Genomic DNA, 57,671 nt, shown 5'->3' on the forward strand with positions numbered 1-57,671 from the left:
ATGAGGACCGGGAGCAGCAGTCCGGCCACCGCGTCCACCGCGACAAGTGCGAGAGCGATGGCGAGCGGGCCGCCGAAACCGCGCAGGAGCCGACGCAGGCCGTAGGACTTCTCGGGGCGGGCGGCCCGTTCTTCGTCGATGTCGGGGGTGTCCGTCGCGGGCGGGAGGGCAGCGACCTGGGCGAGGATTTCGGGGGACGCGGCCGTACCGGACACGGCTGTACCGGACGCGGCGGTGGCTTCGGCGCCGGTGGTTCCGGCGTCCGTGCCGGATGCTCCGTCGGCGCGTGTCCACAGGTGCGGGGTGATGCCGTTGACGCGGTGGTCAGGGGCTTCTGTGGACGGAACGGTGCCGGAGCCAACCGTGCCCGGGCGCTCCAGCAAGCCGCTCGCTGCGGCTTCGCCGCCGAAGCCCAGGTGCTCAACGGAGGCCTGCGCGGCGCCGGGCCGGGCGGATTCTTCCTCCGCGCCCGCCGGGTCGCGTTCGGTTCCGCCCAGCTCGTCCGGGTCGGTCAGCAGCCGACGGTACAGCTCGCAGCGGCTTTCCAGCTCCTCGCGCGTACCGATGTCGACCAGCCGGCCGCCGTCCAGTACGGCGACGCGGTCGGCGAGGGCGAGGGTGGAGGCCCGGTGGGCGATCAGCAGCGTCGTACGGCCCGCCATCACCCCGCGCAGCGCCTCGTGGATCTCGTGCTCGACGCGGGCGTCGACGGCGGAGGTCGCGTCGTCCAGGACCAGCAGCCGCGGATCGGTGAGAATCGCGCGCGCCAGCGCGACCCGCTGACGCTGGCCGCCGGACAGAGTCAGGCCCTGCTCGCCGACCTCGGTGTCGTAGCCGTCCGGCAGGGCGGATATGAAGCCGTCGGCCTGTGCGGCACGCGCGGCGATACGTATCTGCTCGTCGGTGGCGTCCGGTGTTCCGTAGGCGATGTTGTCGCGCAAGGAGTCGGAAAACAGGAAGCTGTTCTCCGGTACGAGGCCGATGGCCGCGCGCAGCGACGCGAGGCTCAGATCGCGTACGTCGTGGCCGCCCACCAGGACCCGGCCCGCGGTCGCGTCGTAAAAACGCGGCAGCAGCAGCGAGACGGTGGATTTGCCGCTGCCGGACGTACCGACGACGGCGACGGTCTCGCCGGGCTCGATGCGCAGCGAGAAGTCCTCCAGGACGGGCCGCCCGTTGCCGTAACCGAAGGAGACGTGCTCGAACTCGACAGTGGCCGGCGCGTCGGCGGGCAGTTCGAGCGCGTCCCGGCGCTCCTCGATCATCGGCTCGGTGTCGACGAGTTCGAAGACCCGCTCCACGCCGGCCCGCGCCTGCTGTCCGACGGTCAGCATCATCGCGAGCATCCGCACCGGCGCGACCAGCTGTGCGAGGTAGGTGGAGAAGGCGACGAAGGTGCCGAGGGTGATCTGTCCGTTGGTGGCCAGCCAGCCGCCCAGCGCCAGCATGGCGACCTGCCCGAGGGAGGGCACGGCCTGGAGGGCGGGGGTGTAGCGGGCGTTGAGCCGTACGGTACGGAGCCGGCCGGCGAAGAGGCGGCGGCTGACCGTACGCAGTTTGCCGGTCTCCTGCTCCTCCTGGCCGAAGCCCTTGACGACGCGGACGCCGGACACCGCGCCGTCGACGACGCCCGCGACGGCGGCGGCCTGCCCTTGCGCGTACCAGGTGGCGGGGTAGAGCCGCTTACGGCTGCGCTGGGCGATGAACCACAGGGCGGGGGCGACGGCGAGCGCGACGACGGTGAGCAGCGGGGAGAGCATCACCATCACGACCAGCGAGATCGCGAAGAGCAGTACGTTCCCGATCATCATCGGCAGCATGAACAGCAGGCTCTGGATGAGCTGCAGGTCGCTGGTGGCGCGGCCGACGACCTGCCCGGTGCTCAGTTCGTCCTGCCGGTGCCCGTCCAGCCGCGCTATCGACCGGAACATCCGGGTGCGCAGGTCGTGCTGCACGTCGAGCGCCAGCCGTCCGCCGTAGTAGCGGCGTACGTACGTCAGCGCGTAGACGGCGAGAGCCGCGACGACCAGCAGGGTCGCCCACGGCGCGAGCGAGCGCTGGTGGCTGACGATCACATCGTCGATGATCAGCTTCGGGATGAGCGGCACGAGGGCCATCACCCCCATTCCGGCGAGTGACGAGCCGAGCGCGAGCAGTACGTCCTTCTTGTACTGCCAGCACAGGCGCGTCAGCCGCCGCGCCCAGCCTGCGCCCTTTTCCGCTGGACCGCTCCCCGTCCCCGTCACGCACTGCCTCCCGCGTCTCGTCGTTCACCAGGAGGCTGCAACGCCATGGGCAGCGGATTTCATTCCGTTGCAACATTCGGGGACGGGAAAATACTTGACGGCGGCAACGGTCAGCGGCCGCCGGGGCGCACCGTCAGGCTGTAGAGGCGCGTGATCTGCTTCGGGCTTTCGTTGTCGTCGCTGACCAGGAGGAGACGAATCCGGCCGCCGGGTGCGCGGCCGGTGATCGCCATGCCCTCGATGTTGTCCAGCAGCGGATTGCGCTGCGGCTGGTGGGCAGGGGCGCCCAAGGAGGGGCAGGCGCCGAGGTCGGCGAGAAGCTGCTTGTGAGCGGGGCGTACGGCCTTGCCGCCGGGCAGCTTCGCGACGCCGCTGACATCACTCGTCCGGCGCGGGTCAGCAAGGTAGAGGCGCACGGTGTTGCCGACGCCGGCGGTGAAGCCGCGTTCCAGGACGAGCAGCCGGCCGTCGGGAAGCGCGGCGATTTCGGAGACGCCCAGGCCGGTGTCCACCGGATAGGCGTACTGCTTGCTCAGCCGGTACGGCGCGGGGCGGGACCCGCCGCCCTGCCGCTGCCAGGTCTGGAAGCGCAGCAGGGGGCGGCCGGCGGCGTCCTTGCCGTCGCCGCTGAGCTGTCCCTCCATGGCGGCGGTCAGCGTGCCGCCGCCGGGCTTGAGCGCGAGGCCCTCGAAGGTCTGGTTGGCCTGGGCTCGGCCGGCCGGTTCGACCCGTAGTGCGCCGGGGAGGGGCAGCCGGCCTAGGAGCGCGCCGGAACGGTCGTAACGCCGTACGGAAGGCTCGGTCTCCGACGAGACGAGGTAGCTCCCGCCCGGTTCGACGGCCAGGCCCTCGGCGTCCAGGGCGGCGCCCTTCTCGTCGATGATCTTGGCTGTGCGTAGCGGCCGGTGGCTGTGTCCGTGCAGGCCGATCAGTACGGAACGGTCGGAGAGGGCGGCGAGGGAACCGTCGGTGTCGCGGGCGAGTGCGGACAGGTTGCCGACGAAAGTGCCCTGATAGGTGGTTTTGTCGAGGACGTCGGAGTAGCGGTCGAGGGAGACGGACGGGGAGCAGGGATGACCGTCTGCGCCCGAGGGACGGTCGTTCTGTCCCGAGGCCTGCCCCGAGTCCTGACCCGACGCCCGGCCCGCTGTCCGGCCCGATGCCCCGCCCGAAGTCTGGCCGTCCGTGGCCGATGGGGCACCGCTCTTGTTCGTACGTGCCGAGGCGGCGAATGTTCCCGGGCCCGCGGCGGTCGCGGCGGTCCGGCCCGCAGTGGCCGAGGCGGCCCGTTCCGCGGCGATCGTTGCTGCCGGGTCCGGGGCCGCCGGCGCCCCCTCGGCGCACGCCGTGAAACAGCCGGCGGCCAGCACTGCGGCGGTGACATGGACAACCGCGGAACGTACGTGCACGAGGGGTCCTCCCGTTCGTCGACGCCCGGGGGCGGGCGCGCCCCCGGGTGCGGGCAGGCCCCGACGCGGGCACGCCCCAGTGTCGCCCCTTCCCCTCAGCGGCGCGCCGCGAGCACCCTTCGGACAATCGGTCCCGCCGCGTCGCCGCCGTGGCCACCCTGCTGGACGACGGCGGCCGCCGCGGCGTCGTTTCGGTAGCCGAGGAACCAACTGTTGGCGTCGCCCTGGCCGTCGGCCTCCGCCGAACCGGTCTTCGCGCCGATGTCACCGCCGAGGCCGGCCATCGCCTGCGCGCCGGTGCCGCTCACGGCCGTACGCCGCATCATGGCCCGCAGTTGCGCGGCGACCGAGGAGGGCAGTGCGCGGCTCGCGCGGGCGACCTGCCGGTCGTCCAGTCCCGGCGAGACCAGGACGGGCTGGGAGAAGTAACCGGCCTTGGCGGTGGCCGCGACGGACGCCATGTTCAGCGGGTTGGCCTGAATGCGGCCCTGGCCGATGAGCGCCGCCGGGGTGTCCGCGCCGTCGCTCTGCGGCACGCTGCCGTCGAACGTCGGTATCCCGACCTTCCAGTCCTTGCCGAGTCCGAAGACGTCCATGGCCTCACTGCTCAGGTCCGTGCCCGAGAGGCGGTCGGCCATGCCGATGAACGCGGTGTTGCAGGAACGCGCGAAACTGTCGGAGAACGTACCGCCGTTGATCGAAAACATGCCCTGGTTATGGAAGGAGCGTCCGCCCGCCGAGGCGTACTGCGGGCAGTCCACGCTCTTGCCCGCGGAGACCAGGCCCTTCTCCATCAGCATCGCGGCCGTGACGACCTTCATCGTGGAGCCGGGCGCCAGCCGGCCCTGGAAGGCCGCGTTGAACTGGTCCGTGCGGTGATTGGCCACCGCGAGGATGTCTCCGCTGCCCGGCTTGACCACGACGACCGACGCCTCGCGGTAATCCTTGACCGCCGCCTCGGCCGCACGCTGCACGTTCGCGTCCAGCGTCGTCCGAAGCGTTCCTTCTCGGCCCTTGACGATGGTGTGCAGCGTTTTGCCCGGCTCGCCGCCCTCGCTGACGACGCGCACTTCGATGCCCTGAACGCCGCCCGCCTTCTCTCCGTAGCTCTCCCGGAGGGCGGGCAGGATGGTGCCGAGCGACGGGAGTTCCGCGGCGTCCAGCGCGGTGCCGGTGCGGTCGACCGCCTTGACGGGCGGCGCGCCGCCGGAGCCGGTCTGCAGGCTCTCGCCGCGCCGCAGGTCGGGGTGGACCACGGTGGGCTGCCAGTCGATCAGGGCCTTGCCGGTGGTCTTGCCGCGTACGACGCGCAGCTCGGAGTCGTACGCCCACGTCGAATGTTCCGCCCCGCCCTTGCCCACCGACAGTTCGGCGGTGACGTGGAAGGGGACCTTCGCGCCGTCGCTCTGCCCGGCCTCGAAGGCGACCTTCGACACCCGCGCCTCGTCGTGGAAGCCGGTGAGTGCCTGGCGCGCGCCCGCGGCGTTGTCCGTGAGGAGGGCGGCGGTCTCGGTGTCGCCCTTGCTCCACGCGGCGAGGAAGTCACGTGCGGTGTCGCGCACCTCTTCCTCGGTCGGTGGACCGGTCTGTCTGGATGCGCTCGTACCGGCCGTTGCCCCGGACGTTCCGGGATCGCCGTCGGCGAATGCCTCGTAGACGTTGTACGCGCCCACTCCGGCCACACCCACCATCGCGACGAAGACCCCGCCGACCACGTACTTCACACCCGTACGCACAGTTCCCCTCCCAGGTCAGACACACCGTGCGTGTCCGGACACTATGTGACGGAAGCGGTCACAGATGTCTCGTTCAGGGGACGGATTGGTCACTTTCGGTCCGGACACGTGCCCGGATCAGTGACCGGACCAGTGACGGACCGGCGGCCGGGCCAGCGATCGGCCCAGCGACCGGACCAGCCGCTGCGCCAGGACAAGAAGGCCCAGATCGACACGTCGTCGACCTGGGCCATTCCGAGGGAAGCGCTGAACCGCTGATCCGATGTGGGCTACTGCTTGGCCGCCGGGTCCGCGGCCTTCTGCACCGTCAGCTCCGCGAGCCCCGGGCGCTGACCGTCCTTCGCCGCTTCGGCGCCGCGCACCGTGAGCCGTACATAGCGTGCCGTTGTACGCCCGTCGTACCCGGTGCCGTACCAGTGCTTGCCGTCCGTCGACACCTGCGCCACGTACGAGGCCGGCCGGCCGCCCTTCCAGCGCGGCGTAATCTGTCCGATTCGCGAAGACTTTCCAAGGTCGACGGTCAGGGTGCCGTCGGGACCGTTCGGCACCCAGGAGGTGGCCGCGTTGCCGTCCACCGCGGCGCCCGCGTACATACCGGGCTCCTCCGACGTGGCCTGCGCTGCGCCGCACCGGGCCGCGTTGTCCGTCGCCGCGAGGTCGGGGCGGCGGGTCTTGAGCGTCAGGGGCGCGCCGCGGCTCACCACGCGCTCCCCCTCCGGCGACTCGACGCGCATCGGCGCGCCGGCCGTCAGCCGTACCGTCGTGCTGTGCGCGCCGATCTCCACGTCGTACGTACGTCCCTGCCAGCGCAGCCCGCGCAGCGTGACGCCGTCGGACAGCTGCGGCGGCAGTGTCGGGTCCAGGTGCACCCGGTCCTCGCGCATCCGCATTCCGGTCAGCCCGTTGGTGAAGGTCTGCAGGAAACCGCCCTTGCCGGTGAGGAAGTCCTGCGCGGGCGATCCGGCGTGCGGGTCGCCGGCGCCGGCCTTGTCGCCGCGCGCCTCGGAGAACTGGTGGAAGGCGCCGCGGACGAACGGCTTGATGGAACGCATCATGTACGTGTACGTCGAGCAGCCCGGCTCACCGGCTCCGGCGGCGGCGACGGCGTGCACCGAGTCGGTCATGGCCGGGCCGTCCGGGTCGGTGAGTCCGGCGTAGTGGTCCAGCGTGTTGACCTTGGCGCGCTGCGACATCGGCCATTCCAGCGGGTACTGGAGCAGCACGGTGTCGGCCTGCTTGATCATCGTGTTCTTGTATCCGTCGTACTGCTTGAAGACGTCGTTCTTCTTGTCGTACGGGATACGGATGCGGTCGGCGATGTCCTTCCACGCGGCGGGGGCCTGCTGCCCGAGGAGTTCGGCGGCGTGGCCGGCGTTGCGCAGCGCGGTGACGGCGCCGGCGTTGGTGAAGACTCCGTCGTTGACGCCGTTGCTGTACTCGTCGGGCCCGGCGACGTTCTTGATCGAGTAGCTGCCGTCGGCGTAACGGGTGACGCGCGAGGCCCAGAATTCCGCGATGCCCTTCATCACCGGCCAGCCGCGTTCGCGCAGCCAGGCGGTGTCCTTGGTGGCGAGGTAGTACTGCCAGGCGGCCAGGGAAACGTCGCCCATCAGGTGATTCTGGGTCTTGCAGTGCGGCGGGTCCCAGCTGTGGCACTCGTTCCACAGATCACCCTTGCTGCCGCTGGTCCATGGGTAGAACAGGCCCTTGTAGCCCAGCTTCTTCGCGTTCGCGGCGGCTCCGGCCCGGGTTTCGTAGCGGTAGTCCACGATGGACTTGGCCAGGTCGGGGTGGGCGGCCAGCAGTCCCGGGTACATCCAGGTCTCGGCGTCCCAGAAGATCTCGCCCGCGTAGTTGTCGCTGCTCAGTCCGGCCGGGCTGATGCTGTTGCGGCTGTCGGCGCGGGTGCTGGACAGCAGGCCGTACTGTGCCGCGCGCACCCACGACTGCAGGTCGCGCCCGCTGCGTCCCTTCACCTCGACGTCGCTGCGCCACAGTTTCTGCCACGCGGCGGCGTGCTTCCGGTACAGGGCGTCCCAGCCCCGGCCGGCCGCCTGCCGCGCGGCATCGTTCGCGGCGGCGCGCGGAGTACGGGAAGTGAGGGCGGTGTCGACGCCGACGTACTTGGTCAGCTCATAGGAGCGACCGGCTTGCACCGGAAAGGAGACGCTCTGCTGGTTGCTGAGACTCTTTGCCGCGCCCGCGCGCTTCGTGGTCATGTGCTGCGAGCGGACCTGGGAGCCGGGGCGCAGCGTCGAGGCGACCGCGCCGTCCGTTTTCGTGCCGTCTGTACGGAAGGCCACGTCCATCGTCCGGCCGTCCGGCCGCGCGCCGCCGCCGGTCTGTGTCATACGGCGCGCGCCGCGCCCGTCGAGGCGGTCGGTGACGGTGGCGCGGCCGCCCCAGTGCGGCGTCATGCGCAGTCGTACGGCGCCGGTGTGTGCGCTGGTGCGGTCCGCGAGCACGTCGTACACGAGGTCGGTGGCGCGGCCGTCGGCGGCTGTCCATGTCAGTGACGTACGGACCAGGCCGCAGCGGATGAACTGCGTCTGGCGGTAGTTCGAGATGCGGCCTGCCGGGGTGGCTGAGTCGAAGGTCTGCGGGCGGTCGCCGGCGGCGGTGACGTCGAGGCCGGTCCAGGTGGGGAGCGCGGCGATGGCCTGGCGGCCCTTGAGGTTCTCCGGGCCGCGCGCGTACAGGCCGGAAACGAAGGACCCGTCGTAGCGCGGTGTCTTCAGCGGCCAGCCGGTCGTCTCGCCGGGAGCCGTGTATCCGGCGCCGTTGGGAGCTATTCGCTGGCCGAGGTAGCCGTTGCCGACGAAGGCGTGGTGGCCGTCCTTGGGGTCGATGCGGGTGGCGGTGGGGGTCCAGCCGTTGCCGTCGTCCGTGGCGGAACGTTCCGCCGTTGGGGGCTGCGTGCTGGATCGTTTCGCCCCGGAGGGCCGCGCGGTGAAACGGTCCAGGTCCTGCGGCGCGCAGGAGGCCTGGGACGACTGGTCGGGCTGGGCTGACCGGGCGGCGGCCTGCGCCGTCGCTGCGCCCGATGGCGGAGTGGATGCCGACGCCGATGCCGGTGGCAGCGTCGTGACGAGGGCCCCCGCGAGGAGCGGGGCGATCAGTTTGGCCGAGTGAGTCATCGGTCTCCGTCGCAAGTGTCCATCCGATGCGGCCGTGCGCTCAGCACCACGAACCACATCAAGAACATCACCAACAAACGCCCCAAAAGCATCGGAGCGCCCCACCCGCCACATGACGGAGTTCACAGGATCGCGGGCCGATTGGTCAATAGCCCTCTTCATACGGCACACTTTTAGACTGACCAGTCAGAACAAAGGAGGGGCCGTGGACACCACCCGCCAGGGGGCGGCGGTCAACGCCAGGGGAATCGGAGTGAAAGGCCCGCGGGGGTGGGCGTTCAGAGACGTCCACATCACCGCGGACCCGGGGTCACTGATCGCCGTCGAGGGCCCGTCGGGCTCCGGCCGCACCTGCCTCCTACTGGCGCTCACCGGCCGCATGCAGCTCGCCGAGGGCCACGCCACCGTCGCCGGCTTCCCCCTGCCCAAGCGCATGGGAACGGTGCGCAGCCTGACCGCCATCGCGCACGTCCCCGGGGTCGCCGACCTGGAACCGGCCCTGACCGCAGGGGAACACCTGGAAGAGCAGGCCCTGTTGGGCCACCGGATGGCCGGCTCGCTCGGCGCCCGGCTGCCCTGGGGCCGCCGTTACAAGGAGGCGACGCGGGCCCGCGTCGAGGCGGCACTGGCCGCCGTCGGCCTCGACCCCGCCACCTTGCCCAAGGGACTGCGCACCGCCGTACGGGACTTGGAGCGCATCGAGGCGCTGCGGCTGTCGGTCGCCCTGGCCGTCATGCACGGCCCGCGACTGGTGGCCATCGACGACGTCGACCTCAAACTCTCCGCGGACGAGCGTTCCCAGGTCTGGCAGATGCTGCGCGACCTGGCCCTGAACGGCACGACGGTGGTGGCCTCGGCCAGCACCGCCCCGGACGACGCGATCGTCGTACGGACCACGCCGGCGGCCGCGGAATCCGCCGCCTCCCCCACCCCCACTTCGACCACCGGCCCGTCCGGTACGACCGACACCCACGAGGAGGAAGCAGCCCATGCGCTCGCCGAAGCTCGCCGCGCTTGAGCTCAAGCGCTTCGGCAGGGGCAAGCTCCCCCGGCTGGGCCTCGTCGCCCTGATGCTGATCCCCCTGCTGTACGGCGCGCTGTACCTGTTCTCGTTCTGGGACCCGTACGCGAACCTGGACAAGATCCCGGTCGCGCTCGTCAACGACGACCAGGGCGCCACCGCCGACGGCAAGAAGATCGAGGCGGGCGACCAACTCGTCAAGAACGTCAAAGACAGCAACACGTTCAACTGGGAGGAGGTCAGCTCCGCCGACGCCGCGAAGGGCGTCGAGGACGGTACGTACTACCTCTCGCTGACCGTCCCGAAGGACTTCAGCGAGCGGATCGCCTCCAGCTCCGGTGACCACCCGGAGACGGGCGCGCTCCAGGTCCGCACGAACGACGCGAACAACTACATCGTCGGCTCGATCTCCAAGACGATCTTCTCGGAAATCCGCGCGAAGACGTCGGCGAAGTCGTCGCGGGAGTTCTTCGACAAGATCTTCGTGTCGTTCTCGGATCTGCACGACCAGACCGCCAAGGCGGCGGACGGCGCCGGCAAGCTGGACGAGGGCCTGGGCAAGGCCAAGGACGGCACGGACAAGCTCGCGGACGGCCTGGGCACGGCCAAGGACAAGAATGGTGAGCTTACGGATGGGCTCGGGGAGCTGGGCAAGGGCGCGGGGACGCTGCGCGACAAGTCCGGTGAGCTGAGCCAGGGCGCGGGTGCCGTGAACAAGGGCGCCAGGGACCTCAACACGGGCCTCGGCACCGCCCAGGCGAAGGGCAAGCAGCTCAGCGACGGCGCCGGCCGGGTGGCTGCGGGCACCAAGCAGCTCGCCGACAAGGTCAACGGCATCGCCAAGCAGGATCTACCGTTCCTGAAGGCGCACAGCAAGGAGATCGCCGACAAGGCGCGCGTCGTCGCCGACCTCAGCAAGGCTCTCGACGACGACCTCGGCAAGCTGCCGGGGAACTCCGCCAAGGCTGCCGCCGAGGCACGGAAGAACGCAGAGGACGCCAAGGCCCTCTACCAGGAGAGCTGCGGTGGCGCCTCCGCCGACAAGGCCGACTGCGCGAAGCTGAAGGGCATCGCGGCAGGCACCGCACTCGCCGCCGACGCGGCGGAAAAGGTTGACGGAGTCATAGGAAAGCTGGACCTCCAGCACCTCCGTACGCAGCTCGGCGAGCTGCACAAGGGTGCCGAGCTGGTCGCCGACAAGGCCCCGGGCATCGCCGGCAATGCGGAAAGGGCGATCGGCCAGATCAACGAACTCAACGCCGGTGCCCAGAAAATCTCCCAAGGGGCCGGGCAGTTCGTCCAGGGCATCAACGCGCTCGCCGACGGCAGCGGCAAGGTGGCGGACGGTACAGGCAAGATCGCCGACGGCAACGGAAAGCTCGCCAACGGTGCCGGAAAGCTGCACGACAAGCTCGGCGACGCCAAGAACGGCTCCGGCAAGATCGGCGACGGCCTCGGCCAGCTGGAGGACGGCGCGCTCGACCTCAAGGGTGGCGTCTACAAGCTCAAGGACGGCTCCAACCAGCTCGCCGGCGGCCTGAACAGCGGTGTGGACAAGATCCCGGACTACGACAAGAAGGACCGCGACGCGCGGACCGACGTCATGTCCAACCCGGTCGAGCTCGCGTCGAAGTCGATGCACAAGGCGCCCAACTACGGCACCGGTCTCGCCCCGTACTTCATTCCGCTGTCCCTGTGGGTCGGCGCGATGGTCGCGTACATGCTGCTCGCGCCGCTCGGCAAGCGCGCGCTCGCCGCGGGGGCGCCGGGCTGGCGCATCGCGCTCGGGTCCTGGCTGCCGGCCTTCGCGATCGGCGTCGTGCAGGTGCTGGCCCTGATGGCCGTACTGCACTGGGGCCTCGGCCTGGAGATGGAACGCGCGGGGGCCACCATCGGCTTCCTGTTGCTGGCGACGGCAGCGTTCACCGCGATCATCCAGTTCTTCGGCGCGCAGTTCGGTCCGGCGGGCCGCGTACTGACCCTCGTCGTGCTGATGCTCCAGCTGACGTCGGCGGGCGGTACGTACCCGGTGCAGACCAGCCCCGGATTCTTCGGCGCGGTCCACCCGTTCCTGCCGATGAGTTACGTGGTGGACGGCCTGCGCCGGCTCATCACCGGCGGTGACCTCGGGATCGTGTGGCAGGGCTCCATCGTCCTGGCCGCGTTCACGGTCGGCGCACTGGCGCTCACGTCGCTGACCGCGCGCAGCCGGCAGGTCGTTCGGATGAAGGACCTGCACCCGGAACTGAGCCTGTGAGCGTGCGGACCGAGCACCGCGGCAGGCACGGGGGCGGCGGCGTTCGCGGCGCCGCCCCCGGCCCCGGGGCCGAAGCCGTCGCGCCGGCCCACGGTCCCCGCCGCGGCGCCACCCGGCGCAAGCTGTTCGACGCCGCGGTCACGCTCATCGCCGAACAGGGCTTCTCGGCCACCACCGTGGACGAGATCGCCGAGCGCGCCGGCGTCGCCAAGGGAACGGTCTATTACAACTTCGCCAGCAAGAACGTTCTCTATGAGGAGCTCCTGCGGAACGGCATCGACCTGCTCGCCGCCTCCCTCCAGGACGCCGCCGACCAGGCGGTACGGGCGGACGGCGGCACCCGGGTCGACGCGCTGGACGCGATGATCCGGGCGGGACTGGACTTCATCGCCGGTTCGCCCTCCCTGACCCAGCTGTACGTCGCGGAGCTGTGGCGCACGAACCGGGTCTGGCAGCCGACCCTCCAGTCCGTACGGGGCCGGGCGGTCGCCGTCGTCGAGTCCGTACTGCGGGACGCCATCGCCGTCGGCGAGCTGAGCGAGGAACTCGACGTTCCGCTGACGGCCTCCGCTCTGCTCGGGATGGTGCTGGTGGCGGCGCTGGACTGGCTGTCGTTCCAGCCGCACCGCTCGGTGGAGGACGTGCACGCCTCCCTGTCGCGGCTGCTTCAAGGACGGGTCAGCCCCATGCGCCCGCGCCCGGCCTAACATCGATTACGCGTAAACGCAGGTCAGAGCCCCGTTCTCGTATCCACCGGATGCGGGGGCGGGGCTCTCGCGCGAGACTGACCAGGGCAGGCGGCAGAAGGCAGACGAGCGCCGGGAGTGCGGCGTATGAGCAGACCATCGCGGCTCCCGTGGGTCATGAACGATCCGCTGACCCATCGCGGAACCGCCTTCACCGCCGCCGAACGCGACCGCCTGGGCCTCGTCGGCCGGCTGCCCGACGCGGTACTCACCCTGGACCAGCAGGCGCGCCGCGCGTACGAGCAGTTGTGCCGCCAGCCCGGTGACCTGGCCGCGTACATCAATCTGGAGCAGCTGCACGACCGCAACGAGGTCCTGTACTACCGGCTGCTCACCGAGCATCTGGCCGAGCTGTTGCCCATCGTCTACGACCCGACCGTGGGCGAGGCGATCAAGACGTACAGCCATGAATACCGGCGGCCTCGCGGCGTCTTCCTGTCCATCGACCGGCCGCAGGATGTGCGCCGCTCTTTCGAGGAGCTGAATCTCGGGCCGGAAGATGTGGACCTTGTGGTGGTCACGGACGCCGAGCAGATCCTTGGCATCGGCGACTGGGGCGTGCACGGTATCCAGATCTCGGTGGGCAAGCTGGCCGTCTACACGGCGGCCGCGGGCGTCGACCCCGCGCGATGCCTGCCGGTGGTCCTGGACGTCGGTACCGACAACGAGACGCTGCTCAACGATCCGCTGTATCTCGGCGTACGGCACAGCCGGGTGCGCGGCGAACGTTACGACGCCTTCGTCGCCGCGTACTTGGACACGGTCTCGACGCTGTACCCCGACGCGCTGCTGCACTTCGAGGATTTCGGCGCGGGCAACGCGCGGCGCTTTCTGGAGCGGTACGGCGAGCGCTACCGCATGTTCAACGACGACATGCAGGGCACCGGTGCGATCACGCTCGCCGCCGTCCGGTCCGCGCTGAAGATCACTGGGGTGCCGTTCCGCGAGCAGCGTGTCGTGGTGTTCGGGGCCGGTACGGCCGGGGTGGGCATCGCCGACCAACTCCGCGAGGCGATGGTCCGCGACGGCCTGGACACCGACGACGCCACCCGCCGCATCTGGCTCGTCGACCGGCCGGGACTGCTGCTGGACGACATGGACGGGCTGCGCGACTACCAGCGCGGCTATGCCCGCCCCGGCCGGGAGACCGAGAACTGGGTGGATGGCGAGGGGGATGTGGGGAGTGGCGCCGATGCGCGGGGCGGAAGTGAGGCGAGGGGCGGCAGCGATGCGCGAGACGGTATCGGTGCGCGCAACGGCATCGATCTGCTGACGACCGTACGGAACGTGCGCCCGACCGTTCTCGTCGGCACCTCGACCGTACGTGGCGCCTTCACCCGGAGGGTCGTGCAGGAGATGGCGAAGCACGTCGAGCGGCCCGTCATCTTCCCGCTCTCCAACCCGACCGAAAAGATCGAGGCCATGCCCGCTGACCTGCTGCGCTGGACCGACGGCAAGGCCCTGACGACGGCCGGCATCCCGGTGGACCCCGTGGAGATCGACGGCGTACGGCATGTCATCGGCCAGGCCAACAACGCACTCGTCTACCCGGGGCTCGGGCTGGGCGTGGTGGTGTCGCGTGCCGAGCGGCTGACGCCCGGGATGCTGCTGGCCGCTGCCGACGCGGTCGCCGGGCAGGTCGATGGCGGCGGGCCGGGAGCGCCGCTGCTGCCGCGGGTGGAAAATCTGCGTGCGTCTTCGGCGGCCGTCGCGGTCGCGGTGGTACGCGCGGCCGTTGACGAAGGAGTCGCGGGCGTGGCCCCCGACGATGTCGTACAGGCGGTGCAGGACGCGATGTGGCAGCCGGAATACGGGGAGATGCCGCGGCCGTCGTATTGACGAGCCGTCGGCCAATGGTTCTAATAGGAAAGCGTGTGCGCGTGACGTCGGCCAAAGAGCAGTGGGCCGGCCGGCAGTCGGGCGACACACCTTTCATCCAGGGACGACGCCATGAGTTCATACTCCACAGGCTGAGCCTGACATCAGCGCGCCCGGCGCGCGGCGGCGTAGCGCACGCCTTGTCCTTTTGCGCAGCCTGTGACCTGGTTCCTATTTTCACGCCTTCGATGGCCGTGACACGCAACCGGTGATTTATCCGGGCGAGGGACTTGTGCGTTGATGACCGCTGTGCGGTAACTGCCGTGCGGTGATTGCTGCACGGTGACTGCCGTGCTGCGCCGTTTTCGAGTGCGCGCTTCCCCTTCACCTTCATTTCCTCCCTTTCACCTTCACCGCGGTCATAGCTGCCTTACGGCAGCCGGTATGCGGGTCACGTTTTCGGAGAGCGACACCACATGTCCCAGCCCCAGCTCCAATCCTTCAACCAGTCGGTCATTGATGAGTTCCGATCCAACGGTGGAAAAGTCGGTGGCCCGTTCGAGGGCAGCGAACTTCTGCTGTTGACCACCACCGGCGCCACGTCCGGGAAGCCGCACACCGTGCCCCTCGGCTGCATCCGCGACGGCGGCCTGCTGCTGATCGTCGGCTCCAACCTCGGCGCGCCGGACCACCCCGACTGGTACCGCAACCTGCTTGCGCACCCGCAGGTGCAGGTGGAGGTCGGCACCGAGGCGTACGAGGCGATCGCGGTGCCTGCCGAGGGTGAGCGCCGCGACCAGTTGTTCGCGCAGGTGGTGAGCGTGGCTCCCGGGTACGGCGATTACCAGGCCGGGACCGTCCGCGTCCTGCCGGTCGTGGCGTTGGAGCCCGCCGAGCCCGAGTACGAGGAAGCGGACGGCGAGAATCCGCGCGAGATCACGACTCTCGCCGACAAACTCGTACAGGTCCACACGTGGCTGCGCGCGCAGTTGCGGCACGTACGCACCGAGGCGGAGGCGCACCTCGCGGCGCGGGCCGCCCACCAGGGCTCGGGCGCTCCGCCGGCGCCGGGGCTCGGGCTGCAGATCCGGCAACACTGCCTGGCCTTCTGCCAGAGCCTGGAGTTCCACCACACCGGCGAGGACGGCCACATCTTCCCCACCGTCGCCCGCCACCACCCCGAACTGCGTCCCGCCCTCGACCGGCTCCGGGAGGAACACCGGACCATCGCCCGCATCCAGAACGATCTTCTCGGCCTCCTCGCGGACATCGGCAACGCCGACCCGAAACGTTTCCTCACCGACCTGGAGCGGATGTCAGGAGAACTTCGGGCCCACCTCGCGTACGAGGAGGAACAGTTGATCCCCGCCCTGGCCGATGTTCCTTGGCCGCCGCCTGCGCCGAGTGCGCGCTGAAGAGAGCGCCGGCACGTGAGGTAAGCGTTGGGAGGTAGGTGTGGTCGGGCCGGGCCGTTTCCGACGGCGCGGTCGGCTCGGGTACGCCGGCCCGGCTCCTGCTTATGGAGTTCCTCTACTGGAGTTCCTCTATGACTTAGACAAACTCGGCAGGCCCGGTGAGCCCGACGGAAGTCTCGACAAGGCCTGGGCCGGTCTTCAGTTCCTGCTGGGCGCCGCTAGCGTGTCGGTCGACCTCATGATGGACGGATTTCCGATCGGCGAGGAGGGTCTCAGCGGATGGAGCGCCGAAGAGGTGAGGGAGGCGGCGACGGAGCTGATGACCGTATCGTTCGAGCGCTTGGCCGCCCATTACGACCCGACGCAGATGAAGGCGGAGGATGTTTACCCCAATGTGTGGGGCATCGACGAGGAAGCGGATATCGAGCGCCGACGCGAGTACTACGAGGTGCTGGTACGTTTCTTCAACACCAGCGCGCTCGGAGTCCGCGGCCATCATGTGCTTCAGCTTTCAGGCCGCGACGCCGGCTCGTTTTGTGGGGCGCGTGCCTTGCCCCTGCGGCCCACACCCCACACCGCCAGGATGACCAGCGCGCATCCTCCGAGCTGGCTGGCTGTGGGCCGTTCCCCGATCGCCATCCCGAGTCCGATCGCCATCACCGGTTGCAGAAGCAGTAGTGCGGCGCCGACGTTGGGTGCCAGGCGCGGCAGCGCGGGCGTCATCACCAGCCAGGCCAGTACCTGCCCGACGAGAGCCAGCGCGGTCAGCCAGGCCCAGGCACGACCGTCGAGGGACACGTCGATACCGGTCCACACTCCGCCGAGCAGCGCGGCGGTGCCCGCGGCGGCCGCGGTGGACGTGCAGACCGGGCCGACCGTGTGCCCCTGCCCGCCGCCGAGCCGCATCAGGAAGAGGTACCCGGCGTATCCGAAGCCGGCGACCAGCCCGAATGCCGCGCCCGCCACGGGGTCGCTGCCCTGCGCCGGAGCGCCGACGGCTCCGCTGGCGAGTGCGACTCCCAGCAGCATGACGGGCGCTGCAGAAACGAATCTGCGCGGTATGGGGGTACGGGTGAAAGCGCGCGCCAGCAGCGGGAAGATCACCACCTGGATGTTGATGACCACTGTGGCGACGGAAGCGCCGACCCTGTGGATCGCCGCCGCCCAGAAGACGTAGTCGATGCCGAGCAACAGCCCCGCGGCCAGGTCCAGGCGCCGGAACCGCCATGCCCGCGGCCCGGCCGCACGCCGCTCCGCGAGCGCGAGCGGCACCAGCACGGTCAGCGCGATGGCGCAGCGGAAGAACGCCGCCGTTCCCGCACTCGTACCGGACAGTTTGACGAAGACGGCGGACGCGGAGATGCAGAGGCTGCCCCCGAGCACCATCCCTACGGCCTTCCGATCCGCGCCACCCTCGCGCGGCACTTCACCGCTCCGCGCTCCAGCAGCACCCGAACTCCGGGCTTCAGCACCATTCCGGGCTTCAGCACTACTCCAGGCTTCAGCACTGCTCCGGGCTTCAGCTGCGCCTCGGCCTTCAGCACTGCTCCAGGCTTCAGCCGCGCCTCGGCCTTCAGCACCGCTCCGGGATCCAGCCGCGCCTCGATCTTCAGCACCGCTCCGGGCATCGCCGCGCCGGCCTTCACCAGTTTCCGGAACCCTCATTTCTCCACTCTGTCCCCCACCACCCATCAACAAAAGCGACGTTCTGTCACCACAACCCGGTACCTCTGCTTATCTGTCACTAGCCTGAGCGCGTGATCAACTTGGAGCGATTGCGCGCCCTGGCGGCGGTGGACACGCACGGTTCCATCGCCCGTGCCGCACAGGCCCTGCACATCACGCCGTCCGGGATGAGCCAGCAGCTGAGCAAGCTGGAACGGGAGTGCGGGCACCGGCTTTTGGAGCCGGAGGGCCGCAGTGTCCGGCTGACGCACGCCGGCCGTGTGCTCGCGGACCACGCCGCCGTGGTCATGTCCCAACTCGCCGGCGCGGAACAGGACCTGGCCGCCCTGGAAAAGGAAGTGCTGGGCGGGCTGCGGATCGGCGCTGTGGGAAGCGCCATCCGGACCCTGCTACCCACCACGCTGGCCGTCCTGGCCGCGCGCCACCCACGGCTCACCCCGTCGGTACGCGACGGCGAGGTGGCCGACCTGCTTGCCGCCCTGCTGAACGGCGAACTCGACCTGCTTCTCATCGAGAACTGGTCGAACCGGCCACGGCACATCCCGGAAGGCGTCGCCGTACGCACGCTCGTCACGGAACAGGCGCACGTGGCGCTGCCCGCGGACCATCCGCTCGGCGAGCGGCCCGTGCTCCGCCTCGCCGACCTCGGCGACGTCCCGTGGGCGGCCTGCCCTCCGGGGTCCGAACCGCGCGAAGCGCTCGTCCAGGCCCTGCGGACCCACGGTGTCGAGCCGGAGATCCGCTACAGCATCAGCGACCACGCCACCCAGCTCACACTGGTGGCGGCCGGCTTGACCGTCGCGCTCATACCGGAAGCGGCGCGGCTTCGGACACCGCCCGGCGTCCGGTGCGTACCGACGGATCCGCCGCTGCGGCGTCACGTGCAGGCGGCCTGGCTGTCCCGTGCGGAAACTCCGCCCGTGCGCGCCTGCCTCGATGCCCTGACGTACGCGCCTCCCTCGGGGCCATCCGCTGTCGTGTCACCGGCAGTTGATTCCGAGGGGAACTGAAAGGGTGGGTGCGGCGTGGCTCCACGCGGCAGCGCACCACACGGCCCGCGGCCAGGCCGGCCTGGCCGCGTACGACTCCAGGGTGCCCTCGCGGACGCGGACACTTGACGGGCGGTGCTCGTCGAGCAGGCGCGCGACGGGTTGCCGTAATCGCCTGCTCAACGAGCCGCATCTGGATGCCGTAGCCATCAGCAGACAGACACCAACATCTGGGGGCAGCACCGGCCGGCCGCCGCCCGGCAACGCCGAGGAAGCTTTGGCGCTCGCGCGTACCGAGTACGCCCCGGTGTGGCCGGACGGGACACCCGCGCCCTTGCGGGTGTACGAGTTCGACATCGGGTTTCTCGTGTACGCGAAGCTGCCTCCCCGGCCGGCCACCACGCCGGACGGGCGACGCCGCCCACCCGGGAACCCGGGTGGGGCGTGCGTGGTCGTGGCCAAGGACACCGGGGAGATCAGCAGGGTGCCGCTGCGGCCGCCGGTGGATGCGGTCGCGCTGTACCGGCGGTTCCACCGGCCCCGCGGCGGTGGCGTCAGCCCCGTGCTGCCGCGATCTGACGGGACATGATCGTCGTCAGTTCGTACGCCGTGTGGGAGGCCGCCACGGACGTGATCTCCGCATGGTCGTACGCGGGGGCCACCTCCACCAGGTCGGCGGAGATCAGGTTGCAGGAGGACAGGCCGCGGAGGATCTCCAGGAGTTCGCGGGAGGTGAGGCCGCCCGCCTCCGGGGTGCCGGTGCCCGGGGCGTGGGCCGGGTCCAGGACGTCGATGTCGATGGAGATGTACAGGGGGCGGTCGCCGATGCGCTGGCGGAGCTGGTCGGCGACCTCGTCGACGCCGCGGCGCATGACGTCGGCGGACGTGACGATGCCGAAGCCCATCTTCTCGTCGTCGTCGAGGTCCTTCTTGCCGTAGAGGGGGCCGCGGGTGCCGACGTGGGAGAGGGCGGAGGTGTCGAGGATGCCTTCCTCGACGGCGCGGCGGAACGGGGTGCCGTGGGTGTACTCGGCGCCGAAGTAGGTGTCCCAGGTGTCCAGGTGGGCGTCGAAGTGGAGCAGGGCGACCGGGCCGTGCTTCTTGGCCATGGAGCGCAGCAGGGGCAGCGCGATGGTGTGGTCGCCGCCCAGCGTCATCAGACGGGCGCCGGTGTCCAGGAGGTCGTCGGCGGCGGCCTCGATGGTGTCGACGGCCTCGTTGATGTTGAAGGGGTTGGCGGCGATGTCGCCGGCGTCCGCGACCTGCGCGAGGGCGAAGGGGGACGCGTCCTGGGCCGGGTTGTACGGACGCAGCAGGCGGGAGGCCTCGCGGATGGCGTTGCCGCCGAAGCGGGCGCCGGGGCGGTAGGAGACGCCGGTGTCGAAGGGGACGCCGACCACCGCGACGTCGGCCGTGCCCACCTGGTCGAGGCGGGGCAGCCGGGCGAAGGTCGCCGGGCCCGCGTAGCGGGGGACGCGGGAGGAGTCGACGGGGCCGACGGGTTCCTGGGGGGTGCCGGGGGTGGCGGATGCGGTGGTCATGGGCCGAGGTTAGGGAGCGGAGACCGGGATGCCCATGGACATTTATGACGATGTGGCGTCGGCGCATGGACACCGCGTCCATCGTGTGGTGCTTCAAGGGACAATGACCTCATGCCGATACTGCCGCCTGCTCCCAGCCGCACCGAACTCGTCGACCATCTCGTACGGACCCGGATCGCCGGTGAGGTCGCCACTCCCCGCGAGAACAACCTCGATCATTACCGCAAGCTGGCCAACGGAGACCGCCACTACTGGCTCGGTCTCGAACTCGGGGACCGCTGGACCGACGAGCAGGACGTGCTCGCGGTGATGGCCGAGCGGTGCGGCGTCAACGACGACACCCGCCACCGGATGGGCCAGGACACCATTGATCCCGAGCTGACGGTGGACGCCCTGGACCGTGCGGCCGCCCGGCTGCGCAAGGCCGCCGCGGGCCGGGAGCGTGTGCTGTTCGCGACCGGGCATCCGGGCGGGCTGCTGGACGTGCACCGGGCGACCGCCGAGGCGCTGCGCGCGCGGGGCTGCGACATCGTCGTCGTGCCGGACGGGCTGCGGGCGGACGACGGGATGGTGTTCCAGTTCGCCGACGTGGCAATGCTGGAGCGCGGCGCGACGCTGTGGCACACCCATTCCCCCGCGCCGATGACCGCCGTACTGGACGGTCTGGAGCGGGCGGGTGCGGCGCTGCCCGACCTGGTCATGGCCGATCACGGCTGGGCCGGGTGCGCGGGGCAGCGCGGCCTGGACGCCATGGGATTCGCGGACTGCAACGACCCGGCGCTGTTCCTGGGCGAGGCGGAGGGCACGCTCCAGGTGACGATCCCACTGGACGATCATGTGCTGAGCCCGCGCTACTACGACCCGCTGACGGCGTACCTGCTCGGCGCGGCGGGGCTGCTGGGCTGAGCGATACGGCCGACGATACGGCGAGCGGCACGTGGGGCGCGCCCACGTGCCCCCCTCAGCCCCCAGTCGCTCACTCCCGCGGCGCCCGGATGACCCCTTCTTGGATCACCGACACCGCGAGCTGCCCGTCCGCCGTGAAGATCCGGCCCTTGCCCAGCCCCCGCCCGCCCTGCGCGGTGGGTGACTCCTGGTCGTACAGCAGCCAGTCGTCGGCCCGGAACGGCCGGTGGAACCACATGGCGTGGTCCAGGCTGGCGCCGACCACGTCACCGACGGCCCAGCCGCCGCGCCCGTGGGCGAGCAGCACCGAGTCCAGCAGGGTCATGTCGGAGACGTAGGTGACCAGGCAGATGTGCAGCAGCGGCTGGTCGATGTCGCCGTCCAGTTTGCCGTGCGTACGGAACCAGACCTGGGAGCGCGGTTCGCGCGGTTCCCCCGCGGTGCCGAAGGGCGGCTCGTCCACGTAGCGCAGGTCGACGGCGGCCCGCGCCTCCAGGAGGCGCTGTGCGACGCCCGGTTCGCGGAAGCGGTCGGCGTAGCGGGGCAGCATTTCGGCGGCGGTGGGCAGGGTCAGGGGGTCCGGTGCGTCCGGCATCGGTTCCTGGTGTTCCATGCCCTCCTCGTACACCTGGAAGGACGCGGAGAGGTGGAAGATCGGCTGCCCGTGCTGGACGGCGACGACGCGGCGGGTGGTGAAGGACCGGCCGTCGCGGATGCGGTCGACGGTGTAGACGATGGGCGCGCCGGGGTCGCCGGGCCGCAGGAAGTAGGCGTGCAGGGAGTGCGGCGGGCGGTCTTCGGGGACGGTGCGCCCGGCGGCGACCAGGGCCTGGGCTGCGACCTGGCCGCCGAAGACCCGGGGCACCACGGAGGGGCGGCTGGTACCGCGGAAGATGTCCTGCTCGATGCGCTCCAGGTCGAGCTGTTCGAGCAGGGCGGTGAGGGCGTCGTTCACGCGCGTACGGCTTTCACTCGGGCGGGGCGCGGGGGCCGGCTGCCGGGCCTCACAACCCCATGGACTTGGCGATGATGGAGCGCATGACTTCGCTGGTGCCGCCGTAGATGCGGGTGACGCGGGTGTCGGCGTACAGGCGGGAGATCGGGTACTCCTGCATGTAGCCGTAGCCGCCGTGCAGCTGGAGGCACTTGTCGATGACGACGGCGGCGCGCTCGGTGGTGAAGAGTTTGGCGGAGGCGGCGTCGGCGGCGGTCAGTTCGCCCGCGTCGTGGGCGTCGAGGGCGCGGTCGACGACGGCCTGCATGGCGTCCACCTCGGACTTGCAGTCGGCGAGGACGAACTTGGTGTTCTGGAAGGAGGCGACGGACTTGCCGAAGACCTCGCGGTCCTGGACGTACTCCTTGGCGAACCGGACGGCCGCGGCGGCCTGGGCGTAGGCGCCGATGGCGATGCCGAGACGTTCCTGCGGGAGGTTCTGGCCGAGGTAGGAGAACGCCTTGCCCTCTTCGCCGAGGCGGTCCTCGACGGGCACCTTGACGTCGCTGAAGGAGAGTTCGGCGGTGTCGGAGCTCTTGAGACCGAGCTTTTCCAGCTTGCGGCCGACCGCATAGCCCTCGGAGGTGGTGTCGACGACCAGGAGGGTGATGCCGCCGCGGCGGTCCTCCGGGGTGGGAGGGGCGGTGCGGGCGCAGACGATGACGCGGTCGGCGAGGACGCCGCCGGTGATGAAGGTCTTGGCGCCGTTGAGGACGTAGTGGGTGCCGTCCTCGGAGAGCTTGGCGGTGGTCTTCATGCCGGCCAGGTCGGAGCCGGTGCCGGGCTCGGTCATGGCGATGGCGGTCATCATGTCGCCAGAGACGAAGGAGGGCAGCCAGCGCCGCTTCTGCTCCTCATTGGCGTACTTGAGGAAGTACGGGAGGCAGAGCGCGGTGTGTACGCCGGAGCCGCCGAAGCTGACGCCCGCCCGGGCGCATTCCTCGGTGATGACGGCGTTGAACTTGAAGCTGGTCTCGCCGGCGCCGCCGTACTCCTCGGGGACCTCGATGCCGAAGACGCCCAGTTCGCCGAGTTTCTTGTAGAAGTCGCGGGGGGCCTGGCCGGCCTGCATCCACTCGTCGTAGACGGGGACGACCTCGGCGGCGATGAAGTCGCGGATGGTTTCCCGGAACGCCTCGTGATCCTCGTTGAACACCGTACGGCGCATCCGCCGCCTCCTCAGGTCCGCCGGCCGGCCGGAGCCGACCCCTCGACTAAGCGCTTGCTCAGCCGAAAGCTACCCGCCGGTCAGTCGCGCTGTCCAGAGGAACGCGAGGGGCCGGAGGGAGCCTGGATGCCGCCTGCCCCCCCGTCCGTGGCCACCGCCGCGAAGGCCCCCCGGGCCAGCCGGTGCAGCAGCGCCGACATCTCCGTACGGCCCGGGAGCGCGCCGGGGCGGCTGAGGTGCGGGGTGGAGTTGAGCAGCCCGAAGACGGCGTGCACGGAGGCGCGCGCGTCCGCTTCCGTGTACGCCGGGTACACCTCGCGCACCACCTGCACCCACAGCTCCACGTACTCGCGCTGGAGGCGGCGCACCCGCTTGCGGTCGGCCTCGCGCAGCCGGTCCAGTTCGCGGTCGTGGACGGTGATCAGCGGCCGGTCGTCGAGGGCGAAGTCGATGTGCCCCTCGATCAGGGCGTCCAGTACCGCGTCGGGGCTGTCGCCGCCGGATGCGGCGCGGATGCGGCCGCCCTCCAGGAGCCGTTCGCTGATGCCGACGAGCAGCTCGGCGAGCATCGCGTCCTTGCCGGCGAAGTGCCGGTAGAGGCCGGGCCCGGAGATGCCGACGGCGGCACCGATCTCGTCCACGCCGACACCGTGGAACCCGCGCTCGGCGAAGAGGCGGGCCGCCTCCTTGAGGATCTGCTCGCGTCGGCTGGTGGCTGCCGGGACGTGTGTGCTGCTCATACAACTAATTGTAGACAGGCGGGTTAGTGGTCGTTAACCTGGTGGAAATGAGTTAACGGCCATTAACAGCCGGGCGATCCCCGGCGTCCGCGGCAGCCGTACGGGCAAGCCGTGGTGAGGGAGCCGTGGCGATGGAGCCGAAGGAGGCGGGGGCACGGATGCGGATGGACCCGGCGGAAGTGGCACCGGTGCTCGACAGCACGGCCGACCCGGCGTCGGACGCCTGGCGCGCCAACGAGGCCGCCCACCAGGAGCTGGCCGAGGACCTGCGGTCCCGGCTCGCCGCGGCCCGCCTGGGCGGCGGCGAGAAGGCCAGGGCCCGGCACACGGCGCGCGGCAAGCTGCTGCCCCGGGAGCGGGTGGACGCGCTGCTGGACCCCGGCTCGCCGTTCCTGGAGCTGGCGCCGCTGGCGGCGGAGGGGATGTACGGCGGGGCCGCGCCGGCCGCGGGCGTGATCGCGGGCGTCGGGCGGGTCTCCGGCCGCGAGACGGTGATCGTCGCCAACGACGCCACGGTCAAGGGCGGCACGTACTACCCGATGACGGTCAAGAAGCACCTGCGCGCCCAGGAGGTGGCGCTGGAGAACCGCCTCCCGTGCCTGTACCTGGTCGACTCGGGCGGCGCCTTCCTGCCGATGCAGGACGAGGTCTTCCCGGACCGCGAGCACTTCGGGCGGATCTTCTACAACCAGGCCCGGATGTCGGGCGCGGGCATCCCGCAGATCGCGGCGGTCCTCGGCTCCTGCACGGCGGGCGGCGCGTACGTCCCGGCGATGAGCGACGAGGCCGTGATCGTACGGAACCAGGGCACGATCTTCCTGGGCGGCCCGCCGCTGGTGAAGGCCGCGACCGGCGAGGTCGTCACGGCCGAGGAGCTGGGCGGCGGCGAGGTGCACTCCCGTACGTCCGGCGTCACCGACCACCTCGCCGAGGACGACGCGCACGCGCTGCGCATCGTGCGCACCATCGTCTCCACACTCGGGGACCGCGGCCCGCTGCCCTGGACGGTGCGGCCCGCCGAGGAGCCCAAGGCCGACCCGGCCGGGCTGTACGGCGCGGTGCCCGCCGACTCCCGTACGCCCTATGACGTACGCGAGGTCATCGCGCGCGTCGTGGACGGCTCCCGCTTCGCCGAGTTCAAGGCCGAGTACGGCACGACGCTGGTCACGGGCTTCGCCCACATCCACGGCCATCCGGTCGGCATCGTCGCCAACAACGGCATCCTGTTCTCCGAATCCGCCCAGAAGGGCGCGCACTTCATCGAGCTGTGCGACCAGCGCGGCATCCCGCTGGTCTTCCTGCAGAACATCTCCGGCTTCATGGTCGGCCGTGACTACGAGGCGGGCGGCATCGCCAAGCACGGCGCGAAGATGGTCACGGCGGTGGCCTGCACCCGCGTCCCCAAGCTGACCGTCGTGATCGGCGGCTCGTACGGCGCGGGCAACTACTCGATGTGCGGCCGCGCCTATTCGCCCCGCTTCCTGTGGATGTGGCCGAACGCGAAGATCTCGGTGATGGGCGGCGAGCAGGCCGCGTCCGTCCTCGCGACGGTCAAGCGCGACCAGCTGGAGGCGCGCGGCGAGGAATGGAGCGCCGAGGAGGAGGCCGCCTTCAAGGCCCCGGTCCGCGAGCAGTACGAGACACAGGGCAGCGCCTATTACGCGACCGCGCGCCTGTGGGACGACGGGGTCATCGACCCGCTGGACACCCGCCGGGTGCTGGGGCTGGCCCTGACGGCGTGCGGCAACGCGCCGCTGGGCGAGCCGGGCTACGGCGTCTTCCGGATGTGAGGGGAGTGCGGGGAGTGAAGGAACAGATGAGCATGTTCGACACCGTCCTGGTCGCCAACCGGGGCGAGATCGCGGTCCGCGTCATCCGGACGCTGCGCGCGCTGGGCGTCCGCTCGGTCGCCGTCTTCAGCGACGCGGACGCCGACGCCCGGCATGTCCGTGAGGCCGACACGGCGGTACGGATCGGCCCGGCGCCGTCCACGGAAAGCTATCTGCACGCGGGCCGGCTGATCGAGGCCGCGCACCGCAGCGGCGCGCAGGCCGTGCACCCGGGGTACGGCTTCCTCGCCGAGAACACCGCGTTCGCCGCGGCCTGCGCCGACGCCGGGCTGGTCTTCATCGGGCCGTCCGCCGAGGCCATCGAGCTGATGGGCGACAAGATCCGCGCGAAGGAGACGGTGCGGGCGGCCGGTGTGCCGGTCGTGCCCGGCTCCTCCGGCAGCGGGCTGACCGACGCCCAACTGGCCGACGCCTCGCGAGAGATCGGGATGCCGGTGCTGCTGAAGCCGTCCGCGGGCGGTGGCGGCAAGGGCATGCGGCTGGTGCGGGACGAGGCGCTGCTAGCCGACGAGATCGCCGCGGCCCGGCGCGAGGCGCGCGGCTCCTTCGGCGACGACACGCTGCTGGTGGAGCGCTGGGTGGACCGCCCCCGGCACATCGAGATCCAGGTGCTGGCGGACGCACACGGCAACGTCGTCCACCTCGGCGAGCGCGAGTGCTCGCTCCAGCGCCGCCACCAGAAGGTGATCGAGGAGGCGCCGTCCGTCCTGCTGGACGAGGCGACGCGGGCCGCGATGGGCGAGGCCGCCGTGCAGGCCGCCCGCTCGTGCGGCTACCGGGGCGCGGGCACGGTCGAGTTCATCGTGCCGGGCGACGACCCCGCTTCGTACTACTTCATGGAGATGAACACCCGCCTCCAGGTCGAGCACCCCGTCACCGAGTACGTCACCGGTCTCGACCTCGTCGAGTGGCAGCTGCGGATCGCCGCCGGGGAGCCGCTGGCGTTCGGGCAGGACGGCGTCCGGCTGACCGGGCACGCCGTCGAGGCCCGGATCTGCGCCGAGACGGTCTCCGTCAGGGAGGGCGCGCGCGGCTTCCTGCCGTCCGGCGGTACGGTCCTGGCGCTCGCCGAGCCGCAGGGCGACGGGGTGCGCACGGACTCCGGCCTGGCCGAGGGCACGGAGGTCGGCAGCCTGTACGACCCGATGCTCTCGAAGGTCATCGCGTACGGCCCGGACCGCGCGACCGCGCTGCGCAAGCTGCGCGCCGCGCTCTCCGAAACGGTTGTGCTCGGCGTCCCCACCAACACCGGCTTCCTCCGCCGCCTGCTGGCCCACCCGGCCGTCGAGGCGGGCGAGCTGGACACCGGCCTGGTCGAGCGGGAGATGGACGCGCTGGTGCCGCGGGAGGTGCCCGCCGAGGTGTACGCGGCGGCCGCCGCCGTACGCAACGCGGCGCTGGAACCGGCGCCGGACGGCGGCTGGGTGGACCCGTTCGCCGTACCGGACGGCTGGCGGATCGGCGGCCGTACGGCGCCCGTCACCCACCAGGTCAAGGTCCCCGGCCACGACCCGGTGGCCGCCACCGGCACCGGGCACGTCACCGCCGACCGGGTCCGCGTCACCGTCGACGGTGTCGTGCACACCTTCCACCGGGCAGGCGACTGGCTCGGCCGGGACGGCGACACCTGGCACGTGACGGACCACGACCCGGTCGCCGAGACGCTGCGCGGCGCCGCCGGAGCACACGGCATGGACGCGCTGACCGCGCCGATGCCCGGCACGGTCACCGTCGTGAAGGTGGCCGTCGGCGACGAAGTGGCCGCCGGGCAGGGGCTGCTGGTCGTCGAGGCGATGAAGATGGAACACGTCATCTCCGCGCCGCACGCCGGCACGGTCAGCGAACTGGGCGTCTCCCCCGGCAGCACCGTCGCCATGGACCAGGTGCTCGCCGTCGTGGACCCGCACGAGAGCGCGCCACCGGACCCGGCATCCGGCCCGACCGAGGAGGCAGCGACATGACCGCGCCCGGACTCCCGATGCCCGTCCCGGCCCCCGGCCTGCCCGCCCGGGTCCGTATCCACGAGGTCGGCGCCCGCGACGGCCTGCAGAACGAATCCGCCGTCGTGCCCACCGAGGTCAAGGCCGAGTTCATCCGCCGCCTGGCGGAGGCCGGGCTGACGACGGTGGAGGCGACCAGTTTCGTGCACCCCAAGTGGGTGCCGCAGCTCGCCGACGCCGAGCGGCTCTACCCGATGCTGGCCGGCCTCGACGCGCGGCTGCCCGTCCTCGTCCCGAACGACCGCGGCCTGGACCGCGCGCTCGCCCTCGGGGCCCGCCGGATCGCGGTCTTCGGCAGCGCCACGGAGTCGTTCGCCAAGGCCAACCTGAACCGTACGGTCGAGGAATCGCTGGCCATGTTCACTCCGGTGGTGGCCCGCGCGAAGGCGGAGCAGGCGCACGTCCGCGGCTACCTCTCCATGTGCTTCGGCGACCCCTGGGAAGGCCCGGTGCCCATCGCGCAGGTCGTCCGGGTCTGCCGCGCCCTGCTCGACATGGGCTGCGACGAGCTGAGCCTGGGCGACACCATCGGCGTGGCCACCCCCGGGCACGTCCAGGCGCTGCTCGCCGCGCTGAACGAGGCGGGCGTGCCCACCGACCGCCTCGGCGTGCACTTCCACGACACGTACGGCCAGGCGCTGGCCAACACCCTCGCCGCGCTCCAGCACGGCGTCAGCACCGTCGACGCGTCGGCGGGCGGCCTCGGCGGCTGCCCGTACGCCAAGAGCGCCACCGGCAACCTCGCCACCGAAGACCTGGCGTGGATGCTGCACGGCCTCGGTATCGAGACCGGGGTCGATCTGGGCCGGCTCACCGCCACCAGCGTGTGGATGGCCGAACAGCTGGGCCGTCCGAGCCCGTCCCGCACCGTCCGTGCCCTCTCCCACAAGGAGTGAACGATGTCCCTGGACCACCGCCTGTCCCCTGAACTCGAAGAGCTGCGGCGCACGGTCGAGGCGTTCGCCCACGACGTGGTCGCCCCGAAGATCGGCGAGTTCTACGAGCGCCACGAGTTCCCGTACGACATAGTGCGGGAAATGGGCCGGATGGGGCTGTTCGGCCTGCCCTTCCCCGAGGAGTACGGCGGCATGGGCGGCGACTACCTCGCCCTCGGCATCGCCCTGGAGGAACTGGCCCGCGTCGACTCCTCGGTGGCGATCACCCTGGAGGCGGGCGTCTCGCTCGGCGCCATGCCCCTGTTCCACTTCGGCACCGAGGAGCAGAAGCGGGAGTGGCTGCCGCGGATGTGCGCGGGCGAGGTGCTCGGCGCCTTCGGCCTGACCGAGCCGGACGGCGGCTCGGACGCGGGCGCCACCCGCACCACGGCCGTACGGGACGGCGACAGCTGGGTGATCAACGGCAGCAAGTGCTTCATCACCAACTCCGGCACCGACATCACCGGCCTGGTCACGGTCACCGCCGTCACCGGCCGCAAGGACGACGGCAGCCCGCTGATCTCCTCGATCATCGTGCCGTCCGGCACCCCGGGCTTCACCGTCGGCGCCCCGTACTCCAAGGTCGGCTGGAACGCCTCGGACACCCGTGAGCTGTCCTTCTCCGACGTACGGGTCCCGGTCGGCAACCTCCTCGGCACGGAGGGCCGCGGCTACGCCCAGTTCCTGCGCATCCTGGACGAGGGCCGGATCGCCATCGCCGCGCTGGCCACCGGCCTCGCGCAGGGCTGTGTGGACGAGTCCGTGCGGTACGCCAAGGACCGGCACGCCTTCGGCCGGCCGATCGGCCACAACCAGGCCATCCAGTTCAAGCTGGCCGACATGGAGATGCGCGCCCACACCTCCCGGCTGGCCTGGCGCGACGCCGCGTCCCGCCTGGTGCACGGCGAGCCGTTCAAGAAGGAGGCGGCGCTCGCCAAGCTGTACTCCTCGGAGATCGCGGTGGACAACGCCCGCGAGGCCACCCAGATCCACGGCGGCTACGGCTTCATGAACGAGTACCCGGTCGCCCGCATGTGGCGGGACTCCAAGATCCTGGAGATCGGCGAGGGCACGAGCGAGGTGCAGCGGCTGCTGATCGCCCGCGAGCTGGGCGTGTAGCACGGCCGCACGGCGGGCTCGTACGGCATTCCCGTGCAGCCGCCCGGTACGGCACAGGGCGGGACCGGTGCTCCGGTCCCGCCCTGCTGTCGTCGGCGCTGCCCTCAGATCACTTCTTCGTCCCCCACGGCACCTGCGGGGACTTGTAGTAATCGAAGCCCATGGCCTCCCAGCGGGGAGCCTGGGACGCCAGCCGGTGCTTGTAGGTGTTCCAGTCGTGGGTGGACCTCGGCGACCAGCCCAGCTCGGCGATGCCGGGCATCCGCGGGAAGGTCATGTAGTCGAGGTGCTGGTTGGTGGAGAGGGTCTCCGTCCAGATGGGGGCCTCGACGCCCATGACCGACTTTTGCGGCGCGCCCTTGAGGTAGGTCGCGGGGTCCCAGTCGTAGGACCGCTGGACCTCGACGTACCCGGCCCAGGCCTTACCCAGCTTGGTGTCCTTGGTGTACTTCATGTCGAGGTAGGACCGGTCGGCCGGCGACAGGATGAGCCCGGCGCCCTTACGGGCGGCCGCCGCGACCTGCTCCCGCTCCTTGACGGGGGTCTTGTCGTAGCCCCAGTACTGCACCGCGGCGCCCTTGGCGGGCGTGACGGCGGTCAGCTGGTGCCACCCTATGACCTTCTTCTTGTACTTGGTCACCAGCGGCTGGACCTTGTTCATGAAGGTCACGTAGTCCGCGTGGCTGGTGGAGTGCGCCTCGTCACCGCCGATGTGCAGATACGGCCCCGGGGTCAGCGCCGCGACCTCGCGGAAGACGTCGTCCAGGAACTCGTACGTCACCTTCTTGGGCACGCACAGTGAGCTGAAGCCGACCTCGACGCCCGTGTAGATCGGCGGCGCGATGTTGTTGCAGTTCAGCTTGGCGTACGAGGCCAGCGCGGCCTGGGTGTGTCCCGGGGTGTCGACCTCGGGGATGACCTCCATGTAGCGGCTGGCCGCGTACCGCAGGATCTCCCGGTACTGGGCCTTGGTGTAGTAGCCGCCGGGGCCGCCGCCGACCTGGGTGCTGCCGCCGTAGCTGGCGAGCCGCGGCCAGGAGTTGATCTGGAGCCGCCAGCCCTGGTCGTCGGTGAGGTGCAGATGCAGCTTGTTGTACTTGTACAGCGCAAGCTGATCGATGTAACGCTTCAGCTGCTCGACCGTGAAGAAGTGCCGGGACACATCGATCATCCCGCCGCGGTAGCCGTAGCGCGGGACGTCGGAGATGGTGCCGCCGGCGACCTTCCAGGGGCTGTGCTGCCTGCTGCGCTTCTCGATGGACGGCGGCAGCAGCTGGCGCAGCGTCTGGACGCCGTGGAAGAGGCCGGCGGGCCGGGCGGCGGTGATCGTCACCGCGTGCCGGGTGGAGGTGAGGCGGTAGCCCTCGGCGCCGAGCTTCTTGGTGTCCTTGCCGCCCAGGCGCAGCACGATGCCGTCCCGGCCGTCCTTGCCGGTGACCGGCAGGGGGTGGCCGGTGGACGGGCGCAGGACGTCCGCCAGGTAGCCGGCCACCCGCCTGACCTCGGCCGACGCGCCGGGCACCCGAATCCGGGTCCGGTGGCCGATCGTGTAGGGATCCTTGCCGGGCTTGACGGCGGCGGGTGCCGGGATGACCTGGTCGAGGGCTATCGGCTTGGCGTGGCGGGCGGACGGACTGCCGCGGTCGGCCGCGGCGGACTGCGTCCCGGCCGTCGACAGGCCCGCCGCCGCGACCAGCAGCAGCGAGCAGAACAGTCTGCTTCGTCTCACGAGATTCCCTTCGCTGGGCTCATCGTGCAGGGCCGTGCGTGGACTGCGTACGTGGCATGGAGCAACCGAACGTCAACATTGAGTACCGCTCGCCCCCCTGGTGGTCAAGGTGGACACCACGTCTGGCGTCATCCGGCGTGTCGCTTGCCCGATATCGGGCAGGTTTCTTGCGTAACCCGGGCCGACCCATCAGTATTCATCGGGTGCTCGATCGCCGTTCGCCCCATGAGGACCTCGTCGACCACCTGGTGCGCAGCACACCGCTACAACGCGGTGAGGCCGCCCGGGTGGTGCTCGACGTCCTCGCGTACTTCGACGAGACGACCGAGGCCTACGTCCGCAGACGCCACCGGGAGCTGCAGTCACAGGGACTGCGCAACGAAGCGATCTTCGAACGCATCGGCCAGGAGCTGCCGCACCGCGCGGTCCACCCGCCCCAGCTCTCGGCGCGCCAGCTGCGCCGTCTCGTCTACGGCTGAACCGGCCGAGCACCCCGGCGCGCGCCGCATCGCGCGCCACCTGTCCAATCGCCTGACCGGGAGGGTCACTACATGTGCGGGATCGTCGGCTACATCGGTAAGCGGGACGTGGCTCCGCTGCTCCTCGAAGGACTGCAGCGTCTGGAGTACCGCGGATACGACTCCGCCGGTATCGCCATCCACGCCAAGAGCACCGGCAAGGCCGCCGGCGGCCTGAAGACCGCCAAGGCCAAGGGCCGCGTCCGCGAGCTGGAGTCCCGCCTGCCCAAGCGCTTCGCGGGCACCGCCGGCATCGCGCACACTCGCTGGGCCACCCACGGCGCCCCCACCGACGAGAACGCGCACCCGCACCTCGACACCGAGGGCAAGGTCGCCGTCGTCCACAACGGCATCATCGACAACGCCGACGAACTGCGCGCCAAGCTCACCGCCGACGGCATCGAGTTCGTCTCCGAGACCGACACCGAGGTGCTGGCCCACCTGATCGGCCGCTCCCAGGCGCCGACCCTGGAGGAGCAGGTCCGCGAGGCCCTGCGCGTCATCGAGGGCACGTACGGCATCGCCGTGCTGCACGCCGACTTCCCCGAGCGCATCGTCGTCGCCCGCAACGGCTCGCCGGTCGTCCTGGGCATCGGCGAGAAGGAGATGTTCGTCTCCTCCGACGTCGCCGCGCTGGTCTCGCACACCCGCCAGGTCGTCACCCTCGACGACGGCGAGATGGCCACCATCAAGGCCGACGATTACCGCACCTACACCACCGAGGGCTCGCACACCTCCGCCCAGCCGACCACCGTGGAGTGGGAGGCCGAGTCGTACGACATGGGCGGCCACGACACGTACATGCACAAGGAGATCAGCGAGCAGGCCGACGCGGTCGACCGCGTGCTGCGCGGCCGCATCGACGACCGCTTCTCCACCGTGCACCTGGGCGGTCTGAACCTGGACCCCCGCGAGGCGCGTGCCATCCGCCGGGTCAAGATCCTGGGCTGCGGCACCTCGTACCACGCGGGCCAGATCGGCGCGCAGATGATCGAGGAGCTGGCCCGTATCCCCTCGGACGCCGAGCCGGCCTCCGAGTTCCGCTACCGCAACCCGGTCGTGGACCCCGACACCCTCTACATCGCGGTCTCCCAGTCCGGTGAGACCTACGACGTGCTCGCCGCCGTGCAGGAGCTCAAGCGCAAGGGCGCGCGCGTCCTCGGCGTGGTGAACGTGGTCGGCTCGGCGATCGCCCGGGAGACCCACGGCGGCGTGTACGTGCACGCCGGCCCCGAGGTCTGCGTGGTCTCCACCAAGTGCTTCACCAACACCGTGGTCGCCTTCGGGCTGCTCGCGCTGCACCTGGGCCGCATCCGCGACCTGTCCGTCGCCGACGGCAAGCGGATCATCGAGGGCCTGCGCAAGCTGCCCGGCCAGATCCAGGAGATCCTGGCGATGGAGGACGACGTCAAGCAGCTGGCGGCCGAGTACGCCGAGGCCAGGTCGATGATGTTCATCGGCCGGGTGCGCGGCTACCCCGTCGCCCGCGAGGCCTCCCTCAAGCTCAAGGAGATCTCCTACATCCACGCCGAGGCGTACCCGGCGTCCGAGCTCAAGCACGGCCCGCTGGCGCTCATCGAGCCCGCCATGCCGACCGTGGCGATCGTCCCGGACGACGATCTGCTGGAGAAGAACCGCGCCGCGATGGAGGAGATCAAGGCCCGCAGCGGCCGCATCCTGGCCGTCGCGCACCAGAAGCAGGAGAAGGCCGACCACACCATCGTCGTGCCGAAGAACGAGCACGAGCTGGACCCGATCCTGATGGGCATTCCGCTCCAGCTGCTGGCCTACCACGTGGCCCTGGCCATGGGCCGGGACATCGACAAGCCGCGCAACCTGGCGAAGTCGGTCACGGTCGAGTAGGCGATCGACGGCGAGCAGTCGCTCACGGGTGCGTGGTCGCCCGGGGGCGGGTGGTCGCTCGGGCGCGAGTCGCCCGACGTGCCGCGGGGGTCCTGTCCACCCCCGCGGCCACGGGCGTTCGTCCGGGGGACGGGCGGCCTGCGGAGGCCGCCCGGTCGGACGACACGTCCTGGGGGGGGCGGGAGGCGGGGCCCCGCGCGTGCCACCATACGCGCGGGGCCCCGCCTCCCCTGTTGCCGGCGTCGCCCTTACGCCGGCGGTGGCCGCCTTCCCGGGAACCGTCACCTCCCGGGCGGCAGCACGCTGTTGACGGACGGAGAGCCGGGCTGCGGACCGCCCCGTCCGCCGGACGCCCGTGCGCCCCGGGAGCGACGCCGGTGCCCTGTCCGGTCGCCGGAGCCGCTCCGTTCGCGTCCCTCTTGATCGGTTTTCTACCCCCGACCAGGGTGCATTCCACCTCTACGGGCCAGTAGATATGCCGAGTGCGCGTGAATACGGCGCTGGTGACGCTCCCTCACCTCACGCCCCATCAGGTCACGGGATGTCGGCGGCGCGGGTCACGGGGGGCAGCGGCGGGGAGCCGGAACGGTGAGCAGGCAACCGGTCAGGGAATGACGATCACGGGCCGCTGCGCGCGCCGGGCCAGCCGCCCCGCGACCGAGCCGAAGATCCGGCCCACGATGCCGTGCGTCGAGCCGACCACGATCGCGTCGGCCTCGTACTCGTGGCCGACCTCCTCCAGCTCGTTGCAGATGTCGCCGCCGCGCTCCACGAGGATCCACGGGATCTCCGCGAGATGGTCGGCGCAGGCCAGCTCCAGCCCCAGCACTTCCGTCCGGTGGTCCGGAACGTCCACGAAGACCGGGGGTTCACAGCCCGCCCAGACCGTCGTGGGCAGCCGGTTGGCCACATGGACGATGATCAGGCCCGAGCCGGAGCGCCGTGCCATACCGATTGCATACGCCAACGCGCGCTCGCTCGACATCGAGCCGTCGAAGCCGACCACGACGCCGTGCCGGAAGGCGGGGTCGCAGGAGTGGCGTGTCTGTTCCGCCGCTTGGAGGTCCGCCGTCGGATCGGCGACCTGCTTGCGGTCCGCTGGTTCGGGGATTTCGTGACCGGCCATGGTGTCTCGGCGAAGGAGGTCCTTGCGGAGGGGCGGACGGGGAGCGGCGATTGACTTGATCCGGCAGTTGACTGAGCTGGCTTGATCGAGAGGTCGGCCCCTTAGTTCAAAGGGGAACAACACGACCGGGAATCATCTTCCCAATGCCGTACCCCAAGAGTACGGCGCCAGTCCCCCGCTGCCCAGAGCCCCGCGCGGACGACGGGCCCCTGAGGCGGGGACGGACCCCCGTAACCACACGGGCGGGGGACCGCTCGAACATTCCCCGGAGCATGCCGGAGCGTGGCCCGGTTGGCAATGCCCCGGCCTGCCCCCGTACGTACCCATCGCGGTGACCCATGGCCCCCCGCAGCCGTTGTAGTAGCAGCCTGCCTGGAGGGAGTACGCCGTGCCCGGTCCGTCGAACACATCAGCCGATCCGGTGAGCGATCTCGTCCGCTGGGCGGCGTTCAGCTGTGCCGTGGTGCCCCTCGTCCTCATCCTGTGCGGCGCGTCCGCCGCCGGGGCGGCCGGCACCGCCGTGGGGCTGGCGGCGGTGACCTGCGCGTGCCGGGCCCTGCTGCGCCAGTCCGAGCGCACCGCCGCCCGGCCGTCCCCCGACGAGATCGCCCCGCACCGCGGCCGGCACAGCCGTACCGGCACCGGAGCCCACCGGGGAGGGCGCCGTTCCGAGGGGCGTACGCCGGAGGAATGACGCGCCCGCAAGCCTGCCCAGGGTCGTTTTCGGCCAACTTCGTGCTCAGGTGCATCTCTTGGCAAAAGCGACCCACAACCTGGGCCTGAGCTGGGACGAAAGGACCGCGGGGCGCGATTGCGCCCTACGGCTTACGGGCAGAGGCGAGAGGCGTACTTCCCAGCAGGCCCGACGAGTGGAACGCTTCGTGATCGAATGCTTCGCGCCAAGTTGCCATATCGACATACGAGCGGGTGGTGAACTTGGCACTCCATCCTCACGGGACGCAGTAGATTCGATCTTGGCAATCACGGCGGGGGAACAGTGCAGGACCGAGAGGGCGAGACGACCGAGGGGGGCTTAAGTGCCATGAGCCAGGACTCCGCTGCCGTACCAGATGCCGCACGCAAGCTCGCCGCCCGACGACGCCGCGAAATAGTCGCGGTGCTCCTCTTCAGTGGCGGCCCGATTTTCGAGAGCTCCATTCCGCTCTCGGTCTTCGGCATCGACCGCCAGGACGCGGGTGTTCCGCGGTACCGACTACTTGTGTGCGCGGGCGAAGATGCGCCTTTGCGCACCACCGGGGGGCTCGAACTGTCGGCCCCCTACGGGCTGGAGGCGATCGCCCGCGCGGGCACGGTCGTCGTGCCGGCCTGGCGGTCCATCACACAGGCACCACCACCGGCCGCGCTGGACGCGCTGCGCCGGGCGCACGAAGAAGGGGCCCGCATCGTCGGGCTCTGCACGGGGGCCTTCGTGCTCGCCGCCGCAGGGCTCCTCGACGGCCGGCCCGCGACCACCCACTGGATGTACGCGCCGACGCTCGCCAAGCGTTATCCGTCCGTCCATGTCGATCCCCGCGAGCTCTTCGTCGACGACGGCGACGTGCTGACCTCCGCGGGGACCGCCGCCGGCATCGACCTGTGCCTGCACATCGTCCGTACCGACCACGGGGCGGACGCGGCCAACGCGCTCGCCCGGCGGCTGGTGGTCCCGCCCCGGCGCACCGCGTCGGACCTGGGGCACCAGAGGTACCTGGACAGGTCATTACCGGAAGAGATCGGTGCGGACCCGCTCGCCGAGGTCGTGGCCTGGGCGCTGGAGCACCTCCACGAGCAGTTCGACGTGGAGACGCTGGCGGCCCGCGCCTACATGAGCCGCCGTACCTTCGACCGCCGCTTCCGGTCCCTGACCGGGAGCGCTCCGCTGCAGTGGCTGATCACCCAGCGCGTCCTCCAGGCGCAGCGGCTGCTGGAGACCTCCGACTACTCCGTGGACGAGGTCGCCGGACGCTGCGGCTTCCGGTCGCCGGTCGCGCTGCGCGGCCACTTCCGGCGGCAGTTGGGTGCCTCTCCCGCGGCCTACCGCGCGGCGTACCGCGCGCGCAGGCCGCAGAACGGGGTGCCCGAGCAGGTCTCCCGGGCGGACCGGCCGGAGCGCGGCGAGCGTCCCGGTGCCGGTGCGGACCGGTTCGCCGCAGCCGCGGCGGGCCACCTGCCGGGGGGCCACGGACAGCTGCATCACGGGCAGGCGTCGCACAGCCAGGCGTCGCATGCCCAAGGGGGGCTCGGTCCGGGCGGGCATACGCAGGGCCATCCGCAGAGCGGTCACGGTCCGGGCGGACACCCCCAGGGTTCGCACGGCGGTCCGGGCGGGCACGGGTCGGGCGGCCAGCCGGGGCACAGTACGGCGGGCCACGGCCAGCCGGTGCACAGCCAGGCCACGGCACTCGCGCCGACAGAGCCGGGCAAACCGGAATCCGATGCCTATGCGCCGCGGCTTCCGGAACAGTCCGCCGGGCGGCCGGCCGGCCGCCCGGTGCTGCCCAGTCAGCGGGAGCGCCCCGTAGGGTGAGACGTATGAACGATCGCATGGTGTGGATCGACTGCGAGATGACCGGGCTCTCGCTGGCGAACGACGCGCTCATCGAGGTGGCCGCCCTGGTCACCGACTCGGAGCTGAATGTCCTGGGCGACGGGGTGGACATCGTGATCCGCCCCCCGGCCGAGGCCCTGACCACCATGCCCGAGGTCGTGCGCCAGATGCACACCTCCTCCGGGCTGCTGGCCGAGCTGGACAGCGGCACCACCCTGGAGGACGCGCAGGAACAGGTGCTCCGGTACCTCAAGCAGCACGTACCGGAACCCGGCCGGGCACCGCTGTGCGGCAACTCCGTCGGCACCGACCGGGGCTTCCTGCTCCGCGACATGCCGGAGCTGGAGCGCCACCTGCACTACCGGATCGTGGATGTGTCGTCCGTGAAGGAACTGGCCCGGCGCTGGTACCCGAGGGCGTACTTCAACAGTCCGGAGAAGAACGGGAACCACCGGGCGCTGGCGGACATCCGTGAATCCATCGCGGAGCTCCGCTACTACCGGGAGGCGGTCTTCGTGCCGCAGCCCGGCCCGGACTCGGAGACCGCGAAGGGGATCGCGGCGAAGTACGTCCTGCCTGCGGACTCGTAGTGACGCAGCTCGCTCCCGGTTCCGAGCGGAACCGGGAGCGAGCACCCCTTCAGACCCTGTACACTTTTCTCAGCCGGTGGGGAACAAGACACCACACAGCACCGGTCATGGTGGGTATAGCTCAGCTGGTAGAGCACCTGGTTGTGGTCCAGGATGTCGCGGGTTCAAGTCCCGTTACTCACCCCAACGAGTAGGGCCCCCGGACGTGAAAGCGTCCGGGGGCCCTACTCGTTGGGGCGTTCGCCGTCGCGGGGCCGGGGTGCCCGTACGGGGGACGTGACGGCTGTCACATCCCCCGTACGGGCACCCTCCGGGCCCTGCGGCCCGCGGGCTCAGTAGCCGACGGTGAAGCGCTCCCCGGTGTGCTGCGGCTTCTCGATCTCGTCCAGGAGGGCGACGGCGTAGTCCTCGGCGGTAATCCGGCTGGTGCCGTCCGCGTCGGCGACCAGGTCGTCCAGGGCGGTGCGGTACGCGCCCGTACGCTCCCCGGGCTCGATCAGGGCGGCCGGGCTCACATTGGTCCAGCGCACGTCCGTGACGGTGCGGTAGAAGTCCAGCGCGTCACCGTGCGCGTGCATGATCTGGAGCAGGAACTCCGGCAGGCCCTCGGCGTCCCAGACCTGCTTGCCGTCCGGCGTACGGAGCGAGCCGGCGCCGCCGACGGAGACCAGCCGGGGAGCGGCCTCGCCGAGGGTGCGCAGGCCCGCGACCAGGGACTCCGCCGCGGGCTTGATCGTCGCGATGTGCCCCGGTCCGTCGCCGCCGCCCACCGCGCTGACCAGCACGTCCTGGCCCTCGGCCACGGCCGCGACGGAGGCCGGGTCGAGGATGTCGCCGGTGGTCACGGTCAGGTTCGGATCGGTCTTGGTGATCTTCGCGGGGTCGCGGACGACCGCGGTGACCTGGTGGCCGCGGCGCAGCGCCTCGTCGAGGACGCGGCTGCCGATGGTGCCGTTGGCTCCGAAAATGGCGATCTTGGACATGTCGGTACTCCCTGCGCCCCGGCCGGGGCATACTCTGGCTTTTCTTTTTCCGTCATCAGCCGCGCTGACGTCTTCCACGCTAGGGGCCTCAGCACGGCCTGCCGGGGTGGACACGGGACCAGTGATGGTGAAAAAACGACACGCTGCGCAGCAGGCCGGGGAGAGCATCCCGGCGGTCGCCTTCACGGCACCGGCCGGGCGGCCGGCCGGTGTGGAGGTGCTGACGCTCGCCGAGCTGCGCGACCGCGCCGACGCCTGCGCCCTCGCCGTGCCGCACCGGCCGGACTTCCACCACCTCCTCGTGGTGGACAGCGGACGCCTCAGGCACACCGTGGACTTCCGAAAGTATGAGCTGGCCGCGAATGACTGGATGTGGGTGCGTCCGGGACAAGTGCACCACTTCGGCAACTTGACCGGAGCGGAAGGACGACTGGTCCTGTTCGAATCCGGTTTCCTCGACCCGGCGACCGCGGCCGCGGCCCGCCTGGAGGACTGGTTCGGCCCCGCGGTGCACCATCCGGAAGGGGAAGAGGCGCAGGCGGTGGAGCGTGCGCTGCGCCACCTCCACCAGGAGTTCGGGGCGCTGCGCGGCCTGCCCCTGGAGACGCACATCGAGGTGCTGCGGCATCTGCTGGCCGTACTGGTGCTGAGGGCGGCCCGCCTGTCCGCACCGAGTGGGGGCGGGTCGGGCGGGGGACGACCGGGTGGTGGTGGTGGGGCGGGTGACGGCGGGCCGGGTGGTGGCGTCTGCGAGGCGAGCGAGACGTTTCTGCGTTTTCGCGACGCGGTGGAGCGCGGCTTCACCCGCAGCCGCCGCGTCGAGGACTACGCGCGGACGCTCGGCTACTCGCCCCGCACCCTGTCCCGCGCGACCACGGCCGCCACCGGTGTGGGCGCGAAGGAGTTCATCGACCGCCGCGTGGTGCTGGAGGCCAAGCGGCTGCTGGCCCACGGGGACCAGACCGCCGCCCGGATCGCCGTACGCCTCGGCTTCGCCGACGCCGCGAACTTCGCCAAGTTCTTCCAGCACCGTACGGGCAGTACGCCGATCTCCTTCCGTACGGAGGTACGCGGTCCGGCGTGAGGGAGCCGGCTGCGTTTTCGGAGGACCAGTGGGAGCGCTCCCAAGCATTGGGGCGGGCGGGCGCCCCGTCAAGAGGGGGCGCCCGGGTGCGTGACGCGGCCGCTGGTAGCGGAATTTACGCAACTGCTCTGTGAAACCTGCCGAGTTGGCACTAGCCTCCGTGCAACCAGTGGGAGCGATTCCATCCGTCGCGGGCCGCAGCGCCCGTACGACCCGAGGAGTCGCTCATGCGCAGACCGTCACGCCTGTACGCCCTGGCGGTGGCCGCGGCGCTCGCCCTTCCGGGCGGGTCTCCGCCCGCGGCGGCCGCCGTGGGCGCCTTTGCTCCGGCCGCGTCGGCCCCGGTCGCATCGGCCCTGGGCGCCTCGTCCGCGCCGACCGTTGCCGAACCGGCCGCCGGCGATCCATCCGCCGCAGGTCCGTCCGTCGCGCTCCCTGCGGCCGCTCCGCCGCGGCTGCGTGTCGTGGGCAACCGCCTCGTCGACGGCGCGGGCCGTGCGCACCGCCTGCTCGGGGTGAATCGTTCCGGCGCGGAGTTCGCGTGCGTACAGGGCCGCGGGGTCTTCGACGGCCCGGTGGACGACACGTCCGTCGCGGCCATCGCGGGCTGGCGCGCCAACACCGTCCGCGTACCGCTCAACGAGGAGTGCTGGCTGGGCACCGCCAACATCGACCCCCGGTACGCGGGCGCCGCCTACACCTCCGCCGTACGCGACTACGTACGGCGGCTGACGGCCCACGGCCTCACGCCCGTCCTCGAACTGCACTGGAGCCACGGCCGCTACACCGGCCCCTCGGCCGCCTGCGCCGACGAGCACGCGAGCTGCCAGAAACCCATGCCGGACCGGCGCTACTCCCCCGCCTTCTGGACCTCGGTCGCCGACACCTTCAAGAACACCCCCGAGGTCGTGTTCGACCTGTTCAACGAGCCGTACCCGGACCGGGCGACGACGGACACCGAGCGGGCGTGGGCCTGCTGGCGGGACGGCGGCAGCTGCCCCGGCATCGGCTACGAGGTCGCCGGGATGCAGACCCTGGTGCACGCCGTACGGGCCACCGGCGCCCGCAACCCGATCCTGGTGGGCGGCCTCGCGTACGCCAACGACCTCGGCCGGTGGGCCGCGTACGCGCCGAAGGATCCGGCGGGCAACCTCGCCGCCGCCTGGCACGCGTACAACTTCAACGTCTGCGCGGACGAGGACTGCTGGGCCCGCACGCTGGGCCCGGTCGCCGACCACGTACCGCTCGTCGCGGGCGAGATCGGCGAGAACACCTGCGCCCACGCCTTCACCGACCGCGTCATGCGGTGGCTGGACGGGCGCGGCGCCTCGTACCTGGGCTGGACCTGGAACACCTGGGACTGCGCCGCCGGCCCGGCCCTCATCCGCGACTACGCGGGGACGCCCACCGCGTACGGCGCCGGGCTGCGCGACCATCTGCGCGCCCTGAACCCGGCGTGAAGCCGGAGAGCCGATGAGCCGGGACCCGGACCGCGGATCTGCGATCACGGACCGCGGTCCACGAACCCCGGCCCGAGGACCGCGCCGAGACACGTACTGGAATCCATACCGAGAAAGGACGACCCGCTCATGAGACGTTCCGCTGAGCAGCCTTCCGCACGTCGGCAGGACCAGCACAAGCAGCTCAACCAGCAAGTCCAGCCGGGCTTGCCTGACCAGGGCCGAACCACCCCGCGCCGCGCCCACCTGCACTCCGCGCCCCGGCGCCGCACCCGTGCCGCCGCGCTCGCGGCCTGCGCGATGCTGGTGGCCGCGGCCGGGACCGCCGGCGTCCTGCACGGCACCGCCCACGCGGCTCCGGCCGCCCGCGTCGACAACCCGTATGCGGGCGCCGGGGTTTATGTGAACCCCGAGTGGTCGGCGAAGGCGGCGGCCGAACCGGGCGGCGGCAAGGTCGCCGGGCAGCCGACCGGCGTCTGGCTCGACCGCATCGCGGCCATCAACGGCACCGGCGGCACCATGGGACTGCGCGGCCACCTGGACACCGCCTTACGGCAGGCGGCGGGCCGGCCGCTCGTCGTACAGCTGGTCATCTACAACCTGCCGGGACGGGACTGCGCGGCGCTCGCCTCCAACGGCGAACTGGGGCCGACGGAGATCGACGCGTACAAGACCCGCTACATCGACCCCATCGCCGCCGTCCTCGCCGACCCGAAGTACGCGTCGCTGCGGATCGTGACCACCGTCGAGATCGACTCGCTGCCCAACCTCGTCACCAACACCGGCGGGCGCGCCACCGCCACCCCTCAGTGCGACACCATGCTCGCCAACGGCAACTACGTGAAGGGCGTCGGATACGCGCTCAACAAACTCGGCGCGGTCCCCAACGTCTACAACTACGTGGACGCCGGACACCACGGCTGGATCGGCTGGGACGACAACTTCGGCGCCTCGGCGCGGCTGCTGCACCAGGCGGCCACGGCCGAGGGCAGCACGGTCGACAAGGTGCACGGCTTCATCACCAACACGGCCAACTACAGCGCGCTCAAGGAGGAGAACTTCGCGCTGGCCGACAGTGTGGCGGGCCGGTCGGTGCGGGAGTCGAAGTGGGTGGACTGGAACCGTTACGCCGACGAGCTGTCGTTCGCCCAGGCGTTCCGGCAGGAAGCGGTACGGGCCGGGTTCCGTCCGGACGTGGGCATGCTGATCGACACCTCGCGCAACGGCTGGGGCGGCAGCGCGCGGCCCGCCGGCCCCGGGCCTCGTACGAGCGTGGACGCGTACGTGGACGCGGGCCGGTACGACCGGCGGATCCACGTCGGCAACTGGTGCAACCAGGCGGGTGCGGGACTGGGCGAGCGCCCGCGGACGGCGCCGGCGGCGGGGATCGACGCGTACGTGTGGATGAAGCCGCCGGGTGAGTCGGACGGTTCGAGCACGGCGATCCCGAACAACGAGGGCAAAGGCTTCGACCGCATGTGTGACCCGACGTACGAGGGCAATCCGCGCAACAACTACCACCGGTCGGGCGCCCTGCCCGGCGCGCCGCTGTCCGGGCACTGGTTCTCCGCGCAGTTCCGGGAGCTGCTGAAGAACGCGTATCCGGCGCTGTAGGCCCCATTCGGGCCGCAGGTCGGCAAGCAGGCGGGAGGGGCGCTGGTGTGGTGGTGTGCGGGTGCCCCTCCCGCTCGTCCCGTTGGGACCACGCCCCCTCTCAGGACGACGCCCGGCGCACCAGCTCGGTCGGCAGTACGAGGTGGGCGCCGGCCGGGCCCGGCGAGACGTGTGGGCCCGGCGGGATGCGTGAGTCCTGCGGGGTGTGCGGGCCGGACGAGGTGCCACCCGCTCCCCCGTTGATCTGCCGCATGAGCAGTCTCGCCATCGCCCGGCCCATCTCCTCGATGGGCTGGCGGACGCTGGTGAGCGGCGGGTCCATGTGCCGGGCGATCGCGGAGTCGTCGAAGCCGACCAGGGCCACGTCGTCGGGGATGCGGCGGCCCGCCGCGCGGAGTTCCTGGCGGGCGCCGGCCGCCATCACGTCCGAGGCGCAGAAGACGGCGTCCAGGGCGGGGCGGCGGGTGAGCAGTTCGCGCAGGGCGCGCCGCCCGCCTTCCTCGGTGAAGTCGCCGTGCGCGACGAGCGCGGTGTCCTCGGGGTGGCCGGCGGCGCGTACGGCCTGGCGGTAGCCGTCGAGGCGGCAGTGGGCGACGTACATGTCGGGCGGTCCGGCGATGGTGGCGACCTGCCGCCGGCCGCGGCCGATGAGGTGCTCCAGGGCGCTCTGCGCGCCGCCGGTGTTGTCGGAGTCCACGTACGGGACCGTTTCCCCGGCGCTGCGGCGGCCGTTGAGGACGGTCGGGATCGCCATCCGTTCCAGCAGGTCGGGCAGCGGGTCGTCGCCGTGGACGGAGACCAGCAGTACGCCGTCGACGCGGTGCGCGGCGAGGTAGTCGGCGAACCGCCGCCGCTCCTTGGACGTACGGATCAGGGTGAGCAGCAGCTGCATGTCGTGGTCGGCCAGGCCGGCGCTGACGCCGCGCAGGATGCCGGAGAAGTAGGGCTCGGCGAAGAGCCGGGTCTCGGCTTCCGGCACGACCAGGGCGACCGTGTCGGCGCGGTTGGCCGCCAGGGCGCGGGCGGCGCGGTTGGGGACGTAGCCGAGGTCGGCGACGGCCTGCTGGACCAGGGTGCGGGTCCGTTCGCTGACCCGGGGGGAGCCGTTGATCACGCGGGAGACCGTGCCGCGGCCGACGCCCGCGCGCGCGGCGACCTCTTCGAGTGTGGGCCTGCCGCCCCCTCGCCGTGCGCCTGTCGTCATCGCCGCCTCCGCTTGCCGTCCTGGCCGTACATTCAACAACGAACCGTGCGACGGGTGTTGGCGCGCGATCCCTTGACACGCGTACCGGGGAGCGGCGACCCTTCACCTCATCACGTCTGGGAGCGCTCCCACCGTACTGGAAACCCCACATCCCGCACGCACGGTCTGCAGGGCACCAGGAGGAGACGCAATGCGAACGACGATCCGCGGCACCCGTCGGCGGGCGGTGGCCCTAACGGCCGCCGCCGCGCTCGGGGCCGCACTGCTCGGCGGCTGCGCCGAGGACAGCGACGCCCGCGGCACGCAGGGCCCGTCGGGGGCCGGCGCCCACAAGACCACCCTGACGGTCGGCGTCTTCGGCGTCTTCGGCTACAAGCAGGCCGGACTCTACGACGCGTACATGAAGCTGCACCCGGACATCACGATCAAAGAGACCTCGATCGAGCGCAACGAGAACTACTACCCGCAGCTGCTCACCCACCTGAGCACGGGCAGCGGGCTGGCCGACGTCCAGGCGGTCGAGGTCAACAACATCGCCGAAGTCACCGCCACCCAGGCGGACAAGCTCGTTGACCTCTCGAAGGCGCCGGGTGTGCGAAAGGCCGACTTCATTCCCTGGAAGTGGTCGCAGGCGACGAACGCGAGCGGCAGGACCGTGGGGCTGGGCACGGACATCGGGCCGATGGCGGTCTGCTATCGCAAGGACCTCTTCGCCAAGGCCGGACTGCCGACCGACCGGAACGCGGTGGCCAAGCTCTGGGCGGGCGACTGGGGGAAGTACCTCGACGTCGGCAAGCGCTACATGGCCAAGGCCCCGGCGGGCACCGCCTTCGTCGACGCCGCCTCCGGCGTCTACAACGCGGTGCTCTCCAGCAGCGCCGAACGCTATTACGACCGCGACGGCAAGCTGGTCTACAAGGACAGCCCGTCGGTGCGGCAGGCGTGGGACGCGGCTATGCGGGCGGCGACGGGGAAACTGACCGCCCGGCTCCAGCAGTTCCAGAAGACCTGGGACCAGGCGTACGCCAACGGGCGCTTCGCGACGGTCTCCTGCCCGCCGTGGATGCTCGGCTACATCAAGGAGAAGTCCGGGGACAAGGGCCGCGACGTGTGGGACGTGGCCGCCGCGCCCAAGCCGGGGAACTGGGGCGGCTCCTTCCTGGCCGTACCGGAAGCGGGCCGCAACAAGAGCGAGGCGGTCAAGCTGGCGGCCTGGCTGACCGCGCCCGAGCAGCAGGCGAAGCTCTTCACCCAGCAGGCCAGCTTCCCCAGCGCGCGGGCGGCGTACGGGCTGCCGGCGGTGGCGGGCGCCAAGCACCCGTACTTCGGTGACGCGCCGATCGGCAAGATCTTCGCCGCGGCGGCCGAAGGCATCCCCGACCAGGTGCTCGGCCCGAAGGACCTCACCGTCAACCAGAACATCACCGATGTGGGGGTGCTCCAGGTCGACCAGCAGGGCAAGACGCCCGAACAGGGCTGGCGGGCGGCGGTCGAATCGATCGACAACGCGCTGGACCAGTGAGCCATGGACGGCCGCCCCTCTCGCTCCGCGCCCTCGGCCGCGGCACCGCCCGCCCGTACCGGCGCGCCCCGGCCCGGCTCTTTCCGGCGGGCCGGGACCGCCTCCGATGCCGGGCATGCGGGCAGTTCCGGCTGCGCGGACAGCCCAGCCGGCAGCTCCGCCGACAGCTCCGCCGCCGTCCGCGCGCGGGAGCGCCGCAGCCGCCGCTACCGGCGGGACCTGCGCTGGAGCCCGTACATCTACATCGCCCCCTTCTTCCTCTTCTTCGCCGCCTTCGGGCTCTTCCCCCTCCTCTACACGGGGTGGGCCGCACTGCACCGCGTGGAGCTGACCGCGCCCAGCGACATGGAGTGGGCCGGGCTGCGCAACTTCACCCGGCTGCTGGGCGACGACTTCTTCTGGAACGCCCTCGGGAACACCTTCGTCATCGGTGTCCTCTCGACCGTCCCGCAACTGCTGATGGCGCTGGGCATCGCTCATCTGCTCAACTACCGGCTGCGCGGCTCGATGTTCTTCCGGGTGGCGGTGCTCACGCCGTACGCGACCTCGGTGGCCGCCGCGACGCTGGTGTTCGTGCTGCTCTTCGGGCGCGACTACGGGCTGGTCAACTGGCTGCTGAGCACGGTCGGCATCGACGGCGTCGACTGGGAGAACGGTTCGTGGAGCGCCAAGCTGGCGGTCTCCACGATCGTGATCTGGCGGTGGACGGGTTACAACGCGCTGATCTACCTGGCCGCCATGCAGGCGATACCGCACGACCTGTACGAGTCGGCGGCGCTCGACGGCGCCTCCCGGTGGCAGCAGTTCCGGTACGTCACGATCCCGTCGCTGCGGCCGACGATCCTCTTCACCTGCGTCGTGTCGACGATCGGGGCCACGCAGCTGTTCGGCGAGCCACTGCTGTTCAGCGGGAGCGCCGGGGCCTCGGGCGGCGCCGACCACCAGTACCAGACGCTGGGCCTGTATCTGTACGAGCAGGGGTGGGTGAACCTCCACCTCGGCCGGGCCTCGGCCATCGCCTGGACGATGTTCCTGATCCTGCTGGTGGTCGCCGCGGTCAACGCGCTGATCGCCCGCCGGCTGCGCACGAGCCAGTGAGGAGGAGCCATGACAGCCCGACGCACCGGCCGGCAGCTGCACGGCGGGAAGGTGACCTATGCGGTGCTGATCCTCTTCACCGCGGGGTCGCTCTTCCCGCTGCTGTGGACCGCCGTCGCCGCCTCCCGGAACAACACCCGGCTCGCGCAGACGCCGCCGCCGTTCTGGTTCGGCGGGAATCTGCTCAAGAATCTCGGTACGGCGTGGTCAGACGCCAACATGGGCGCGGCCCTGCTGAACACCACGGTGGTCGCCACGACGATCGCGCTGGGCACCGTGGTCTTCTCGACCGTCGCCGGGTTCGCCTTCGCCAAACTGCGCTTCCGGGCGAAGAAGCTGCTGCTGTTGCTGGTGATCGGCACGATGATGGTGCCGCCGCAGCTCAGTGTCGTACCGCTGTTCATGACCATCGCCGAGCTGGAGTGGACCGACCAGCTGCAGGCCGTCATCCTGCCCACCCTCGTCAGCGCCTTCGGGGTGTTCTTCATGCGGCAGTATCTGCTCCAGGCACTGCCCACCGAGCTGGTCGAGGCGGCGCGCACGGACGGCGCGAACAGCTGGCGCGTGGTGTGGCACGTCGTCTTCCCGGCCGCCCGGCCCGCGATGGCGGTGCTCGGCCTGCTCACCTTCGTCCAGGCGTGGAACGACTTCTTCTGGCCGATCATCGCACTGACGCAGAACGGCAATCCGACCGTGCAGGTCGCGCTGACCGGCCTCGGCCGCGGCTACATCCCCGACCAGTCCGTGATCATGGCGGGCGCGCTGCTGGGCACGCTGCCGCTGCTCGTCGCATTCGTCCTGTTCGGCAAGCAGATCGTCGGGGGGATCATGCAGGGCGCGGTCAAGGGCTGACCGGTGGGCCGCCGCGCCGCTCCCCCGGGCCCGTACGCGATTCCGTACGGAACGGAACGTCCCCGCGAACCCATCGCACCACACGCACCACGCGCCCCGCACGGCCCGCGCCGTGCGCCGCGTCCTCGTGAACGGGAGTACCGCCATGTCCAGCCCCCTTCGCTTTCCGCCCGGCTTCGTCTGGGGTGCGGCCACCGCCGCCTATCAGGTCGAGGGCGCCGCCCGGGAGGGCGGCCGCACCCCGTCGATCTGGGACACCTTCAGCCACACCCCCGGCAAGGTCGCCGGGGGCGACACCGGTGACGTCGCCGTCGACCACTTCCACCGGCGCCACGAGGACGTGGAACTGATGTCCGCCCTCGGGCTCGGCGCCTACCGCTTCTCCGTCTCCTGGCCGCGGGTGCAGCCGACCGGCCGCGGCCCCGCCGTACAGCGCGGGCTCGACTTCTACCGCCGGCTCGTCGACGACCTGCTCGCCCACGGCATCCGGCCGGTGCTGACGCTCTACCACTGGGACCTGCCCCAGGAGTTGGAGGCCGACATCCACGGCGGCTCCGCCTCGGGAGGCGGCTGGCCGCACCGGGACACCGCGCAGCGCTTCGCCGACTACGCGGCGATCGTCGCGGAAGCCCTCGGCGACCGTGTCGAGTGGTGGACCACCCTCAACGAGCCGTGGTGCAGCGCGTTCCTCGGGTACGGGTCGGGGGTGCACGCACCGGGCCGCACCGATCCGGAGGCCGCCCTGCGCGCCGCGCACCACCTCAACCTCGCGCACGGGCTCGCCGCCCAGGCACTGCGCGCCGCGCTGCCCGCCCGCGGCCGGGTCATGATCAGCCTCAACCCGGCCGCCGTACGGGCCCGCTCCGACGCGCCCGAGGACCTGGAGGCTCAGCGGCGGATCGACGCGCTGGCGACGCGTATCTTCACCGGGCCCCTGCTGCGCGGCGCATACCCCGCGGACCTCCTCGCGGACACCGCGCGTATCACCGACTGGACCTTCGTCCGCGATGGCGACCTCGCCGTCATCAAGCACCCCCTCGACGCGCTGGGCATCAACTACTACACACCCACAGTGGTATCAGGCAGCACTGACAACGGCCCCCTGCCGCGGCACGACGGGCACGGCGCCAGTGCCCGTTCGCCCTGGCCGGGGGCCGATCGGGTCGCTTTCCACCAGCCGCCGGGGGACCGTACGGCGATGGGCTGGTCGGTCGATCCGACCGGCCTGTACGACCTGCTCATGCGGTTCCACCGGGAGGCCCCCGGCCTGCCCCTGTACATCACCGAGAACGGCGCGGCCTTCGACGACCTGCCCGACGCCGAGGGCGCGGTGCACGACCCGGAGCGCGTCGGCTACGTCCACGCCCACCTCGCCGCGGCGCACCGCGCGCTCACCGACGGTGCCGACCTGCGCGGCTACTTCCTGTGGTCGCTGATGGACAACTTCGAGTGGGCGTACGGCTACAGCAAGCGGTTCGGTTCGGTGTACGTGGACTTCACGACCCAGGCGCGTACGCCCAAGTCGAGCGCCCATTGGTACGCGGGCGTGGCGCGCGCCAACGAACTGCCCGCCCTGAACACCGATGTGACCGCCTCATGAGAGCGGGGGGACACAGCGGTGGGGGTGGCCGCTGTGTCCTGCCCGGGGGGGGCGTGGTTGCGGGCGGGCTCAGTACGCGCCGAGCGCCTTGGTGAAGTCGAGCGGGCCCTGCGCGATGGAACTGCACGTCGGCTGGGCCGCGTTCTGTGGGCCGCCCGGGCACGCCTTGTCGCGCGTCGAGGACCACATCGACAGCCAGCCGAGGTGCTTGGACTGAGCGAACTTGACCAGTTCTTTGGCGTCCTCGACCGTGAAGATCTCCTTCTGTACGTCGTTGACGCCGATCATCGGGGTCACGGCGACGGCCTTCCAGGCGGCCGCGTCACCGAGGCCGAGCGTCTTCTTGAGCTGCCCCTGGGTGGCGGTGGCGGCCTGGATGGCGTACTTGCCCATGTCGCCGTCGTAGGAGGCGCCGTAGTCCATCGCCATGATGTTGACGGCGGAGATCTTCACGCCGTTCTTCTTGGCGTCGGCGATCAGGTTCACGCCGTCCTGCGTCAGGCCCCCGGGCATGACCGGCAGCGTGAAGGAGACCTCCAGGCCCGGGTGCTTCTTCTGGAGCTGCGCGATGGCCTGGGCGCGGCGGGTGTTGGCGGCGGCGTCCGGCAACGCGCCGCCCTCGATGTCGAAGTCGGCCTTCTTGAGGGCGAACTTGTCGATGACCTTGCCGTACGCGGCGGCCAGCTCGCCCGCCGACTTGCAGGCCAGGCCCAGCTCGGAGCCGTTGGCGCCGCCGAAGGAGATCCGTACGTCGCCGCCGGCCTTGCGCAGTGCCGGTAGCTGCTTGGCCACGGCGTCGTCGCCCAGCCCGCCCGAGCCGCCCCACTTGGGTTCGCAGCCGCCGCCTCCGGAGGTGACGAAGGCGAGGTTGAAGGTCTTCACCCCGGTCTTCTTCACGGTGCCGGCCAGGTCGTACACGGGGTACAGGGACGTGTCGACGTACGGGGCGAAGGCGCCGCCGGCCTTGGCCGCCGTTCCGGCTTCGGGCGCCTTGGTCGCCAGTGCCGAACCGGCGATGGCGAACGCGCCGCCCGCCGCCAGCGCGGCCGCCGCAGCCGTACCGATCAGCTTGGCCTTGCGGGTCTTGCGACGGCGGTGTGCCGAGGAACTCATGTCGTGCCTGCCTGTTCGTCATGGGGGACGGTGGTGCGGTGGTGCGTCCCGCACGCTAGCGATCAGGAACTGGACAAAAGCCGGTTTCGGTGCGGCAAGTGGAAGCCTTATGGCGCCGTTAAGGGACCGAAAGGGACCGGTTAAGTACGGGGGCTGAAGCGGCCGGGAGACGGGCCGGGCGGAGGTCCAGGGGCCGGGCCGGCGGAGACCCGCCCACGCCCCACGCCGAAACGTTCACCCCCCGCCGCCACCGGCCTGCGTACGCCCCGCCGCGCGCCGCCCCCGCGACCGGCCCAGCCGCCGCCCCAGCCGCCGGCGCAGGCGGTGCCCGGTGTGCCGGCGGCGTGCCGCGCGGGTCCGCCGTACGCCGTCCAGCGCGAGCCACACCCGCACCTCGGTGCCGCCCAGCACGGACCGGCCGATCCGGACGTCCCCGCCGGTCGTCTCCGCGAGCCGCCGCACGATGTCCAGGCCGAGCCCGGTGGACCCGTCACCACCGTCCCCGTGGCCGCGCCGCAGGGCCGCGTCCGGGTCGTCGATGCCCGGGCCGGCGTCCGACACCAGCACGATCACCGCGTCCTCGGCGTTGTGCACGTCCACCGCTAAGGCGGTGCCCTCGGGGGTGTGCCGGAAGACATTGCCGAGCATCGCGTCCAGTGCCGCCGCGAGGTCGGGGCGTGCGACGGGGATGCGTACGGGCCGGTCCGCGCCCGCGACGCGCACCGTGCGCCCCTCGTCCTCCGCGAGCGCCGACCAGAAGTCCATCCGCTCCCGGATCACTTCGGCCGCGTCGCAGCCGACCGCCGCGGCCAACTGCTGGGCATGCGCCTTCTGCTGCCGCGCGGTACGGATGATCTGGTCGACCTCGCGCTCCAGCTGGGCCACCGCCTCGCGCGTCTGGTCGGCCGCCGGGCCCTCGCCGAGCGAGGCGGCGTTCAGGCGCAGCACGGTCAGCGGGGTGCGCAGGCGGTGGGAGAGGTCGGCGGCCAGCTCGCGTTCGTTGGCCAGGAGCTGCACGACCTGGTCCGCCATCGCGTTGAAGGCGGCGGCCGCCGAGCGCAGTTCCCTGGGACCGTCCTCCCGTACCCGTACGCCCAGCTTGCCCTTGCCCAGGTCGTGGGCGGCACCGGCCAGGCGCTCGGCGGGCCGCACCATACGGGTGCCGAGGCGGTCGGCGACGGCGACCGAGCCGACGATCAGCGCGAGGCCGACGCCGGCCAGCAGCGCCCACGAGGTGGTGACGCCGTTGGTGAGCGCGGCCTCCGGGACGTACACCTCGACCACCGCGATGCCGGAGGCCACGGCGGTGGGCTGGAGCAGCACCGAGCCGCCGGGCGCGGGCGCGATGGAGGCGCGGCCGAGTTCGACCGCGGCGTCCACGTCCTCGGGCCTGGCCCGACGGGAGCCGATCTCGGCAGGTTCGCCGCCTTTCGCGCCCGCCGGAACGTGGACGCCGATGTATCCGCCCGGCCCGCTCTCGGTGCTGGCGACGGCGCGTTCCAGCTGTGCGTGGTCGGTGGTGATGGCCAGCACGGGGCCGATGGTGGCCGCCTGCCGTTCGGCGTTGGAGAACGCGCGGTCCTTGGCCATCTCCTTGACGACGAGCCCGAGCGGTACGGCGAAGGCCACCACGACCATCACGGTGACCGCCAGACACACCTTGACCAGGGCCCATCTCACGGCGTCGGCTCCGGTGCCGACGCCGGGAAGGGCCCGGTCCGCGCGGGCGGCTCCGGCGCGTGCGCCCCGCGGGACACGGCCGGCGTGAGCGTCACAGCGGTGGCTCCAGCTTCACGCCCACCCCGCGCAGGGTGTGCAGATACCGCGGTCGCGCGGCCGTTTCGCCCAGTTTGCGGCGCAGCCAGGAGAGGTGGACGTCGATGGTCTGGTCGTCACCGTAGGACTGCTGCCAGACCTCGGCGAGGAGTTCCTTGCGGGGTACGACGACGCCCGGGCGGCCGGCGAGGAAGGCGAGCAGGTCGAACTCGCGGCGGGTCAGGTCGAGCGCCGTACCGTCCAGTTCGGCCTGGCGGCGCAGCGGGTCGATGCTCAGGCCGCCCACCTGGAGCACCCGGGACGGCGGCTCACCGCCTGCGGTGGCGCCCCGGGAGCGGCGCAGCACGGCGGACATCCGGGCGGAGAGGTGTTCCACCGAGAAGGGTTTGGTGAGGTAATCGTCGGCGCCGTCGTTCAGGAGCCGGACGATCTCGGCCTCGTCGTCCCGCGCGGTGGCGATGATCACGGGTACGTCGGTGATCCCGCGCAGCATCTTCAGGGCCTCCGCCCCGTCCAGGTCGGGCAGGCCGAGATCCAGGATGACGACGTCGAAGCCGACGTGAGCCACCTCGCGCAGCGCCTCCAGGGCCGTACCGACGCTGCGTACCGTGTGGGACGCCTCGGTCAGATGCCGGATGAGGGCCGAGCGCACGAACTGGTCGTCCTCGACCACGAGCACACTTGCCATGGGCGGCACCGTACGCCATTCGAGTGCTCTTCTTTACGTGAGATTGACGCCGTGGGGCGTGCCATCGGCCCTCATTTCGACGGGTGTTGCCCGTCGCGTCCGTCCCGCCCCGGAACCTCCCGCCCTACCGCCTTCGTCCCGTCCCACCACGGCCCTCCGGCCCGCTTCCCCGGCCGGGCCCGTGGTGCAATATGAGCCGGATGCACAGAGGACTGGTTCACACGGCGGCCTGGACGCTGGCGACGGGCGCCGCCGTCACGCTGTCGTGGTTCGGCGTGCACACCGTGCTGGCCGGTACGGCGTACGACCCGCCGCGCGCGCTCCCGCTGTCCGACAACGCGCCGTCCGCATCCCCCGGAACCGACGACGCCACACCCCGCGCCTCCTCCACGCACCGGCCCAAGCCGTCCGGGCCGGCCTCCCCCCGCCCTGACCAGCCCACCGAGCCGGGCGATCATCACAAGGGGGCCGACGGCGGCACGTCCGGTGGCGGCGGAAGAGACACGGGCAACGGCCCGCAACCACCACCCGGCGGCACCGCCCCGCCCGCCACAGGCAGCACGGTGAAAAGTTTCTCCACCGCGGGCGGCCGGGTGGTCATCGACATGGGCACCCGCTCCGCCCAGTTGGTGTCGGCCACCCCGGACGCGGGCTGGCAGATGCAGGTGTGGCAGCAGGACCAGTGGCTCCGGGTCGACTTCAAGGGCGGCACGGGACACACCTCGGTCATCTGCGCCTGGAACGGCCACCCGCCGATGGTCGAAACGGACAACCACGCGACGTGAGAACCACGTTGACCGGCGGCGCTCCGGACCGCCCGCAGCTCACCGGACCGCCCGCGGCTCAGGTGAAGACGGCGGGCGGCGGGGACGGCGAGTCCACCGCGGTCGCGTCCGTCACCGGCTGCGCGCCGCCGGTGAAGTCCAGCAGCGCGCGCCCGTGTTCGACCCGGCCCTGCTGCGGGTCGGTCGCGGCCCGCCGGGTCAGCTCGGCCACCGGGAGCGGGCCGGCGGCGGCGAGCAGTACGGCGTTCCCGAAGCGCTTGCCCCGCAGGACGGCCGGATCGGCGGTCAGGCACAGCTCGGGGAAGACCGTACGGACGGTGGCGACCTGCGCCCGTACGAAAGTCAGCGGCGGGCCGTCCGCGAGGTTCGCCGCGTACCAGCCGCCGGGCCGCAGCGCCCGCGCGGCCTCAGCCGCGAACTCGGCGCTCGTCAGGTGCGCCGGGGTGCGGGCGCCGCGGAACACGTCCGCGATCACCAGGTCGGCCCAGCCGTCCGGAATCCTGGCGAGCCCCGCGCGGGCGTCCGCGCCGCGCACCTTGATCCGCCAGCCACTGTCCCAAGGGAGTTCCCTGCGGACCAGTTGGACCAGCGGCGCGTCGATCTCCACGGCCTGCTGGGTCGAGCGCGGGCGGGTGGCCGCCACGTAGCGCGCCATCGTCAGCGCCCCGCCGCCCAGGTGCACCACCTGGAGGGGCTTGCCGGGCGGCGCGGCGAGATCGACGATGTGCCCGAGGCGGCGCTGGTACGCGAAGTCCAGGTACGCCGGGTCGTCCAGGTCCACATGGGACTGCGGGGCGCCGTCGATGAGCAGGGTCCAGCCGCGTGGCCGGTCCCGGTCGGGACGCAGTTCGGCGATGCCGCCGTCCACGGTTTCCACCACGGCTTCGGGCCCCGTACGGGACCGGCCGCGCCTGCTCTTCGCCATGGCTCCAGTATGCCGCGTCGCCGCAGGTCAGAGTGTGCGGTGGAGGCGGGGGCGGCCGGCTCGGGGACGACCGGCCCCGGAGGCGGCCCGCCCGGCCTCAGCGGCAGCGGTCGACGGCCTCGATCGTGCGGGCCGCCTCGCCGAGGGCCTCGCGCAGGACGACGGGGTCGGTGGCCGTGCCGCAGGCACCGTCCGGGTGCACCAGCCAGTCGGTGCCCGTGACGGGCGGCTCGGCGGGGGCGCTGCCGCCGTCCCGCGCGCCGTCCGCGGGCGCCTCGCGCTCGTACGTCTGCGTACAGGCGCTCCCCGGCAGGTCCCAGCCGTCGGCCGTGCCCGGTGGCACGAGGAAGCCGAGGGTGTCGCACGCGTCGTCGTGCAGGACCGGGCCGACGCCGGCCCGCAGCCGCAGGATGTCGACCGCCTCCAGGCCCTGGCGGGCCGGCACCGTCACCAGGTCACGGGTCCGGGGCGCCTCGGGGAGCACATTGCGCTCCGTGGAGGGCCAGCGCCGGTCCGGGGCCGGCGAACCGTGGCCGCCGGACCGGCTGTTGGGACGCGCCGCGCGGCCGGCGTGTCCGGCACCGCCGTGCACCGCTCCCCCGGCACCCGCCTCGCCGCTGACGGCGGTCTTGACGTTGGCCACGCCGGTCTTCCGCACGGAAACCCCTCCTCTGCACGCGCCGCTCCCTTTACTTCCTGTTCAACGTCCGGACACGTCAACGGCTACGGCGGCAGGACGCCGCAAAGAATGGCACTTCATGGCGGATCGTGCGTGAGATATCCGGTTTGTAGGCAAACCCTGCGTGTCGGCCACGTCACAGCTAGTACCGTCGTCCCGCCGCACCGCCAGGCCGCGGCACCGCCACGGAGACGGCACGGAGGATCTGCCATGGCGTCGCCAGCCGCGAGATCAGCGTCGTCCCACGTTCCCGCCCAGCCCAACCGCGCCTTCCGGCAGTTGCGCGGCCGCCTGTCGCCGGGTGAGTTCGCGGCGGCGGTGCGCCGCGCCGCGCGCGAGATCGGGGAACAGGTCGCGTGCGACGCCCGATACGTGGGCCGCGTCGAGGCCGGCGAGATCCGGTGCCCGAATTACGCCTACGAACGGGTGTTCCGGCACATGTTCCCCGGGCTCGCCCTCGCGGACCTGGGGTTCGCGCCGCGCGAGTCGGTACGCGGGCGGCGGGCCCGTACGGCCCAGGCCCGTACGGCACCGGGGGACGCCGGTACGGGGGCGGGGCACACCGGGGCGCTTCCCGGCGCACGGACGGGCTCCGGGCCGGCCGCCGGAGACCCGGCAGGGCCCGGGGCCGGCCCCGGGCATCGCGATACGGACTTCTCGACCCGCAAGGAGAGCGACGTGCTGCGTCGCGCGTTCATCACCGGCGGCCCGGCCGCCGCGCTGGGGCTCACCGCCCTGTCACCGTTCGTCCCGGAGGCGGCGGCCGGGCCCCGCGTACCGGGCGGCGTGCCCCGCGTACCGGGCCCTTCCTCGGCGGACGGCCCCGGGCGGGCCGGCGAGTCCGAGGCAGCGGCCGTGGAAGAGGCGGTGCGCCGCATCCGGCTGCTGGACGACCGGCACGGCGGGGAGGGCCTGTACCGGCGCGCCGCGAAGCCGCTGCGCACCGCGTACGAGCTGCTGGACGCCGGGGTGCACCGCGGCTCCGTCAGCGACCGCCTGCACACGGGCGCGGGCGAACTGGCCATCTCCGTCGGCTGGCTGGCCCACGACTCGGGCCGGTTCGGCGACGCCCGGTCGCACTACGCCGAGGCACTGGCCACCGCCCGCGTCGCCGGGGACGCCGCCCTGGAGGCGCACGCCTTCTGCAACACCGCCTTCCTGGCACGCGACGCGAACCGCCCCCGGGAGGCCGTACGAGCCGCGCAGGCCGCGCAGCAGGCGGCGAAGCACCTCGGGTCGCCGCGCCTGCTGTCCCTCCTGGCGCTGCGCGAGGCGGGCGGCTGGGCCGGGCTGGGCGACCGCAGGAGCTGCGAGCAGGCGCTGCTGCGGGCCCAGCGGCTCTTCGCCCGGGGGCCGTCCGACGACGATCCGGCGTGGATGTCCTTCTACGGGGAGGCCGAGCTGGCGGGGCTGGAGGCGCAGTGCTGGTCCGCGCTGGGCGAGCAGGGGCGCGCGGCGACGTACGCGCGCCGGGCGGTGGCGCTCCAGGACCCGCACTTCACGCGGAACATCGCCCTGTTCACCGCGGAACTCGCGGGTGATCTCGCGCACAGCCGGGCCCCGGAGGAGGCCGCCACGGCCGGGACGCGGGCGCTGATCCTCCTGGAGGACGTCCGGTCGGCCCGTATCCGGACGATGCTGGACTCGACGGCGCGGGCGCTGCGGCCGTACCGCGACGGGGCGGGACGGACGGGCGGCGAGGTCGGCGCGTTCCTGGACCGGCACGCCGCCACCCGGCCGCCCGTGCGGACGACGGCCGGGAAGGGCGGGCGGCGGACGGCGTACGGTCCGGGGGCGAGGCGGGGCCCGGGGGCATGGTCAGGGCCGGGGTCGCAGACGGATGCGCATACGGTCTGACCGGGCGGGGCGCAGGCTCCGGCTCCTCGCAGCCCCACGGCACGGGGGTTCAGCCCAGGTGGCCGGTGTCGTTCCAGCGCTCGATCGCCGGTTCCCCGTACGCCCAGCCCAGCACCGACAGGGACGTCGGCTCCAGGCGGATGCGGGCGGCGAAGGAGACGTCCAGGCCGAGCCAGCGGGCTCCCAGGGAGCGCAGGATGTGGCCGTGGGCGAAGACCAGGACGTCGCGGTCGGCCGAGCGGGCCCACTCCACGACCTCGTCGGCCCGTGCCGCGACCTCGGCCAGCGTCTCGCCCTCGGGGACGCCGTCGCGCCAGATCAGCCAGTCCGGGCGGCCGGCCTTG

44 protein-coding genes, 1 tRNA gene and 2 pseudogenes (2 of these 47 only partly in view) are annotated in these 57,671 nt (G+C 71.5%); 27 read left to right on the plus strand and 20 right to left on the minus strand.

Annotated elements, in window-relative coordinates; translation table 11 throughout:
- The 4 genes from ACZ53K_RS04730 to ACZ53K_RS04745 all read right to left on the minus strand — a co-directional run.
- Positions 1-2,246: the 5' portion of an ABC transporter ATP-binding protein gene (locus tag ACZ53K_RS04730; RefSeq protein WP_468832069.1), read on the minus strand. 1,762 nt of this gene lie to the left of the window's left edge; 2,246 of the gene's 4,008 nt are visible here — the first part of the coding sequence; the start codon lies at positions 2,244-2,246; the stop codon falls past the left edge of the window.
- A gap of 110 nt (positions 2,247-2,356) precedes the next feature.
- Positions 2,357-3,655 carry an esterase-like activity of phytase family protein gene (locus ACZ53K_RS04735; RefSeq protein WP_468832070.1) on the minus strand — a complete coding sequence of 433 codons (1,299 nt, stop codon included), beginning with the start codon at positions 3,653-3,655 and terminating at the stop codon, positions 2,357-2,359.
- Between the two features lie 95 nt (positions 3,656-3,750).
- Positions 3,751-5,391: a penicillin-binding transpeptidase domain-containing protein gene (locus ACZ53K_RS04740; protein WP_468832071.1), complete on the minus strand. Its 1,641-nt coding sequence runs from the start codon at positions 5,389-5,391 to the stop codon at positions 3,751-3,753.
- A gap of 269 nt (positions 5,392-5,660) precedes the next feature.
- Complete coding sequence (locus ACZ53K_RS04745; RefSeq protein ID WP_468832072.1) at positions 5,661-8,528, minus strand: discoidin domain-containing protein; 2,868 nt, start codon at positions 8,526-8,528, stop codon at positions 5,661-5,663.
- Positions 8,529-8,733: 205 nt separating this feature from the next.
- Between ACZ53K_RS04745 and ACZ53K_RS04750 the strand changes: the two genes are divergently transcribed.
- From ACZ53K_RS04750 to ACZ53K_RS04775, 6 genes and pseudogenes are all read left to right on the plus strand, one after another.
- Positions 8,734-9,546 (plus strand): ATP-binding cassette domain-containing protein, encoded by an 813-nt coding sequence (locus tag ACZ53K_RS04750; RefSeq protein ID WP_468832074.1) that lies wholly within the window; start codon positions 8,734-8,736, stop codon positions 9,544-9,546.
- Positions 9,518-11,806 (plus strand): YhgE/Pip family protein, encoded by a 2,289-nt coding sequence (locus ACZ53K_RS04755; RefSeq protein WP_468832075.1) that lies wholly within the window; start codon positions 9,518-9,520, stop codon positions 11,804-11,806. Before ACZ53K_RS04750 ends, ACZ53K_RS04755 begins: the two co-directional genes overlap by 29 nt.
- On the plus strand, positions 11,803-12,513 hold the full coding sequence (locus tag ACZ53K_RS04760; RefSeq protein WP_468832076.1) for a TetR/AcrR family transcriptional regulator: 711 nt from the start codon (positions 11,803-11,805) through the stop codon (positions 12,511-12,513). Before ACZ53K_RS04755 ends, ACZ53K_RS04760 begins: the two co-directional genes overlap by 4 nt.
- Before the next feature lie 126 nt (positions 12,514-12,639).
- Positions 12,640-14,391, plus strand: coding sequence for an NAD-dependent malic enzyme (locus ACZ53K_RS04765; protein WP_468832077.1), 1,752 nt, complete (start codon positions 12,640-12,642; stop codon positions 14,389-14,391).
- 455 nt (positions 14,392-14,846) lie between these two features.
- Positions 14,847-15,785, plus strand: coding sequence for a nitroreductase/quinone reductase family protein (locus ACZ53K_RS04770; protein WP_468832079.1), 939 nt, complete (start codon positions 14,847-14,849; stop codon positions 15,783-15,785).
- Positions 15,786-15,825: 40 nt separating this feature from the next.
- A pseudogene (locus ACZ53K_RS04775) lies at positions 15,826-16,203 on the plus strand (DUF1877 family protein); the annotation flags it as partial.
- A gap of 86 nt (positions 16,204-16,289) precedes the next feature.
- On the opposite strand, the gene ACZ53K_RS04780 reads toward ACZ53K_RS04775, so the two are convergent.
- Positions 16,290-17,171 carry a DMT family transporter gene (locus ACZ53K_RS04780; RefSeq protein ID WP_468832080.1) on the minus strand — a complete coding sequence of 294 codons (882 nt, stop codon included), beginning with the start codon at positions 17,169-17,171 and terminating at the stop codon, positions 16,290-16,292.
- A gap of 2 nt (positions 17,172-17,173) precedes the next feature.
- The gene (locus tag ACZ53K_RS04785) at positions 17,174-17,431 is read right to left on the minus strand and encodes a hypothetical protein (RefSeq protein ID WP_468832081.1); all 258 of its coding nucleotides are present in this window, start codon (positions 17,429-17,431) and stop codon (positions 17,174-17,176) included.
- Positions 17,432-17,542: 111 nt separating this feature from the next.
- On the opposite strand from ACZ53K_RS04785, the gene ACZ53K_RS04790 reads away from it, so the two are divergent.
- Positions 17,543-18,481 carry a LysR family transcriptional regulator gene (locus ACZ53K_RS04790; RefSeq protein WP_468832082.1) on the plus strand — a complete coding sequence of 313 codons (939 nt, stop codon included), beginning with the start codon at positions 17,543-17,545 and terminating at the stop codon, positions 18,479-18,481.
- Positions 18,482-19,014: 533 nt separating this feature from the next.
- Here ACZ53K_RS04790 and speB read toward each other — a convergent pair.
- Positions 19,015-20,001: an agmatinase gene (gene speB, locus ACZ53K_RS04795; protein ID WP_468832084.1), complete on the minus strand. Its 987-nt coding sequence runs from the start codon at positions 19,999-20,001 to the stop codon at positions 19,015-19,017.
- Between the two features lie 111 nt (positions 20,002-20,112).
- Between speB and ACZ53K_RS04800 the strand changes: the two genes are divergently transcribed.
- Entirely contained in the window at positions 20,113-20,907 is a 795-nt protein-coding gene (locus ACZ53K_RS04800; protein ID WP_468832085.1) for a phosphatase, read from the plus strand.
- A 70-nt stretch (positions 20,908-20,977) separates the two neighbouring features.
- Here the strand turns inward: ACZ53K_RS04800 and ACZ53K_RS04805 are convergent, their stop codons facing one another.
- The 3 genes from ACZ53K_RS04805 to ACZ53K_RS04815 form a co-directional block, all read right to left on the minus strand.
- Positions 20,978-21,862, minus strand: coding sequence for an acyl-CoA thioesterase (locus tag ACZ53K_RS04805; protein ID WP_468832086.1), 885 nt, complete (start codon positions 21,860-21,862; stop codon positions 20,978-20,980).
- Between the two features lie 49 nt (positions 21,863-21,911).
- A complete protein-coding gene (locus tag ACZ53K_RS04810) occupies positions 21,912-23,069 on the minus strand; it encodes an acyl-CoA dehydrogenase family protein (protein WP_468832087.1) in 1,158 nt (385 codons plus the stop codon).
- 80 nt (positions 23,070-23,149) lie between these two features.
- Entirely contained in the window at positions 23,150-23,809 is a 660-nt protein-coding gene (locus ACZ53K_RS04815; RefSeq protein ID WP_468832088.1) for an SACE_7040 family transcriptional regulator, read from the minus strand.
- Positions 23,810-23,973: 164 nt separating this feature from the next.
- Here ACZ53K_RS04815 and ACZ53K_RS04820 point away from each other — a divergent pair, with 164 nt between their 5' ends.
- The 4 genes from ACZ53K_RS04820 to ACZ53K_RS04835 are packed head-to-tail and all read left to right on the plus strand — an operon-like array spanning position 23,974 to position 29,713.
- Positions 23,974-25,599 carry a carboxyl transferase domain-containing protein gene (locus ACZ53K_RS04820; RefSeq protein WP_468832347.1) on the plus strand — a complete coding sequence of 542 codons (1,626 nt, stop codon included), beginning with the start codon at positions 23,974-23,976 and terminating at the stop codon, positions 25,597-25,599.
- A gap of 32 nt (positions 25,600-25,631) precedes the next feature.
- Entirely contained in the window at positions 25,632-27,620 is a 1,989-nt protein-coding gene (locus tag ACZ53K_RS04825) for an acetyl/propionyl/methylcrotonyl-CoA carboxylase subunit alpha (protein ID WP_468832089.1), read from the plus strand.
- On the plus strand, positions 27,617-28,555 hold the full coding sequence (locus tag ACZ53K_RS04830; RefSeq protein ID WP_468832090.1) for a hydroxymethylglutaryl-CoA lyase: 939 nt from the start codon (positions 27,617-27,619) through the stop codon (positions 28,553-28,555). Before ACZ53K_RS04825 ends, ACZ53K_RS04830 begins: the two co-directional genes overlap by 4 nt.
- A 3-nt stretch (positions 28,556-28,558) precedes the next feature.
- A complete protein-coding gene (locus ACZ53K_RS04835) occupies positions 28,559-29,713 on the plus strand; it encodes an acyl-CoA dehydrogenase family protein (RefSeq protein ID WP_468832091.1) in 1,155 nt (384 codons plus the stop codon).
- 109 nt (positions 29,714-29,822) lie between these two features.
- On the opposite strand, the gene ACZ53K_RS04840 is transcribed toward ACZ53K_RS04835, so the two are convergent.
- A complete protein-coding gene (locus tag ACZ53K_RS04840) occupies positions 29,823-31,442 on the minus strand; it encodes a beta-N-acetylhexosaminidase (RefSeq protein WP_468832093.1) in 1,620 nt (539 codons plus the stop codon).
- A 203-nt stretch (positions 31,443-31,645) separates the two neighbouring features.
- Here ACZ53K_RS04840 and ACZ53K_RS04845 point away from each other — a divergent pair, with 203 nt between their 5' ends.
- The gene (locus tag ACZ53K_RS04845; protein WP_468832094.1) at positions 31,646-31,921 is read left to right on the plus strand and encodes a hypothetical protein; all 276 of its coding nucleotides are present in this window, start codon (positions 31,646-31,648) and stop codon (positions 31,919-31,921) included.
- A 72-nt stretch (positions 31,922-31,993) separates the two neighbouring features.
- Positions 31,994-33,823 (plus strand): glutamine--fructose-6-phosphate transaminase (isomerizing), encoded by a 1,830-nt coding sequence (glmS, locus tag ACZ53K_RS04850; RefSeq protein WP_468832095.1) that lies wholly within the window; start codon positions 31,994-31,996, stop codon positions 33,821-33,823.
- Positions 33,824-34,427: 604 nt separating this feature from the next.
- Here glmS and ACZ53K_RS04855 read toward each other — a convergent pair.
- Complete coding sequence (locus ACZ53K_RS04855) at positions 34,428-34,949, minus strand: universal stress protein (RefSeq protein ID WP_468832096.1); 522 nt, start codon at positions 34,947-34,949, stop codon at positions 34,428-34,430.
- Between the two features lie 421 nt (positions 34,950-35,370).
- Here ACZ53K_RS04855 and ACZ53K_RS04860 point away from each other — a divergent pair, with 421 nt between their 5' ends.
- From ACZ53K_RS04860 to ACZ53K_RS04875, 4 genes are all read left to right on the plus strand, one after another.
- Positions 35,371-35,643, plus strand: coding sequence for a hypothetical protein (locus ACZ53K_RS04860; protein ID WP_468832097.1), 273 nt, complete (start codon positions 35,371-35,373; stop codon positions 35,641-35,643).
- A 348-nt stretch (positions 35,644-35,991) separates the two neighbouring features.
- Positions 35,992-37,476 carry a GlxA family transcriptional regulator gene (locus tag ACZ53K_RS04865; protein WP_468832098.1) on the plus strand — a complete coding sequence of 495 codons (1,485 nt, stop codon included), beginning with the start codon at positions 35,992-35,994 and terminating at the stop codon, positions 37,474-37,476.
- A 5-nt stretch (positions 37,477-37,481) separates the two neighbouring features.
- Positions 37,482-38,087, plus strand: a complete 606-nt coding sequence (gene orn, locus ACZ53K_RS04870; protein WP_468832100.1) for an oligoribonuclease — start codon at positions 37,482-37,484, stop codon at positions 38,085-38,087.
- A 110-nt stretch (positions 38,088-38,197) separates the two neighbouring features.
- Positions 38,198-38,273: transfer RNA gene (locus ACZ53K_RS04875), tRNA-His, on the plus strand.
- 146 nt (positions 38,274-38,419) lie between these two features.
- On the opposite strand, the gene ACZ53K_RS04880 is transcribed toward ACZ53K_RS04875, so the two are convergent.
- On the minus strand, positions 38,420-39,070 hold the full coding sequence (locus tag ACZ53K_RS04880) for an NAD(P)-dependent oxidoreductase (protein WP_468832101.1): 651 nt from the start codon (positions 39,068-39,070) through the stop codon (positions 38,420-38,422).
- A 124-nt stretch (positions 39,071-39,194) separates the two neighbouring features.
- On the opposite strand from ACZ53K_RS04880, the gene ACZ53K_RS04885 reads away from it, so the two are divergent.
- The 3 genes from ACZ53K_RS04885 (at position 39,195) to ACZ53K_RS04895 (ending at position 43,228) form a co-directional block, all read left to right on the plus strand.
- Complete coding sequence (locus tag ACZ53K_RS04885) at positions 39,195-40,154, plus strand: AraC family transcriptional regulator (protein WP_468832102.1); 960 nt, start codon at positions 39,195-39,197, stop codon at positions 40,152-40,154.
- A 227-nt stretch (positions 40,155-40,381) separates the two neighbouring features.
- Complete coding sequence (locus tag ACZ53K_RS04890; protein ID WP_468832104.1) at positions 40,382-41,614, plus strand: glycoside hydrolase family 5 protein; 1,233 nt, start codon at positions 40,382-40,384, stop codon at positions 41,612-41,614.
- A 129-nt stretch (positions 41,615-41,743) separates the two neighbouring features.
- Entirely contained in the window at positions 41,744-43,228 is a 1,485-nt protein-coding gene (locus ACZ53K_RS04895; RefSeq protein WP_468832105.1) for a glycoside hydrolase family 6 protein, read from the plus strand.
- 100 nt (positions 43,229-43,328) lie between these two features.
- On the opposite strand, the gene ACZ53K_RS04900 is transcribed toward ACZ53K_RS04895, so the two are convergent.
- Positions 43,329-44,432 carry a LacI family DNA-binding transcriptional regulator gene (locus ACZ53K_RS04900; protein WP_468832106.1) on the minus strand — a complete coding sequence of 368 codons (1,104 nt, stop codon included), beginning with the start codon at positions 44,430-44,432 and terminating at the stop codon, positions 43,329-43,331.
- 190 nt (positions 44,433-44,622) lie between these two features.
- On the opposite strand from ACZ53K_RS04900, the gene ACZ53K_RS04905 reads away from it, so the two are divergent.
- From ACZ53K_RS04905 to ACZ53K_RS04920, 4 genes are all read left to right on the plus strand, one after another.
- The gene (locus ACZ53K_RS04905; protein ID WP_468832108.1) at positions 44,623-45,954 is read left to right on the plus strand and encodes an ABC transporter substrate-binding protein; all 1,332 of its coding nucleotides are present in this window, start codon (positions 44,623-44,625) and stop codon (positions 45,952-45,954) included.
- A gap of 3 nt (positions 45,955-45,957) precedes the next feature.
- A complete protein-coding gene (locus ACZ53K_RS04910) occupies positions 45,958-47,052 on the plus strand; it encodes a carbohydrate ABC transporter permease (RefSeq protein WP_468832109.1) in 1,095 nt (364 codons plus the stop codon).
- A 9-nt stretch (positions 47,053-47,061) separates the two neighbouring features.
- Positions 47,062-47,904 (plus strand): carbohydrate ABC transporter permease, encoded by an 843-nt coding sequence (locus ACZ53K_RS04915; RefSeq protein WP_468832110.1) that lies wholly within the window; start codon positions 47,062-47,064, stop codon positions 47,902-47,904.
- A gap of 145 nt (positions 47,905-48,049) precedes the next feature.
- Positions 48,050-49,504: a GH1 family beta-glucosidase gene (locus ACZ53K_RS04920; RefSeq protein ID WP_468832112.1), complete on the plus strand. Its 1,455-nt coding sequence runs from the start codon at positions 48,050-48,052 to the stop codon at positions 49,502-49,504.
- A 69-nt stretch (positions 49,505-49,573) separates the two neighbouring features.
- On the opposite strand, the pseudogene ACZ53K_RS04925 reads toward ACZ53K_RS04920, so the two are convergent.
- The 3 genes and pseudogenes from ACZ53K_RS04925 to ACZ53K_RS04935 all read right to left on the minus strand — a co-directional run.
- Positions 49,574-50,464: pseudogene (locus ACZ53K_RS04925) on the minus strand (chitinase); the annotation flags it as partial.
- A 387-nt stretch (positions 50,465-50,851) separates the two neighbouring features.
- Positions 50,852-52,297, minus strand: coding sequence for a sensor histidine kinase (locus ACZ53K_RS04930; protein ID WP_468832113.1), 1,446 nt, complete (start codon positions 52,295-52,297; stop codon positions 50,852-50,854).
- A gap of 91 nt (positions 52,298-52,388) precedes the next feature.
- Positions 52,389-53,081, minus strand: a complete 693-nt coding sequence (locus ACZ53K_RS04935) for a response regulator transcription factor (protein WP_468832114.1) — start codon at positions 53,079-53,081, stop codon at positions 52,389-52,391.
- Between the two features lie 200 nt (positions 53,082-53,281).
- Between ACZ53K_RS04935 and ACZ53K_RS04940 the strand changes: the two genes are divergently transcribed.
- Complete coding sequence (locus ACZ53K_RS04940; protein ID WP_468832116.1) at positions 53,282-53,866, plus strand: hypothetical protein; 585 nt, start codon at positions 53,282-53,284, stop codon at positions 53,864-53,866.
- A gap of 58 nt (positions 53,867-53,924) precedes the next feature.
- On the opposite strand, the gene ACZ53K_RS04945 is transcribed toward ACZ53K_RS04940, so the two are convergent.
- Positions 53,925-54,791 carry a spermidine synthase gene (locus tag ACZ53K_RS04945; RefSeq protein ID WP_468832117.1) on the minus strand — a complete coding sequence of 289 codons (867 nt, stop codon included), beginning with the start codon at positions 54,789-54,791 and terminating at the stop codon, positions 53,925-53,927.
- Positions 54,792-54,888: 97 nt separating this feature from the next.
- On the minus strand, positions 54,889-55,383 hold the full coding sequence (locus ACZ53K_RS04950) for a hypothetical protein (RefSeq protein WP_468832348.1): 495 nt from the start codon (positions 55,381-55,383) through the stop codon (positions 54,889-54,891).
- 297 nt (positions 55,384-55,680) lie between these two features.
- Here ACZ53K_RS04950 and ACZ53K_RS04955 point away from each other — a divergent pair, with 297 nt between their 5' ends.
- Complete coding sequence (locus tag ACZ53K_RS04955; RefSeq protein WP_468832118.1) at positions 55,681-57,327, plus strand: tetratricopeptide repeat protein; 1,647 nt, start codon at positions 55,681-55,683, stop codon at positions 57,325-57,327.
- Positions 57,328-57,376: 49 nt separating this feature from the next.
- Here ACZ53K_RS04955 and ACZ53K_RS04960 read toward each other — a convergent pair whose 3' ends face one another.
- Positions 57,377-57,671: the 3' end of a histidine phosphatase family protein gene (locus ACZ53K_RS04960; protein ID WP_468832120.1), read on the minus strand. The gene runs 299 nt beyond the window's last position; only the last 295 of its 594 coding nucleotides appear in the window; the start codon falls outside the window, past its right edge — the gene reads right to left on this strand; its stop codon occupies positions 57,377-57,379.

The sequence above is a fragment of the Streptomyces sp. NPDC033221 genome (assembly GCF_055577005.1).

Excerpts from the sequence above, each read along its gene's own strand:
- ACZ53K_RS04745 (WP_468832072.1), bottom strand. The coding sequence starts at position 8,528 with ATGACTCACTCGGCCAAACTGATCGCCCCGCTCCTCGCGGGGGCCCTC.
- ACZ53K_RS04755 (WP_468832075.1), top strand. The coding sequence starts at position 9,518 with ATGCGCTCGCCGAAGCTCGCCGCGCTTGAGCTCAAGCGCTTCGGCAGG.
- ACZ53K_RS04765 (WP_468832077.1), top strand. The coding sequence starts at position 12,640 with ATGAGCAGACCATCGCGGCTCCCGTGGGTCATGAACGATCCGCTGACC.
- ACZ53K_RS04770 (WP_468832079.1), top strand. The coding sequence starts at position 14,847 with ATGTCCCAGCCCCAGCTCCAATCCTTCAACCAGTCGGTCATTGATGAG.
- ACZ53K_RS04780 (WP_468832080.1), bottom strand. The coding sequence starts at position 17,171 with ATGGTGCTCGGGGGCAGCCTCTGCATCTCCGCGTCCGCCGTCTTCGTC.
- speB (WP_468832084.1), bottom strand. The coding sequence starts at position 20,001 with ATGACCACCGCATCCGCCACCCCCGGCACCCCCCAGGAACCCGTCGGC.
- ACZ53K_RS04800 (WP_468832085.1), top strand. The coding sequence starts at position 20,113 with ATGCCGATACTGCCGCCTGCTCCCAGCCGCACCGAACTCGTCGACCAT.
- ACZ53K_RS04810 (WP_468832087.1), bottom strand. The coding sequence starts at position 23,069 with ATGCGCCGTACGGTGTTCAACGAGGATCACGAGGCGTTCCGGGAAACC.
- ACZ53K_RS04815 (WP_468832088.1), bottom strand. The coding sequence starts at position 23,809 with ATGAGCAGCACACACGTCCCGGCAGCCACCAGCCGACGCGAGCAGATC.
- ACZ53K_RS04820 (WP_468832347.1), top strand. The coding sequence starts at position 23,974 with ATGGACCCGGCGGAAGTGGCACCGGTGCTCGACAGCACGGCCGACCCG.
- ACZ53K_RS04825 (WP_468832089.1), top strand. The coding sequence starts at position 25,632 with ATGTTCGACACCGTCCTGGTCGCCAACCGGGGCGAGATCGCGGTCCGC.
- ACZ53K_RS04830 (WP_468832090.1), top strand. The coding sequence starts at position 27,617 with ATGACCGCGCCCGGACTCCCGATGCCCGTCCCGGCCCCCGGCCTGCCC.
- ACZ53K_RS04835 (WP_468832091.1), top strand. The coding sequence starts at position 28,559 with ATGTCCCTGGACCACCGCCTGTCCCCTGAACTCGAAGAGCTGCGGCGC.
- glmS (WP_468832095.1), top strand. The coding sequence starts at position 31,994 with ATGTGCGGGATCGTCGGCTACATCGGTAAGCGGGACGTGGCTCCGCTG.
- ACZ53K_RS04855 (WP_468832096.1), bottom strand. The coding sequence starts at position 34,949 with ATGGCCGGTCACGAAATCCCCGAACCAGCGGACCGCAAGCAGGTCGCC.
- ACZ53K_RS04865 (WP_468832098.1), top strand. The coding sequence starts at position 35,992 with ATGAGCCAGGACTCCGCTGCCGTACCAGATGCCGCACGCAAGCTCGCC.
- orn (WP_468832100.1), top strand. The coding sequence starts at position 37,482 with ATGAACGATCGCATGGTGTGGATCGACTGCGAGATGACCGGGCTCTCG.
- ACZ53K_RS04880 (WP_468832101.1), bottom strand. The coding sequence starts at position 39,070 with ATGTCCAAGATCGCCATTTTCGGAGCCAACGGCACCATCGGCAGCCGC.
- ACZ53K_RS04885 (WP_468832102.1), top strand. The coding sequence starts at position 39,195 with ATGGTGAAAAAACGACACGCTGCGCAGCAGGCCGGGGAGAGCATCCCG.
- ACZ53K_RS04890 (WP_468832104.1), top strand. The coding sequence starts at position 40,382 with ATGCGCAGACCGTCACGCCTGTACGCCCTGGCGGTGGCCGCGGCGCTC.
- ACZ53K_RS04895 (WP_468832105.1), top strand. The coding sequence starts at position 41,744 with ATGAGACGTTCCGCTGAGCAGCCTTCCGCACGTCGGCAGGACCAGCAC.
- ACZ53K_RS04900 (WP_468832106.1), bottom strand. The coding sequence starts at position 44,432 with ATGACGACAGGCGCACGGCGAGGGGGCGGCAGGCCCACACTCGAAGAG.
- ACZ53K_RS04905 (WP_468832108.1), top strand. The coding sequence starts at position 44,623 with ATGCGAACGACGATCCGCGGCACCCGTCGGCGGGCGGTGGCCCTAACG.
- ACZ53K_RS04910 (WP_468832109.1), top strand. The coding sequence starts at position 45,958 with ATGGACGGCCGCCCCTCTCGCTCCGCGCCCTCGGCCGCGGCACCGCCC.
- ACZ53K_RS04915 (WP_468832110.1), top strand. The coding sequence starts at position 47,062 with ATGACAGCCCGACGCACCGGCCGGCAGCTGCACGGCGGGAAGGTGACC.
- ACZ53K_RS04920 (WP_468832112.1), top strand. The coding sequence starts at position 48,050 with ATGTCCAGCCCCCTTCGCTTTCCGCCCGGCTTCGTCTGGGGTGCGGCC.
- ACZ53K_RS04935 (WP_468832114.1), bottom strand. The coding sequence starts at position 53,081 with ATGGCAAGTGTGCTCGTGGTCGAGGACGACCAGTTCGTGCGCTCGGCC.
- ACZ53K_RS04940 (WP_468832116.1), top strand. The coding sequence starts at position 53,282 with ATGCACAGAGGACTGGTTCACACGGCGGCCTGGACGCTGGCGACGGGC.
- ACZ53K_RS04945 (WP_468832117.1), bottom strand. The coding sequence starts at position 54,791 with ATGGCGAAGAGCAGGCGCGGCCGGTCCCGTACGGGGCCCGAAGCCGTG.
- ACZ53K_RS04955 (WP_468832118.1), top strand. The coding sequence starts at position 55,681 with ATGGCGTCGCCAGCCGCGAGATCAGCGTCGTCCCACGTTCCCGCCCAG.